Annotated in this window: 60 protein-coding genes and 1 pseudogene (2 of these 61 only partly in view); 20 read left to right on the top strand and 41 right to left on the bottom strand. The window is 45.1% G+C overall.

Annotated elements, in window-relative coordinates:
• Nucleotides 1–285, top strand: the 3' portion of a protein-coding gene (locus ACH33_RS08335; protein ID WP_057898598.1) for an accessory gene regulator ArgB-like protein. Its footprint begins 369 nt before the window's first position; 285 of the gene's 654 nt are visible here — the last part of the coding sequence; its start codon lies off the left edge, out of view; it ends in the stop codon at nt 283–285.
• Nucleotides 263–397 carry a cyclic lactone autoinducer peptide gene (locus ACH33_RS18655; protein WP_082705956.1) on the top strand — a complete coding sequence of 45 codons (135 nt, stop codon included), beginning with the start codon at nt 263–265 and terminating at the stop codon, nt 395–397. Before ACH33_RS08335 ends, ACH33_RS18655 begins: the two co-directional genes overlap by 23 nt.
• 158 nt (nt 398–555) lie before the next feature.
• Here ACH33_RS18655 and ACH33_RS08330 read toward each other — a convergent pair whose 3' ends face one another.
• A complete protein-coding gene (locus ACH33_RS08330) occupies nt 556–999 on the bottom strand; it encodes a flavodoxin (protein ID WP_057898597.1) in 444 nt (147 codons plus the stop codon).
• Nucleotides 1000–1259: 260 nt separating this feature from the next.
• Between ACH33_RS08330 and thiW the strand changes: the two genes are divergently transcribed.
• The 4 genes from thiW to ACH33_RS08310 all read left to right on the top strand — a co-directional run bounded on the left by thiW (nt 1260) and on the right by ACH33_RS08310 (nt 4548).
• The gene (thiW, locus tag ACH33_RS08325; protein ID WP_057898596.1) at nt 1260–1751 is read left to right on the top strand and encodes an energy coupling factor transporter S component ThiW; all 492 of its coding nucleotides are present in this window, start codon (nt 1260–1262) and stop codon (nt 1749–1751) included.
• Nucleotides 1752–1836: 85 nt separating this feature from the next.
• Nucleotides 1837–2334: a transposase gene (locus ACH33_RS08320; RefSeq protein ID WP_057898595.1), complete on the top strand. Its 498-nt coding sequence runs from the start codon at nt 1837–1839 to the stop codon at nt 2332–2334.
• Nucleotides 2335–2546: 212 nt separating this feature from the next.
• On the top strand, nt 2547–4301 hold the full coding sequence (locus ACH33_RS08315; RefSeq protein WP_057898594.1) for a M4 family metallopeptidase: 1755 nt from the start codon (nt 2547–2549) through the stop codon (nt 4299–4301).
• 64 nt (nt 4302–4365) lie between these two features.
• On the top strand, nt 4366–4548 hold the full coding sequence (locus ACH33_RS08310) for a hypothetical protein (protein ID WP_057898593.1): 183 nt from the start codon (nt 4366–4368) through the stop codon (nt 4546–4548).
• A gap of 158 nt (nt 4549–4706) precedes the next feature.
• Here ACH33_RS08310 and ACH33_RS08305 read toward each other — a convergent pair whose 3' ends face one another.
• The 4 genes from ACH33_RS08305 to ACH33_RS08290 form a co-directional block, all read right to left on the bottom strand.
• The gene (locus ACH33_RS08305) at nt 4707–4892 is read right to left on the bottom strand and encodes a terminase gpP N-terminus-related DNA-binding protein (RefSeq protein ID WP_057898592.1); all 186 of its coding nucleotides are present in this window, start codon (nt 4890–4892) and stop codon (nt 4707–4709) included.
• Between the two features lie 371 nt (nt 4893–5263).
• Nucleotides 5264–5854, bottom strand: coding sequence for a transposase (locus ACH33_RS19175; RefSeq protein ID WP_156424020.1), 591 nt, complete (start codon nt 5852–5854; stop codon nt 5264–5266).
• Between the two features lie 145 nt (nt 5855–5999).
• Nucleotides 6000–7172, bottom strand: coding sequence for an MGDG synthase family glycosyltransferase (locus ACH33_RS08295; RefSeq protein ID WP_082705954.1), 1173 nt, complete (start codon nt 7170–7172; stop codon nt 6000–6002).
• Nucleotides 7173–7191: 19 nt separating this feature from the next.
• The gene (locus ACH33_RS08290; RefSeq protein ID WP_057898591.1) at nt 7192–9069 is read right to left on the bottom strand and encodes an ATP-binding cassette domain-containing protein; all 1878 of its coding nucleotides are present in this window, start codon (nt 9067–9069) and stop codon (nt 7192–7194) included.
• A gap of 182 nt (nt 9070–9251) precedes the next feature.
• On the opposite strand from ACH33_RS08290, the gene ACH33_RS08285 reads away from it, so the two are divergent.
• Entirely contained in the window at nt 9252–10481 is a 1230-nt protein-coding gene (locus ACH33_RS08285; RefSeq protein WP_057898590.1) for an O-antigen ligase family protein, read from the top strand.
• Nucleotides 10482–10757: 276 nt separating this feature from the next.
• Entirely contained in the window at nt 10758–11438 is a 681-nt protein-coding gene (locus ACH33_RS08280) for an MOSC domain-containing protein (RefSeq protein ID WP_057898589.1), read from the top strand.
• 126 nt (nt 11439–11564) lie between these two features.
• On the opposite strand, the gene ACH33_RS08275 is transcribed toward ACH33_RS08280, so the two are convergent.
• Nucleotides 11565–12425, bottom strand: coding sequence for an MBL fold metallo-hydrolase (locus tag ACH33_RS08275; protein ID WP_057898588.1), 861 nt, complete (start codon nt 12423–12425; stop codon nt 11565–11567).
• 231 nt (nt 12426–12656) lie between these two features.
• Here ACH33_RS08275 and ACH33_RS08270 point away from each other — a divergent pair, with 231 nt between their 5' ends.
• The 4 genes from ACH33_RS08270 (at nt 12657) to ACH33_RS08255 (ending at nt 16765) form a co-directional block, all read left to right on the top strand.
• On the top strand, nt 12657–13241 hold the full coding sequence (locus tag ACH33_RS08270; RefSeq protein WP_057898587.1) for a TetR/AcrR family transcriptional regulator: 585 nt from the start codon (nt 12657–12659) through the stop codon (nt 13239–13241).
• Between the two features lie 139 nt (nt 13242–13380).
• Nucleotides 13381–14025 carry an HlyD family secretion protein gene (locus tag ACH33_RS08265; RefSeq protein ID WP_057898586.1) on the top strand — a complete coding sequence of 215 codons (645 nt, stop codon included), beginning with the start codon at nt 13381–13383 and terminating at the stop codon, nt 14023–14025.
• A 12-nt stretch (nt 14026–14037) separates the two neighbouring features.
• Nucleotides 14038–15585 (top strand): DHA2 family efflux MFS transporter permease subunit, encoded by a 1548-nt coding sequence (locus tag ACH33_RS08260; protein ID WP_057898585.1) that lies wholly within the window; start codon nt 14038–14040, stop codon nt 15583–15585.
• Between the two features lie 31 nt (nt 15586–15616).
• A complete protein-coding gene (locus ACH33_RS08255; RefSeq protein WP_057898584.1) occupies nt 15617–16765 on the top strand; it encodes an HlyD family secretion protein in 1149 nt (382 codons plus the stop codon).
• A 46-nt stretch (nt 16766–16811) separates the two neighbouring features.
• On the opposite strand, the gene ACH33_RS08250 is transcribed toward ACH33_RS08255, so the two are convergent.
• Nucleotides 16812–17747, bottom strand: coding sequence for an AAA family ATPase (locus ACH33_RS08250; protein WP_057898583.1), 936 nt, complete (start codon nt 17745–17747; stop codon nt 16812–16814).
• 264 nt (nt 17748–18011) lie between these two features.
• On the opposite strand from ACH33_RS08250, the gene ACH33_RS08245 reads away from it, so the two are divergent.
• A complete protein-coding gene (locus tag ACH33_RS08245) occupies nt 18012–18707 on the top strand; it encodes a CAP domain-containing protein (protein WP_057898582.1) in 696 nt (231 codons plus the stop codon).
• 159 nt (nt 18708–18866) lie between these two features.
• On the opposite strand, the gene ACH33_RS08240 is transcribed toward ACH33_RS08245, so the two are convergent.
• The 5 genes from ACH33_RS08240 to ACH33_RS19840 all read right to left on the bottom strand — a co-directional run bounded on the left by ACH33_RS08240 (nt 18867) and on the right by ACH33_RS19840 (nt 25588).
• Nucleotides 18867–19286, bottom strand: a complete 420-nt coding sequence (locus ACH33_RS08240; protein ID WP_057898581.1) for a hypothetical protein — start codon at nt 19284–19286, stop codon at nt 18867–18869.
• A 63-nt stretch (nt 19287–19349) separates the two neighbouring features.
• The gene (locus tag ACH33_RS08235) at nt 19350–20783 is read right to left on the bottom strand and encodes an efflux RND transporter periplasmic adaptor subunit (protein ID WP_057898580.1); all 1434 of its coding nucleotides are present in this window, start codon (nt 20781–20783) and stop codon (nt 19350–19352) included.
• A complete protein-coding gene (locus ACH33_RS08230) occupies nt 20776–23943 on the bottom strand; it encodes an efflux RND transporter permease subunit (protein ID WP_057898579.1) in 3168 nt (1055 codons plus the stop codon). The genes ACH33_RS08235 and ACH33_RS08230 overlap by 8 nt, the downstream gene beginning before the upstream one ends.
• 1109 nt (nt 23944–25052) lie before the next feature.
• Entirely contained in the window at nt 25053–25337 is a 285-nt protein-coding gene (locus ACH33_RS08225) for a hypothetical protein (protein ID WP_057898578.1), read from the bottom strand.
• A 77-nt stretch (nt 25338–25414) separates the two neighbouring features.
• A complete protein-coding gene (locus ACH33_RS19840) occupies nt 25415–25588 on the bottom strand; it encodes a hypothetical protein (protein WP_175493599.1) in 174 nt (57 codons plus the stop codon).
• Between the two features lie 175 nt (nt 25589–25763).
• On the opposite strand from ACH33_RS19840, the gene ACH33_RS08220 reads away from it, so the two are divergent.
• A complete protein-coding gene (locus ACH33_RS08220) occupies nt 25764–26072 on the top strand; it encodes a DUF4870 domain-containing protein (protein WP_057898577.1) in 309 nt (102 codons plus the stop codon).
• Nucleotides 26073–26252: 180 nt separating this feature from the next.
• Here the strand turns inward: ACH33_RS08220 and ACH33_RS08215 are convergent, their stop codons facing one another.
• The 10 genes from ACH33_RS08215 to ACH33_RS08165 all read right to left on the bottom strand — a co-directional run bounded on the left by ACH33_RS08215 (nt 26253) and on the right by ACH33_RS08165 (nt 33817).
• Nucleotides 26253–26915: a methionine ABC transporter permease gene (locus tag ACH33_RS08215; RefSeq protein ID WP_057898576.1), complete on the bottom strand. Its 663-nt coding sequence runs from the start codon at nt 26913–26915 to the stop codon at nt 26253–26255.
• Complete coding sequence (locus ACH33_RS08210) at nt 26908–27930, bottom strand: methionine ABC transporter ATP-binding protein (protein WP_057898575.1); 1023 nt, start codon at nt 27928–27930, stop codon at nt 26908–26910. The genes ACH33_RS08215 and ACH33_RS08210 overlap by 8 nt, the downstream gene beginning before the upstream one ends.
• A 344-nt stretch (nt 27931–28274) precedes the next feature.
• On the bottom strand, nt 28275–28505 hold the full coding sequence (gene hfq / locus ACH33_RS08200) for an RNA chaperone Hfq (RefSeq protein WP_057898573.1): 231 nt from the start codon (nt 28503–28505) through the stop codon (nt 28275–28277).
• Between the two features lie 212 nt (nt 28506–28717).
• Nucleotides 28718–29665 carry a tRNA (adenosine(37)-N6)-dimethylallyltransferase MiaA gene (gene miaA, locus ACH33_RS08195; protein ID WP_057898572.1) on the bottom strand — a complete coding sequence of 316 codons (948 nt, stop codon included), beginning with the start codon at nt 29663–29665 and terminating at the stop codon, nt 28718–28720.
• On the bottom strand, nt 29662–30411 hold the full coding sequence (locus tag ACH33_RS08190) for a class I SAM-dependent methyltransferase (protein ID WP_162265013.1): 750 nt from the start codon (nt 30409–30411) through the stop codon (nt 29662–29664). The genes miaA and ACH33_RS08190 overlap by 4 nt, the downstream gene beginning before the upstream one ends.
• A gap of 114 nt (nt 30412–30525) precedes the next feature.
• Nucleotides 30526–31638, bottom strand: a complete 1113-nt coding sequence (locus ACH33_RS08185) for a tetraprenyl-beta-curcumene synthase family protein (RefSeq protein ID WP_057898570.1) — start codon at nt 31636–31638, stop codon at nt 30526–30528.
• Between the two features lie 218 nt (nt 31639–31856).
• Entirely contained in the window at nt 31857–32150 is a 294-nt protein-coding gene (locus tag ACH33_RS08180) for a spore coat protein (protein ID WP_057898569.1), read from the bottom strand.
• A gap of 24 nt (nt 32151–32174) precedes the next feature.
• The gene (locus ACH33_RS08175; protein ID WP_057898568.1) at nt 32175–32378 is read right to left on the bottom strand and encodes a hypothetical protein; all 204 of its coding nucleotides are present in this window, start codon (nt 32376–32378) and stop codon (nt 32175–32177) included.
• Between the two features lie 73 nt (nt 32379–32451).
• Nucleotides 32452–33243: a metal-dependent hydrolase gene (locus tag ACH33_RS08170; RefSeq protein WP_057898567.1), complete on the bottom strand. Its 792-nt coding sequence runs from the start codon at nt 33241–33243 to the stop codon at nt 32452–32454.
• A gap of 40 nt (nt 33244–33283) precedes the next feature.
• Entirely contained in the window at nt 33284–33817 is a 534-nt protein-coding gene (locus ACH33_RS08165; RefSeq protein WP_057898566.1) for an NADPH-dependent FMN reductase, read from the bottom strand.
• Nucleotides 33818–34002: 185 nt separating this feature from the next.
• Here ACH33_RS08165 and ACH33_RS08160 point away from each other — a divergent pair, with 185 nt between their 5' ends.
• Complete coding sequence (locus ACH33_RS08160) at nt 34003–34698, top strand: N-acetylmuramoyl-L-alanine amidase family protein (protein WP_057898565.1); 696 nt, start codon at nt 34003–34005, stop codon at nt 34696–34698.
• 118 nt (nt 34699–34816) lie between these two features.
• On the opposite strand, the gene ACH33_RS08155 is transcribed toward ACH33_RS08160, so the two are convergent.
• From ACH33_RS08155 to ACH33_RS08090, 14 genes are all read right to left on the bottom strand, one after another.
• On the bottom strand, nt 34817–36259 hold the full coding sequence (locus ACH33_RS08155; RefSeq protein WP_057900301.1) for an NAD-dependent succinate-semialdehyde dehydrogenase: 1443 nt from the start codon (nt 36257–36259) through the stop codon (nt 34817–34819).
• A 57-nt stretch (nt 36260–36316) separates the two neighbouring features.
• Nucleotides 36317–36808, bottom strand: coding sequence for a 1,2-phenylacetyl-CoA epoxidase subunit PaaD (gene paaD / locus ACH33_RS08150; protein WP_057898564.1), 492 nt, complete (start codon nt 36806–36808; stop codon nt 36317–36319).
• 18 nt (nt 36809–36826) lie between these two features.
• The gene (paaC, locus tag ACH33_RS08145) at nt 36827–37660 is read right to left on the bottom strand and encodes a 1,2-phenylacetyl-CoA epoxidase subunit PaaC (RefSeq protein WP_057898563.1); all 834 of its coding nucleotides are present in this window, start codon (nt 37658–37660) and stop codon (nt 36827–36829) included.
• 19 nt (nt 37661–37679) lie between these two features.
• On the bottom strand, nt 37680–38006 hold the full coding sequence (gene paaB / locus ACH33_RS08140; protein WP_057898562.1) for a 1,2-phenylacetyl-CoA epoxidase subunit PaaB: 327 nt from the start codon (nt 38004–38006) through the stop codon (nt 37680–37682).
• A gap of 13 nt (nt 38007–38019) precedes the next feature.
• A complete protein-coding gene (paaA, locus tag ACH33_RS08135; protein WP_057898561.1) occupies nt 38020–38991 on the bottom strand; it encodes a 1,2-phenylacetyl-CoA epoxidase subunit PaaA in 972 nt (323 codons plus the stop codon).
• 281 nt (nt 38992–39272) lie between these two features.
• Nucleotides 39273–40103, bottom strand: coding sequence for a phenylacetic acid degradation operon negative regulatory protein PaaX (gene paaX, locus ACH33_RS08130; RefSeq protein WP_057900300.1), 831 nt, complete (start codon nt 40101–40103; stop codon nt 39273–39275).
• Nucleotides 40104–40299: 196 nt separating this feature from the next.
• Nucleotides 40300–41502, bottom strand: coding sequence for a 3-oxoadipyl-CoA thiolase (gene pcaF, locus ACH33_RS08125; RefSeq protein ID WP_057898560.1), 1203 nt, complete (start codon nt 41500–41502; stop codon nt 40300–40302).
• Nucleotides 41503–41536: 34 nt separating this feature from the next.
• Nucleotides 41537–42739, bottom strand: a complete 1203-nt coding sequence (locus ACH33_RS08120) for a thiolase family protein (protein WP_175493602.1) — start codon at nt 42737–42739, stop codon at nt 41537–41539.
• Nucleotides 42736–43491 (bottom strand): 3-hydroxyacyl-CoA dehydrogenase family protein, encoded by a 756-nt coding sequence (locus ACH33_RS08115; protein WP_057898559.1) that lies wholly within the window; start codon nt 43489–43491, stop codon nt 42736–42738. Before ACH33_RS08115 ends, ACH33_RS08120 begins: the two co-directional genes overlap by 4 nt.
• Nucleotides 43475–44332, bottom strand: coding sequence for a 3-hydroxyacyl-CoA dehydrogenase family protein (locus ACH33_RS08110; protein ID WP_057898558.1), 858 nt, complete (start codon nt 44330–44332; stop codon nt 43475–43477). Before ACH33_RS08110 ends, ACH33_RS08115 begins: the two co-directional genes overlap by 17 nt.
• A gap of 15 nt (nt 44333–44347) precedes the next feature.
• The gene (locus tag ACH33_RS08105; RefSeq protein WP_057898557.1) at nt 44348–45124 is read right to left on the bottom strand and encodes an enoyl-CoA hydratase-related protein; all 777 of its coding nucleotides are present in this window, start codon (nt 45122–45124) and stop codon (nt 44348–44350) included.
• A 14-nt stretch (nt 45125–45138) separates the two neighbouring features.
• Nucleotides 45139–45912: an enoyl-CoA hydratase-related protein gene (locus ACH33_RS08100; protein WP_057898556.1), complete on the bottom strand. Its 774-nt coding sequence runs from the start codon at nt 45910–45912 to the stop codon at nt 45139–45141.
• Between the two features lie 56 nt (nt 45913–45968).
• Nucleotides 45969–47294, bottom strand: a complete 1326-nt coding sequence (gene paaK, locus ACH33_RS08095) for a phenylacetate--CoA ligase PaaK (RefSeq protein ID WP_057898555.1) — start codon at nt 47292–47294, stop codon at nt 45969–45971.
• An 88-nt stretch (nt 47295–47382) separates the two neighbouring features.
• Nucleotides 47383–48168, bottom strand: a complete 786-nt coding sequence (locus ACH33_RS08090) for an enoyl-CoA hydratase-related protein (RefSeq protein WP_057898554.1) — start codon at nt 48166–48168, stop codon at nt 47383–47385.
• Nucleotides 48169–48725: 557 nt separating this feature from the next.
• On the opposite strand from ACH33_RS08090, the gene brnQ reads away from it, so the two are divergent.
• Nucleotides 48726–50063 carry a branched-chain amino acid transport system II carrier protein gene (brnQ, locus tag ACH33_RS08085; RefSeq protein ID WP_156424019.1) on the top strand — a complete coding sequence of 446 codons (1338 nt, stop codon included), beginning with the start codon at nt 48726–48728 and terminating at the stop codon, nt 50061–50063.
• A gap of 31 nt (nt 50064–50094) precedes the next feature.
• Here brnQ and ACH33_RS08080 read toward each other — a convergent pair whose 3' ends face one another.
• On the bottom strand, nt 50095–51384 hold the full coding sequence (locus ACH33_RS08080) for a TolB-like translocation protein (protein WP_162265012.1): 1290 nt from the start codon (nt 51382–51384) through the stop codon (nt 50095–50097).
• Between the two features lie 354 nt (nt 51385–51738).
• On the opposite strand from ACH33_RS08080, the gene ACH33_RS08075 reads away from it, so the two are divergent.
• Together ACH33_RS08075 and ACH33_RS08070 are read left to right on the top strand one after the other, a co-directional pair.
• Nucleotides 51739–53280 (top strand): spore germination protein, encoded by a 1542-nt coding sequence (locus ACH33_RS08075; protein WP_057898552.1) that lies wholly within the window; start codon nt 51739–51741, stop codon nt 53278–53280.
• On the top strand, nt 53277–54386 hold the full coding sequence (locus ACH33_RS08070; protein ID WP_057898551.1) for a GerAB/ArcD/ProY family transporter: 1110 nt from the start codon (nt 53277–53279) through the stop codon (nt 54384–54386). Before ACH33_RS08075 ends, ACH33_RS08070 begins: the two co-directional genes overlap by 4 nt.
• A gap of 88 nt (nt 54387–54474) precedes the next feature.
• Here ACH33_RS08070 and ACH33_RS08065 read toward each other — a convergent pair whose 3' ends face one another.
• The 4 genes and pseudogenes from ACH33_RS08065 to ACH33_RS08050 all read right to left on the bottom strand — a co-directional run.
• Complete coding sequence (locus tag ACH33_RS08065; RefSeq protein WP_057898550.1) at nt 54475–54789, bottom strand: DMT family transporter; 315 nt, start codon at nt 54787–54789, stop codon at nt 54475–54477.
• A gap of 16 nt (nt 54790–54805) precedes the next feature.
• The gene (locus ACH33_RS08060; protein WP_057898549.1) at nt 54806–55159 is read right to left on the bottom strand and encodes a DMT family transporter; all 354 of its coding nucleotides are present in this window, start codon (nt 55157–55159) and stop codon (nt 54806–54808) included.
• A 32-nt stretch (nt 55160–55191) separates the two neighbouring features.
• On the bottom strand, nt 55192–55767 hold the full coding sequence (locus tag ACH33_RS08055; RefSeq protein WP_057898548.1) for a TetR/AcrR family transcriptional regulator: 576 nt from the start codon (nt 55765–55767) through the stop codon (nt 55192–55194).
• A 110-nt stretch (nt 55768–55877) separates the two neighbouring features.
• Nucleotides 55878–56039: pseudogene (locus ACH33_RS08050) on the bottom strand (metallothiol transferase FosB); the annotation flags it as partial.
• A 21-nt stretch (nt 56040–56060) separates the two neighbouring features.
• Here ACH33_RS08050 and ACH33_RS20070 point away from each other — a divergent pair.
• Both ACH33_RS20070 and ACH33_RS08045 read left to right on the top strand, forming a co-directional pair.
• A complete protein-coding gene (locus tag ACH33_RS20070; RefSeq protein ID WP_091260612.1) occupies nt 56061–56393 on the top strand; it encodes a hypothetical protein in 333 nt (110 codons plus the stop codon).
• 87 nt (nt 56394–56480) lie between these two features.
• A protein-coding gene (locus tag ACH33_RS08045) for a glycosyltransferase family 2 protein (protein WP_057898547.1) crosses the window boundary here: on the top strand, nt 56481–57469 show its 5' portion. It continues 358 nt past the right edge of the window; only the first 989 of its 1347 coding nucleotides appear in the window; the start codon lies at nt 56481–56483; the stop codon falls past the right edge of the window.

Raw genomic sequence — 57469 nt, 5'->3', positions numbered from 1 at the left:
CTTTATGTTCCGGCCAGATGGGGAAATAGAAGATTCTCCAAAAAGAGAATCACTGTGTCAAAATGGTTATCCATTTCTTATCTTGCTCTTATTCTCTTGTCCGTTTGGTGTATACCTGCACATTCTACGATAAACAAACTACAAGAAATTTCATGGATCGCGGTTATGGGAATTACCTGGCAATGCATTCTCGTTACACCATGGGGATACGCGCTCTTCGATAGAATCGAGCGGATTACGTTATTGAAAGGAGGTGACAACAATGTGGCAAAAAATGAAGGGTAAAATGTTTGGCGGAATCGCTTCCATTGCCTATTTGCTTGCTTTAACCGGTATTAGCACAAACAGTTGGTGGACATCTTATGAACCGGAAATTCCCAAGGAACTGCAAAAGTAATGACTTCACGGCCGGGAACAAAAAACAGGACTGCTGGTTAGAATAACCAGGAGTCCTGTTGACTTTATAGTTCTAAAGAAACAACAGCAGACGGCTTACCACTCTCTTTCCTTCAGGCTTTGGACGAAACCTATCTCCCTCTTACCACAGGGTAAGTGTTATGTAATAGTAGCCGCAAAACTCTTGCCGAAATCTCGGCACACGTCCTTTTCTTCTTTCTCAGGAGCCAGTTCCACTTTAAGTCCTGGCAGGGTCACATCGGCTCCTGATGCTTTGGCGCGTTCCTCCAGAATGTCAACCGCTGCACAAAAATCTGGGTACGATGTATCTCCTGATCCGAAAATCGCCGCTTTTTTTCCTGTTAAATCAAGAGATTCCATGTCATCATAAAAGTCAAGAAACTCATCCGGCAATTCGCCGTCCCCCCATGTGTAAGCTCCCAGCAAAAAACCGTCATAATCAAGCAAATCTGTAGCGTTTATTTCTACCACACTTTTTATATCTACCAATACTCCTTGGGATTTTACCCCTTCCGCTACAAGTTCGGCGATTTCTTCTGTATTTCCTGATAAACTAGCATAGACCAAAATAACGTTTGCCATTCCTCTCCCTCCAAGAAAATGATAATCATTATCAATACATTCTTTAATGTATCAATAATGATAATCGTTGTCAACTGTGTGAGTGAAAACCGGGAAATCGATCTGTGTTGACCTGTAACCTGCCTCATCTTTACCGAAAGAATTAAAAACGTTATAATTCCTTTTGGTGTTTTTCCCTATTTTCTATGATAAATATTAGAACATCCGGTCAGATAGATATCTAAATGAACAAATGAAATGTTAGTAAAGGAGAGAACAACATGAAAGCAACCGTACGTTTAACATTTATGGCTCTTCTCGTAGCCATCGGAACCATTGGTTCGAGTTTTTTATGGTTTCCGGCTGGCGTGGCCAAAGCTTATCCTATACAACACGCCGTCAACGTCATCGCAGGCGTTTTACTTGGTCCGGGAGCCGCTGTTTCTATTGCCTTTACCATCGGAGTCATCCGCAATATCCTGGGAATCGGGACGTTACTGGCGTTTCCGGGAGGAATGATCGGGGCTTTCCTTGCCGGCTACTTATACAAGAAAATCCGCAAAACTTGGGGAGCGGGTATTGGTGAGATCGTCGGTACTGGCCTCATCGGTTCCTTTGTTTCCATTCCAATCGCCACCCTGTTAATGGGAAAAAGTGTAGGTGCCTTTGCTTTTGTTCCCCCTTTTCTCATTAGCAGCGTGTCTGGTGTCCTTATCGCCTGCCTTCTGCTTCCTTTGCTTAAGAAAACACCACTTGGTGACTATTATAAATAATATATATATAGATCTGAATTGATGTCTTAACTGGAAAAATTTTACCATACTGATTCCTATAAAAATTTCAAAGGAGTCGGAATGTATGGGAAAACTTGTCGTAACACAAGCACATGGTTTTACACCGGAAAGTCTGCGTGTAGAAGAACGAAAAATGCAAGATGTACTCTTTAAGCAACGCCTTATGGCGGTTCGACTGGTCATGGAAGGATACTCGGCCACATGTTCTGCAGCAGAGAAATGTAATGCGGCTACCTTTTTGAATTTTTTACAACAACTGCTCACTCAGTATACCGATAAATTTGTGATTTTGATCCTGGACAATGCCAGAATCCATCATGCTAAGCTAGTACAGCCATTCTTGGAACAGAATCGCCATCGTCTTTTCTTGTTGTTTCTTCCGCCATATTCACCAGAATTGAATCCGATTGAAAAAGTATGGTGTTGGCTCAAAGACATGGTCATTGTGAATCGTTTTCACAGAAACGAATCGGGTGTGCAGACCGTTAGAACGTTAGCTCAGTTCTATATAATAATGAATATTCTATACCAAAACAGTATCAAAGTATATGGAGGAACATAATATTATCTGAATTTAGCTAGAAAAATAGTTGCTGATGATCATAACGACATGTTTAAAGGTTTGTCTGAGCAAAGGTATTCAAAAACCTCCATTTTCACTAAAAAATACAAAAATTAGGAATAAGATTGAACTTAAAGCAATATATTTACAGATTCTCAAAAAATGTATAAAATAGTTTTTCGATTCTAATTTTTTCTAAGGAGATGGGAGTTGTGAAAAAGAAAGTTGTATTATTGGGGCTGTCTATGGGTCTATTAAGTAATCCTGCTATTGGAACGGTATGGGCAGAAGGAGCTGCGAATCCTGTATTTTTTCAGAATGAGAATGAAGAATCGACCACGTTTACTTCAACTACCTCGGATCAATTGCAAATAAATAAAATGAAGGCATCCCCTTTTGATGTGATGGCATATGCAAAGAGATGGAAAAGAAAGGTACACCGTAATCCTGAGAGCAACAAAGTAGAATTCATTTCAGGGCAATTTAAACCTAAAAATCCTTATAATTTCAACACTGTTGTTCAGGAATTCGTAGGTGCAAACTCGGATGTTTTTAAAGTAACAACGGAAGACACCATACAGGTAATGAAAGAAGAAATGACTCCTTTGGGAGATTATGTAATTCGTACCCAGCAGTTCTTCAGAGGAGTGCCCGTATATGGTTCGACACAAGTATTAAACTTAAATCAAAAAGGAGTGGTAACAGCATGGTCCGGAGGGATTGTTTCAGAACTGAACAAGCAAGAAAACCTAAATAAAGCAAAGAATCTTAGTCAACAGGCAGCGATTCAAAAAGCCGAACATGACCTAGGTTTTATCCCTGAGTATTATATTCCACCGGCTGTCGAACTTGTAATTTACATGAAAGAAGAGATTGCGCATTACGCTTACCATGTAAATCTAAATTTTCTGAATCCACAACCGGGAAATTGGGATTACTTTATAGATGCAAATGATGGAACAATTTTAAATAAAGTCAATCGTATCCATCAAGTGCAAGTGGCGCGAAATATGGTCGATTCTAACCAAATTGGATTTGGAATAGGAGTGCATGGAGATAAAAAACAAGTAAATACAGTATTTTCTAATTCGTATTACTATTTGCAAGATAATACTAGAGGTAAGGGCATTTATACATACGATGCCAAAAATTCAAACCGGCTCCCGGGCACGCTATGGAGAAACGCGGATAATCAGTTTACTGCAAAGTATGATGGTCCCGCTGTAGACGCACATTATTACGCAGGAGTTGTATACGATTACTACAAAAATAAGTTTAATCGTAACAGCTATGATGGAGCAGGAGCGCCAATAAAATCAACTGTTCATTATGGGAAATCGTATACGAACGCGTTTTGGAATTCCTATCAAATGGTTTATGGAGATGGGGACGGGTCTACCTATCCATTCTCAGGAGCATTGGATGTAGTAGGACATGAGTTGACGCATGCTGTAACGGAAAAAACGGCAAATTTAATTTACGAAAATGAGTCTGGTGCTTTAAATGAAGCAATGTCCGATATTTTTGGGACATTAATTGAGTACTACAATAATCAGAATCCTGATTGGGAAATGGGTGAGGACTTAAGTTTTAATAGACAGGGATTTCGTTCATTAGCTGATCCGACAAAATATGGTGATCCGGACCATTATTCCAAAAGATACCGTGGTTCAAACCAAAACTATTTAGTTCATACAAACAGCGGAATTATAAACAAGGCTGCTTATCTTATCAGTGAAGGCGGAACCCACTATGGCGTTACCGTGAATGGAATCGGCAAAGAGAAACTGGGAAATATTTTTTACAGGGCATTAACACAGTATCTTACAGAGTCAGCTACATTTAGCCAAATGAGGGCAGCAGCTTTACAAGCCGCGACGGATTTATATGGAGCAGCAAGTGCTGAAGTTATAAGCGTGGGCAAAGCTTTTGATGCAGTAGGAGTCAATTCTATAGACTTGTCCTAATGTCTTAACCGATGAAAATTTGACAATACTGGCTCCTAAGATAAGACTAAAGGAGCGACTTATTATGAGAAAAATGAAGATAACAGAAACCTACGGCTTTACGGTGGAAAGCTTATGTAAAGAAGAGCGAAAAATAAAAGATGCTTTCTTTAAACAGCGCCTTACAGTGTTCGTCTCGTTATGGAAGGTTATTCATCTACGGAAGCAGCCCGCATTCCAGGAATATATTGTCAATCCTTGTCCGTAAAAATGAATCGGAGAGTTGCTTATCTGTTTCCAATTTTTTGAATTTATTTTATTGTCTAGAATTGGTTGTTTGAAACGTTAAAACCTCAAAGCAAATTTATATAGTTTGTGAGGCGCACCAGGCGATGCATGGCTCACTAGCACCTTTAGGCCTTGTTCCTAGTAGGCTCTGACGTATGTGCCCACAGTTTTTTTATTCCGGCCAATGATGGCATTGATTTGCTGCTCATATTTGTACCCCTGCAGAAATAAAGAAAGGGCTTGGTAGCGTTCATACATGCGCTTGTCTTTTGTCTGTTTCATCGCTTGTTGTACAGTTTGCAGTTCTGTTGGATGAGTATTCATGTCTATTTCTCCTATCCTGTTCCTAGTTTGTTTGCTTCTATTTTTTGTAACACAGGACAGAAAGGGATTTTATTTAATTCAACTTATATAGAAATAAATAAAGGTTTATGTATATATGATGGTGTTGCAAAACTAATAATCGCTGAATGGTAAATGTTAAATTTAATGGGGAGAATCCTGAAAATATCAGGCTTTTCACGATGTGCAATTAATGAATTATGCATAATAATGCTCAGCTATGAATTAAAAATGAAGTTTTGCAACATCCTCTATATATGTAAGAATTAATACCATTGGGCTAACAGGAAGTGATATTTAGACTGTTGAGAGATTCTCGGTGGTCTTTTTTCTTTTTTGATGGTATTGCAAAACTAACATAAAAATCCAATTTTATCAATAAGTACGCACAAATGACAGTGGAAATCGTAGCGATTTTTGCTATACCAACGAGGTTGCTCAAGGGAAAAATTGTTCTTTAGGCAGCAGAATACATGTTCAATTTTTCGTCGATAATCTATATAGAACTGAGCTAACGTTCTAACGGTCTGCACACCCGATTCGTTTCTGTGAAAACGATTCACAATGACCATGTCTTTGAGCCAACGCCATACTTTTTCAATCGGATTCAATTCTGGTGAATATGGCGGAAGAAACAACAAGAAAAGACGATGGCGATTCTGTTCCAAGAATGGCCGTACTAGTTTAGCATGATGGATTCTGGCATTGTCCAGGATCAAAATCACAAATTTATCGGTATACTGAGTGAGCAGTTGTTGTAAAAAATCCAAAAAGGTAGCCGCATTACATTTCTCTGCTGCAGAACATGTGGCCGAGTATCCTTCCATGACCAGTCGAACCGCCATAAGGCGTTGCTTAAAGAGTACATCTTGCATTTTTCGTTCTTCTACACGCAAACTTTCCGGTGTAAAACCATGTGCTTGTGTTACGACAAGTTTTCCCATACATTCCGACTCCTTTGAAATTTTTATAGGAATCAGTATGGTAAAATTTTTCTAGTTAAGACATCAATTCAGACATCAATTCAGATCTATATGGAAAGAAAAAGTGGCCGCTCTACAGCTATTGCATAAAAAGCGTAAAAGAAAGCTATATCTGTTTAATAGTAAGATAGGTGTCAGGACAATTACGAGCGGACCCTACCATATTGATGTTAAGAAGATCCAGCACTGACCTTGCCGTTGCCAGCGGATCGATCGTTTGCCAAAACAGCTCCATATGCTGTTCCAAAAAGGCAATATCCTGTGGACATTTTAATAGCTTATGCACCCACTCATCCACTTCCTGTTCCGCATCAATCCGCACTGCCAGCTTATGTTTCGTCAGAAATTCACAGTTATTTTCCTCATGCCCGGGAAGCGGCTGATAAATAAACATGGGAAGCTTCTTTGCCAGCGCTTCAAAACAGGTGATTCCGCCGGCCTTCGTAATCAGCCCATCCGCGGCATCCATCCACTGGCTGATACTTTCAACGAACCCAAGGATATGAATATTCGGATGATGAAAATTTTTATCTTTATACAGCGCCTGCTTCAGGCTATCATTATAGCCTGTACAAATAACGATCTGCAGGGATTCTCGCCATTTCAAAAGAATATGGGCCAGGTGTTCAATCCCCCCGAGCCCCAATCCTCCGCCCATAATCATAACCGTTGGCATGTCCTTTATGCCGAGCGTGTGCCGTACCTCCTGCTTATTACGCTTCATACGAAAATCTGATGTAATAGGGAGCCCGGTAATCATCACTTTCTCTTTAGATATGCCCATACCAATAAGTTGGCGGTACACTTCATCACTAGATACAAGATAAAGATCGACTTCAGGCTGCACCCACACCCCATGCGCATAAAAATCCGTAATAATCGTGCACAGAGGCAATGGATATCCTAAACGCTTCAAACGGGATACCGAAGAACTGCTGAAAGGATGGGTGCAAATAATCAGATCCGGATTAACGCGGGCAAAAACGTCTTTAATCGTACGATGAAGCACTTGATAGATAAACGATTGTTTCCATCCAGAAATCGGCTGATTCTGTTTATAGTTGTATACTTTGCGCCACACAGAGGGGTACCGGGTGATCATTTTCAAATAAAATTGGTACACTAGCTTCGCAGCAAAAGGATGAAGCTCCTGCCCAAGTTCCAACACCTGCGTATGCACGGAAGGGTCCAGTAATGAAATCCCCTGCACCAGTGCTTCCGCCGCTTTCGTATGACCTGTTCCTACTGCTTCGGATAAAATAAGCACTTTCTTTTTCAAGAGAAATTCCTCCGCGATACTAATAAGTGTATCTGTCCTTTTTTAATAGCGCTATCCAAGCCATGCCATATAAAACGAAAATAAACATGATAATAATCAGCCAATTCAATGTAAAATTTCCGGAAAGCGCCGGGAGTGGCTCAGGAAGCGAACTGCGACTGTTGATATTAGTAATGGTTCCACCCACCAATTCATACCCCCATTTGCTAACAGCCAAATAGAATACGCCCTTTATATAGTCCGGTTTAATATGAACAAGCGGTACGAGGGCGCCAGATAAAATAATTTGGGGAACAAGCAAAATGGGAACAAAGCTAACCGCCTTATCCGAGGTAGACACACAGGCAGATACAACAAGTCCCATCATTACACCCGCCAGTGACAAAAGAAAAAAAGCCAAAAAGTTAAGCCAGAATTCCGGCAGGGCAAGTCCATATGTAACAATCGACACAAGCAAAAATGTTTGTACCGCACAAATAATAGAAAGAACGGTGATTTTAGAAAGCAGATACGGTATGACGAGCACACTAACGTATCGCTCCCGGCGATATATATCCTGCTCCTTGACAATTTCACGCGCGGCATTTGAAGTGCCTAACCAGATTGCGGTAAACACCATCAAGGCAACTGCATTCGACATGAAGCTGCGCCGATTTTTTTCCTCCTGTATTTTCCGCTGTATCTCATCAACCTTTCCCAAACGAACGATTTGTTGGGTAATTTTCAGTTCCTGCGTCCGGTATTCACTATAACGGAACGTAGGAGCGCTATGATAAAAAGCGATGACAAGCAGGCAGGGAATAAACACAGCCTGCAACAACAAAATCATAAGATGTCTGCGATCGCGTGTAAGCAGTCGGACATAGCGTTCCGTAAGTACTCTCCACTGTTGGATAAACGATGAGACCCTCTTGACCCTCCTGTCCTGCGCTTTAACATTTACGGCTCGCCTGTCCCTTTCGCTCTTTGCTGCAAATAACTGGTTGTTTTTATGAATATGTCCATCTTTTTCAAAAAAGACAGATTGTTTATAAGCGGCTGCCCACCCATTCGGGGGATTTTCTCGTTCCATCTTTTGATAAATGTCTACAAACGAATCAACGGAAAAATACGTAAGCGCTTCAGACGGTGAACCGACAAAAGCTAACCCGCCTTCCTGCGTGAGAAAAACGATTTTATCGTACAAATGTATGTTGTACGTAGTATGGGTAGCCATAATAATTGTAGTTCCTTTCATTTTAAGCTCACACAGGACTTCCATGATATTCTTTTCCAACCCCGGATCAAGCCCGGATGTAATTTCATCAAGAAGCAAGAGAGACGGGTTGGTCATAAGCTCAACGCCAATGCTAACCCTCTTCCGCTGACCACCGCTTAAATTCCTAACAAGCATGGCCCGGTGTTTTGTCATCTTTAAGTCAGCCAGTACTTCCTCTACCCGCTGTTCCATAACAAAGAGCGGTATATCTTTATGAAATCGCAAGCGCGCGGCATACAACAGCGACTCTTCTACCGTTAAATCCAAATGCACGATATCATGCTGTGGCACATATCCAATACAAGAGCGAAATGCTTCATACTCCTCATAAAAATTCCGGCCTTTTATCCATACCATTCCTTCCGTGGCCGGAACAATTCCGGATAGCGCGTGAAGAAGTGTGCTTTTTCCCGCTCCGCTTCCACCTAAAACAGCAACCAGCTCTCCTGGATATACGGTAAAAGTAATATCGTCAAGCAACTTCTTTCGTTTCTTTTGCCGCGCCTGTGCTGTGCAAAACGTTATATGTTCAGCCTTAAGTACGGGCATTGGACAAAAATTACTCTGCTCGGATATCATCCTTTGCCCGGACGCCGTGTCCCAAGAAACTCTCGCCGTCCAGCCATGAATGCCTTCCATACTTTACCTCCTCTCTAGTATTTATTTTTTGACGTTCATTTTTTCTTTTATACCCACAACCTCTCTACGTTTATACGTTTAGATCATAAAAAAAACGACAACAATGAAAGCAACGAAAATAAAGAACGGCATTGATTCATACAATAAAGCGACTTTATATACATACTTAAGGAGATATTGTAATGATGAACCAAACAAAGAACGAAACGCTGGAATGGGGAATGATTCTCCTTTTTTTGCTCCCTCCTTTGGGCATGGTATGGATGATCGGGATAGGACTTTATCATATATGCAACAAGCTGCTGCATAAGCAAACAATAGAAGCTCTGCATCCAACCTCCTTCTTTTTTTTAACTTTATTTTTTTCTTCGCTTGGAGCCTGTCTCCATCTTAGAGAAGGCCTATATTTTTTCATACCCGCAATGGTGCTAGGATATTTCGGGCTATACTTATATGTAAAAGAAGGAGATACTGCGCGAAAGCTAAAAAACTTTAGCCGGATAACCGTACTCGGTGGACTCTACATCGCTACCATTGGACAACTTCAATTGCAAAAAGGATATGTATACGGAGGAAGCTGGTGGCTTGGCATGCTCACCGGCCTTATGCCGCTTGGCTTAGAAGAGAAACATCGCTTGTTCGGCAGCGCCTATAACCCTAACTTTGCTTCTTTTCTTCTTCTTTTGGCACTGGCATGCCTAATATCTGGCATATTGCAAACGATCAAAGCGCGGAAAAATTGGATAAAACCTGTCCTTTTATATATAATTCTTCTTTTTCCTATCACTCTTGCAATTAACCAAACAGGTTCTCGGGTAGGAGTAGCCATCACGATGTTGCTATTTTTTTTACTTGTCTGGAAACTTTGCTGGCAGGCTGGGGGATTGCTTATGGCTATCGCCAGCGCATACCTAGTATATACTGGATCATTTTCTGCTATCATTCCACGTTTTGAGAGTATCGTCCAGTCTTTTGAAACAAGACAAGTCATCTGGAAAAACAGCATCCAAGTGTGGAACAACTCCCCTTTGTTCGGAGTAACGCCTCTTGGATTTAAAGAAGCGTATGCTGTGTTTGAAAAAACAGGAATTGCGCATGCACATAATATAGTTCTTGGTTTTTTTTGTGAATACGGAATTATAGGGGGTACCTCCTTTCTGCTGCTTATCATTACATCCTTGCACAAAGTAGTCCAAGCATTCTTTTTATCGAGGCAGCATGATGCAAAAAGCGAATTGTTTTTCTTCGTTTTACCGGTGCTTCTATTAACCGGCGTGCTGGATCATCCGCTGATTTCACCGCAGACAGCGCTGCTCGCGATTATTCTACTGGGGAGCTGGGATCGGTATACGGATCATATCCTTGCACCTTCCGCCTCGTTTTCATCCACGAAAAATTTACAATCTGACTAAAATAGAAATGCGCGATAAAATCAAGCGCTGCGTCTAGACCATAGCCATACATCAACAAAAAAGACCCCACGACGATAATGAACCAGAACATCACAGAATTACAGCATAAAGAAAACGGTACCGCCTCCTTCGCCTCGCCGATTAGAACCGCAAGAATTGGCAATGGACAACAGATACATAATGTTTTATAGTTAAGTAAATAATGGAAAGCAGTGATTTCTATTATATATTCCAGTATTCCAGCGCTTGAATTCCATCGTAAGGAGATCGAGAAGTATGCCATTTGAAATTCTTTCGATCAATGTAGGAAAACCAAAAAATGTTTTCTGTGACGGGATGGAAATTACGACGGGAATTTACAAGAAACCGGTCACAACTGAGGTATTTTTGTCTACTCTGAATTTTACAGGGGACGGACAAGCTGATTTAGTACACCACGGCGGCGTTGATAAAGCGGTCTGTGTTTACCCTTATGAACACTATCCGTATTGGGAAACACAGTTGGGACAAATGCTTGAGTTTGCCGCATTCGGGGAAAATCTGACGGTTAAGGGAATGACAGAAGAAAAGGTACACATCGGTGATATTTTTCAATTGGGAGAAGCCGTCGTCCAAATCAGTCAGCCGCGACAACCCTGTTATAAGCTAGCGAAAAGATACAATATAGTAGACCTGCCGCTGAAAGTTCAACAAACCGGCTTTACTGGCTTCTATTTTCGTGTTCTTCAAAAAGGATGGGTAAATCCCGCGAGCACAATACAGCTTCTCGAACGCCATCCGGCCGGCATTACTGTCGCATTCGCCAACCAAATCATGCATCATGATAAAAAAAACAAAGAAGCCATTCGAAAACTTTTGGAAATTGATGAACTTTCTGCCAGCTGGAAAAAAACATTGCAAAAGCGCCTGAAAGGGGCCGACACCGATCCACGGAAACGCCTGACAGGAGAAAGCTGACGGCTCTACCTTATTGCATCGTTTTGGCGACTCTCAAACAAAAACGTTGAATTTGCTTCCCCCATAAAAGAAGCGGTTTGTGCAAACCGCTTCCCAAATGTTCCAAACGCACTGGCCCCTCAGACTTTATTTGTCCATTTCCCAGACTAATGTTTCCATTGCCTTACGCATATTTTCAAAGCGCAAATGCACCCGAGCGCCATGCCCTGGGAGTATCCATTCAAACCGCTCTGTAAGCAGACGTTTCATCGAGTCGCATTGTGCGCTCCACGAATACCAGCAATAATCTTTGTGCGCGTCCAGCTTGCCGGCTTCCCGATCCCACGCCAAATGATCGCCGGTAAATAAGAATTCGTTTCTGTATAAGAGTACCATATGTCCCCTCGTATGACCCGGAACAGGAATGATACGGAAGTCCTTTCCCCATTCAACTGATTCCATCCCATCAATGATATGTTCTGCATCCGGCTGGGCGCTTTGTTCCAAGCGATGAATAATCCGTTCCGCGGAAAAATGGTTCGCATATTTGTCTGCATCAGCCACATCGTCTCGGTGTGTCAAAAAAATATAACGAATTCCACCCATCTTCTCAAGCTTTCTTACAAGAAAAGGAAAATATCTAGGCGAATCAATGAGCCAGTTACCATCGGGATGAACCAAAAAATAGCTGCTACCGCCAAACGATTTACGGGACGTAAACCCGCAATAATAAATTCCGTTCGTCAAAGGCAACGGAAATAACTGTCTTGCCTCCCCTAGCCCACGTACATCCTTACTTCCGATGGCGCCCGTCGGGCAGGAAAGCAATGCGTAAAACGTTCGCTGTTTTTCCTCCTGATTCACGGGCTGGCGGGTTACAGCCGAGTAATCTCCTATTTCCGAGAACGTGTCAGGCGCCAACTGACGACATGTATCACAATTAATACAGGCGGTATTCACATAAAAATCGCCGTCCACATTCGCCTCCAGACGCCGAGGTGTATTCATTAGCACTCCCTCCTTTTTCTTAAAGTATACTAAACTTTCCAATTTTGAATGTTGATTTTATCAAAATTTCTTATTTTAGTTTTATTCCTTCATTTGAGCCTCTTACCGCAAAACGAGCGTTAAAACATCAAAAGAGTCACTCTAATACAATCCTATGTTTTCTTGACAATAAATACGAAACAGCATATAATTTTTGCAAGTAAACACTTGCATAGATAGGAAGAGATAGAAATGGATTCTAACCGTAATGATACCCGGGAAAAAATTTTACTAGCTACGATTAAACTAATGCGAAAAGAAGGAATCAAAGCGATGACGACCCGCAAAATAGCAAAAGAAGCGGGAGTCAATGAAGTAACGCTGTTTCGTCATTTCGGTAATAAAGAAGGGCTTGCGAAAGCAGCGGTTGAAAAATTCTCGTATGAATCAAGCATGTTAAAGATTTTTCAAAATGTTGAATGGGATCTGGAAAAAGACTTATATGAAATATGCAAAGCATATCAAGAACACTTAAATAAGAATCAGGATGTCATCATGATCGGGCTGAAAGAAGCAAATTCATGGCCTGGGCTTATCGAAGAAATAGCTAACATACCGCGTCAACTCAAAGTCTTGATCATTAATTACTTTAGTAAAATGCAGGAAAAAGGAAAAATAATCAATACAAATCCAGAGGCCCAAGCCATGAATTTTATGTGGGTAAACTTCGGATTTTTTCTCTCACGCGCCCAATTTGGTGAAAACGTAACCAACTTATCTCATGATGAATTTATAAAACATTGTGTTCAAATTTTTTCTAGGGGTCTGAAACCCTAGATTTTTTTAAAGGGGGTGAAAGTATGCACTTGCTTTATATAAAAATAAAAATAAATTAAAAGTAGACATTATTTATAATAAAATCACTCAATATTCTTATTTCTAAAAAGAAAGATTTTTATAAAAAAGGGTGGGGAATATGGATAAAAAGAAAGTAGCCCGCATTTTTATCGGCGGCATTATTGCAGCCGCACTAAGTGTAACAGGTTATTACATATATGAAGATTATTATTATGTAAAAACAGACGATGCGATCATAACCGGTGACATTTATAAAATTGCCCCAAAAATGACCGGAAAAATTACAAGCGTCCATGTGAAAGAAGGCAGTCATGTTAAGAAAAATGAAATCATAATGGAGCAAGAGCAAGCGAACAATATCCCGGTTGATGATGCTTTTATTCGTTCGCCCATTTCAGGCGTTATCATCCAAAAAACAGCCAAACAGGGAGAAATCGTTGGGGCCGGCGCCACGATCGCGATGGTTGTTTCAAAGAAAGATTTGTATGTAAAGGCGAACATAGAAGAGACGAAAGCAGCTGCCGTTAAAGTAGGCCAGCCGGTGGATATTACGATTGATATGTATCCGGGAACGACTTTCCACGGCAAGGTGCAACAAATTGAAGAAGCGACCCAATCTACCTTCTCGCTTTTACCCCCTATGAATGCGGGCGGCAATTTCACGAAGGTCACACAACGTATTCCAGTGAAAATTGCCTTTACGGAAGGCCCTTATGATTTTAAGCCAGGATTAAATGCGGTTGTAAAAATTCATGTGAAATAGGATGTGCTTGCAATGCAAATTTCTTATTGGCCCGGGGTATTCGCACTTATTATTGGAATCTTTATGTCAATTCTCGATACGAGTATCGTTAATGTTGCTCTTCCTAAGATGATGAACGTATTCGGGGTGTCAACAAGTGAAATTCAATGGGTGCTAACCGCATATACAATGGCTATGGCTGCCGTCATTCCGCTGACAGGGTATTTATGCGATCGGTTCGGCATGAAACGGATGTATCTCATTTCATTTATTTTATTTACCGTGGGCTCATTATTTTGCGGCTTAGCCTGGAGCAATAACAGCATGATTGTCGCACGTATTATTCAGGCGCTCGGCGGTGGGTTGATTATGCCGGTCGGACAAGCTCTTATCTTCCATACCGTTCCAGAGGAAAAAATGGGGGCAGCCATGGGGATATTCGGCATCTCAGCGATGGTAGCACCGGCGATTGGGCCGACACTCAGCGGGTATATTGTCGAGTATCTTGACTGGCGCATTATTTTTACTATCAATGTTCCAATTGGATTAATTGGCATTTTAATGGCGTGGACCTTCTTACAAGAAACAGAAATAAAAAAAGATAAGGTGTTTGATTTTCCTGGTTTTATTTATTCAACCGTTATGTTAACCAGCTTATTGCTTGCCGTAGCAAAAGGGGAAGAAAAAGGATGGACTTCTTTTTATATCGTATCTTTAATCATGATTTCGATTATCTGCCTCTCACTGTTTATTTATCGTCAGCTAACGGCTAGGCACCCGCTAATAAACATACGGCTTTTTACAATCCCTGATTTTACATACGGTGTAATCGTGAACAGCTTGATCATGGTCGGAATGTTTGGCGTCGTTTTTTTGCTGCCGATTTACGCGGAATCATTGCTCGGCCTTACCGCGATGAAAACAGGGATGATGATGCTTCCGCAAGTACTGGTACAAATGGTGGTAACGTTTGTTACATCCGCCATTCTCATGCGAATAATCAACGGGAAATGGCTTATTCTTGCCGGCCTCCTAATCATTTCAGTGAACGGATATTATTTAATCAGGCTGGATGACAATACAGCGTATGAGCATATTCAATTTTTGCTTATGCTGCGGGGAATCGGACTCGGATTATGCATGATGGTTTCCATGCAAGTTCCGCTGCAAGGTCTGGATAAATCACAATCCGGCGATGCTTCCGCTCTCATGAATACAACGCGCCAGGTTGCTACCTCCATTGGCGTTGCGATATTAACATCCGTATTTCAAACACAAGGTGTCCGCCATGCGGTTCATTATGCCGAAACAATAACCGGTGACAATGCGACAAGCAGTTCTTTTCTTAATAGCTTGCAACAGATGTATATAGCACAAGGTATGGGAAATGAGGCAGCGTACGCTTCCGCAATAAACTCGCTTACAGGTTTGGTAAAAAGATATGCGACCATTCACGCACTGGATGATGCCATTCTTGTGACTACATTCTTCATAATATCGGCCATTCCTATGACTCTATTGCTTAAGGGAAAACAAGGTATGGCTAAAAATGAAAAAACGAATACCATTGCGGAAATGTAATTTCAAATCAAAATAATAGGTGGGAAAACGCATGAATAAGCGTACATTTTTAATCATTAGCATAATAATGAGTGTTGGACTTGCCGGATGCAGTAAAGCGAAGCCTGCGAACCTCGCTTTAACAGGCAGCCAAGCGAGTGCAAGCAATGCGACAAATCAAAGGGACGTCATGACATATTCCGGGAAAATGACAGGAGTTGTGGAAACAAATATTTTCGCCAAAACACCTGGCCGAATTGCAAGTGTGCAAAAAGATGTCGGGGAGCAGGTAAATGTGGGCGATGTACTCGTAACGCTTGAAACGACAGATTTGCAGGCACAATTAGCGAGTGCCAAGGCAGATTTGGCGCTTGCTGAAGCGAAATATAACGAAATAAAACGCGGAACCCGTGAAGAAGATATCCGCTCCTCAGAGGCTGCGTATCAACAAGCGTATCAAAAATATTTAGATGTAAAAAAAGGAAAACGTCCACAGGAAATAGCAAAACTAAACGCTACGCTCAATGAAGCAAAACAAGCGTATGATCTAGCAAAAGTGAAATATGATCGTATAAAGGCTCTATATGAGCAAGGTGCGACATCGAAGCAATCGTTAGATGATGCGGAGATAGCACTCCGACAAGCTGAGACGAAATATTTCAATGCCAAAAACGAACTGTCGCTAGCGCTCGAAGGGCCAACGGAAGAAACGCTGAACGCGCTTAAAGCCAACGTAGACCAGACGAAAGCTATGCTTGATAAAGCGAAAAATGGGCCTACGAAAGAAGCAATCGAACAAAACGCTGCAAGTGTTGCCAAAGCGCGAGCGCTCGTCCAACTTCATGAGTACAACTTACAGAATGGAGTCATCAAAAGTCCGATTAAAGGATTTGTAGCTACTAAAAACGCCAATGCCGGAGAAATGGCCAATCCTTCAGCACCACTTATGACGATTGTCAATCTGGATCGCGTGTATCTGGTAGTAAGCGTACCGGAAAAAGATTTAAAATACATGAAAATAGGGAATGAAGTGAACGTAAATGTGGAGGCAATCGGAAAGACGATGAAAGGTAAAGTGAGTATGATCAGTCCCAAAGCCGACCCCGGTACAGATAAATTTACAGTTAAAATCATACTGAATAATGCAAGCCATGAATTACGTGCCGGCATGACAGGGATTGTTATCATTTCAAAATCATAAGAAAAATAGGCTGGCGCCAAATGCAGGCGGCAGCCTTTCTTTTTGCTTATTCTTTTTCAAAATCTTCCGCTCTAAGTTCCATTAAAATATCCCGATTCACCTGATGTTCCGCATGTCCAGTGACGATTCGGATGGCCTGCTGGCGAATCGCCTTTTCAATCATGTTGCGTACGCAGCGGGCATTGCTAAAGTGTTCTTTCTCATTTTCCTGCTCGCGCATTAACTGTTTGCGGACAAGATAACGCGCCTCGGACGATAAATAATACGCCTGCTCTTTGCACATTGCATCCGCGATTTCCAGCAATTGTTGAATCGTATAGTCTGGAAAATCAAGCTTAATCGGAAAACGGGATGGCAGGCCGGGATTGGACGCGAGAAATGCGTCCATTTCTTCGTTATATCCTGCGAGAATGACAATTAACTGCTTGCGGTCATCTTCCAAACTTTTAATCAATGTATCAATGCATTCTTTTCCGAAGTCTTTTTCTCCGCCCCGTACCAGCGAATACGCCTCATCAATAAATAAAACGCCTCCCAGCGCTTTCTTAATAATATCGCGCGTCTTGGACGCGGTATGTCCGATATATTCTCCAACCAAATCAGCCCGTTCCACTTCCACCAGATGACCTTTTTCCAGAATGCCTATATCTTTGAACAGCTTTCCCAAAATCCGGGCCACTGTCGTTTTACCTGTTCCCGGGTTTCCACGAAATACCATATGAAACATATGCGGCGCATTATAAAGCCCCTGCTCTTCCCGCAGTTTGCGTATCGTTAAAAATGCGTAAATTTCATAAACAAGCTTCTTCACATCATCCAATCCAACGAGGTTTTCCAGCTCTTTTAACGCCCCGGATTCCCGCTCCAGCGATTTCTCCATACGCGAACTAATAATTTGTTCGCGGCTTGGTGGCCTGGAAATATCGTTTTGAAACACTACTTTAATCTGGTTGCCTGTCGTAGTCTGACCCGTCGCCTTCATTCTCTCACCCCGAATCGCTTCAGCGCTCGTTCTTTTATGTGTTCGCCCGATTGTGTGGTACGCGGCAGCTTCGTTTGGGCGAGACGGTTTTCGTTTTTGCTGTTTATATTACTGTATGTGTCGGATTAACAAATTAGGATTTCGACAAAAGTTTTTTTCTATTTCCTCTAGATGAAAACATTACCAACAACTTTTATCGGAATTATATGTTACGATATAAAAGGCTGCGGCATTTCTAAACTTTTTATTAATAGGAGTGATGACATGAAAAAGATTATTGCAGCATCCGTATTATGTACATCTTTGCTTGGATTTAACCTGCCTGTTACAGAGGCGGCAAACATATGCCCTGCGCCAAAAATTGTAAAAATATTCCCGCAAAATTATAATGCGACCCAAACAGACTTACAGCAGTTGATTAACCAGTATTTCAAGCAATATCAGCAAACAAAGCCTGCCGCACCAGCACAACAAGTCCAAGAGCCGGCCAAACAACCAACACAAACGATAACGAAACCTGCACAAAATACGGCTCCCGCTCAAGCTCAAGCACCTGTGACCAATACTACAACCCAAGGATTGACAGCAGATGAAAAACAGATGCTTGACCTTGTTAATCAGGAACGCGCAAAACAGGGCATTACCCCGCTAAAAATTAACATGGAACTGCAAAAGCTGGCCCGCCTGAAAGCAAAAGATATGATCGAGAACAACTATTTCAGCCATCAATCCCCGACATATGGTTCCCCGTTTGACATGATGAACCGTTTCGGTGTGACATACCGCACCGCGGGTGAAAATATTGCAGGGAATTCTTCCGTACAGGGCGCGCATACGTCCCTGATGAATTCTCCGGGACACCGCAAAAATATTTTGAACCCGTCCTTTACGGAAGTCGGTATCGGTATTGTCGATGGTGGTCCGTACGGCAAGATGTTCGTGCAAATGTTTAAAGGATAAATATGAAGAAAAAAGGGGTGTCCCATCACTTTTGGGACACCCCTTTTTATTACCATTTACAATCAATCAACCTTTGAGACAGCCTTTATCCTGTCTATAATGTGATCTTTTGTGTTTATCTCTTCTTTAAAAAAGAGAAAGGAAGATGCATCCTTTCTCTTAAGAAGTTTGAGATTGCTTAATAGTAATTGTAAATGTGATTTTTGTATTTGGATACGGATTTCCGTTGTTCCGCACCAGTTCAACTTCAAATGTATGCGCTCCTGGAGTGAGGTTGCCGACTTTAAAGTTATTTGCATACACCCGGCTCAACTTGCCGTCGACCCGCACATGCACATGCCCCTCACCATAGCGCAGTTCAGTTGCTCCCTCCGGCACGTACATAAAATTACGTGTCAAAAACGTCAAATACACGGTATTGCCTTCAATAGAATGCGACACCGCAAGCGAAGGGGATTGCGCGAGAACTTCCCGGCTTTCTTCCGGCTGTTCAGGCAACGCTTTGGGCATTTGCCCCTGACAACCAGCAAACATAAAAGCCAGCGCAATCATCAAACCGCACATTATCGTTTTGTTCATCTCTTATCCTCCTATGAAGGGTTCTCTTTCACAGGATGGACAGGAGAACGAATTTCTAAACGATTATTTGACCGAGATTTTTACATCATCGCTAATCAATGTCTGTCCTTTCACAATCACTTTTTCACCCGCGTTTATGCCAGTAACAAGAGCGCGCTCGCTGTTCTGTTCAACAACGGTAATCGGTTTGCGCACAGGCTTGTCCCCCTGTGCAATATACACATACGGTTTGTTGTCTTCTCTTAAAATCGCATTCGTTGGAATCACGATACCTTTCTTCGCATTTGGCGAAGCTACATTCACCTGAATTACCATGCCGCCCTTAATTTTGCCATCCGGATTCGGTACTTCAACCGTCACTGGATAACCTTTAGATTGCTGGTTAAGCGGACTGATGGTCGTTACCTTTCCGTTCTTATTCAGCTTAAGCGACGGAATTTCGATATCAACCGTCTGGTTCACAGCGAAAAGACTAATCAGATTTTCCGGTACGTTGATTACCACTTTCATCGGATCCAGATTTGCCAATACGATAAACGGGTTTTGGGGGGATGCAAAATCGCCCACTTCTCCGTTAATCGCACCAATCGTACCTGAAATCGGAGCGGTTACCACTGCATTTGCTAGTTTATCACGGGCGATTTGCAAATTTACTTCCGCTTGCCTCAACTGCTGACGGGCCACTTCTATATTCTCTCCGCCCTTCGCGTTTTTTACTTGTTTCTGTGCAGTCTGCAAGGATGCAAGCGCGTTTTTGCGGGATTCTTCCGCGCTGCGCTTGCTCTCTTCCGCATTCTTTAACGCGACGCTTGCCTTCTTTTTAGCAATCTGCGCTTCCTGTAGGGCGATTTCTGCATTTTTCAACTGTGTTTGTGCCTTCTCTAATTCTTGTTTTGTCACAGCACCCTGACTAAACAGCATTTGCATGCGATCCGCATTCGTCTTCGCGTCATTATATCCTTGCTGGGCGCGAGCGATCTCAACATCCGCCTGCTGGAGACCATTTTGCGCGTTGACGATGCTGTTTTTGGCCTGTTCATACGCACTATTCGCCTGTGAGAGGCTACTATTGGCCTGATTCACTCCATTTTGTGCTGAATCAATCCCGTTTCTCGTCTGCGCTTCCATTTGAGCGAGTGATGCGCGGGAAAGTGCCACGCTCTGCTGCTCTTGCTCAACCGAATAACGTAGGTCTGTGTCATCAAGCCGGAACAAGATATCGCCCGCCTTTACCTTTTGCCCTACTTTTACCGGAATGGATACGACTTTCGCGCTTACTTTTGGCACAATATTGACCTGTTGCGACGGTTGGCTTGTGCCGGTCAATTCCCGGCCTTTATCCAATGAACCCATTACAGCAGACATCACTTCGACCGGAACTACCTTCGCCTGAACAGGGGCAGCGGCTTCTTGGCTCCCACCTGCCCCACAGCCCGCCACAAGGACGCTACTTACTACCAGGCTGGCCATGGTCATTCCTAACACTATCTTACGCATTGAACGCTTCTCCTCCTGTTCCTTTCTCTCTCCGCTGTCTTCTCTTTTCCCGGCGTTCCCTTCTACGACGCTTCCGCTTTTGAATCATATCATCAAACAAGGTATACACAACCGGAATCAGAACGAGTGTAACCAATGTGGAGAATGTAAGACCAAATGTGACAACAATCGCGAGTGGCGCATAGCCTTCAGCCCCTTCCCCACTACCAAACGCCAGCGGAAGAATCGCTAACACAGTCGCAAGGGTCGTCATGACAATCGGGCGCAAGCGAACCGGGCCAGCTACAAGGATCGCCTCATCCCGTTGCATTCCTTCTTTACGCAACGTATTGACATAGTCAATGAGAACGATCGCGTTGTTTACCACAATCCCGATCAGCAAGATATAGCCCATCAAGGCCATAACACCAAGATTCTCACCTGTTACAAGAAGACCAACTACTACTCCGATAAAAGTAGGCGGAATCGAAAACATAATCACAAACGGATAGAATAATGATTCAAACTGGCTGGCCATTACCATGTACACAAGGACAATGGACAGCAGAATCGCCAGGCTTAAGCTGCTAAACGCATCGGCCATATCTTCCGCCTGCCCTCCGGTTGTAACATGATATCCTTCCGGGAGCTTCAAGTCTTTTAGTTTCGTGTTGATATCCTTGATAACAGAACCTAAATCACGGCCTGCAATATCGCCAGTGACCTTCACTTGGCGCGTTTGATTGGAACGCGTAATCTTCTGCGGCACACTTTCCTTTGTAATCGTGGCAACTTGTCCGACGGAAACCCGCGCCCCGGAAGGTGTGGAAAGCATAAGGCTATCAATATGATTCATTTCATCCCTGAAATGAGACGGAAACTGAACACGCACATCAATTTCATCATCGCCGGTACGGTATTTCGTAGCTACCTCACCGTCAAAAGCCGTGCGAACGGCCGAGAGCACTTGCCCGGTTGTAATCCCGTACTGGGAAGCAATATTGCTATCCACTTTTATCTGAATTTCATCATTTACGCTGTCAAGGGAGGAAACAACATTTCGCGTCCCTTCTATCCCCTTCACCAACTCAACAACCGTGTCGCTTAAATCTCTTAATGTATCCAGATCATCCCCGCTCACCGCGATATCGATCGGACTTCCTGTTCCGCCGCCGCCACCCGGATCGGTCGCTTGTACAGTAATATCGGCGCCGGGAATGCCTTTCACACGATCGCGTATTTCTTCAATAACCTCATCGGTTGATCTTGTTCTTTGCTCTTTCGGCACAAGCTTAAGCTCAACCGAACCGGTATTGGATGAAGACGATGCAGAAGCCGGACCTCCTGAACCGACAGAAGTATAAATCAACTGCTTCTCCGGCACACTTGCAGCAATTTTTTCGATCTTCTTCAAAATATTTTCCGTCTCTTCCAAGCGGGAGCCAGGCGGCAATTTTACATTAACCGTCAAGCTTCCTTCATCAAAAGAAGGCAAAAATTCCTTTCCGACAAGCGGTGTCACAAAGATACCTATCGAAACAACAAGAGCGACAATCGTCCCAAAAATAACCGTTTTCCGATGCCCTAATGCCCAACGAATCAATCTTCCATAAGCCTGGCTCAGCCGATAAAATCCTTTCTGGAATAACACCATCGGCGATTTGCTTGATGAATGTATGTAATCTTCCGGCTCCTTTGGCATCTCGGTCAATAATTTCGACGACATCATCGGCACAAGCGTAATGGCTGCGAATAGCGCGGCGATGTGCGAGAATACCACCGTTAAGGCTAAGGGACCAAATAGCATCTTTGGCAGTCCCTCAACAAATACAATCGGAAGAAATACGCAAATTTGCGCCAGCGCAGACGCCATAACCGCCGTACCGACTTCTTTTGTACCAATAATGGCAGCCAAATCAGGCTTAAGCCCCTGTTGACGCTTGCGGTAAACACTCTCAATGACAACTACCGCAAAGTCCACCAACGAGCCGAGCCCAAGCAATAAACCACTAAGAGAAATAAGGTTGATCGTCTGCCCGGTAAAGTACATAAGTGAGAACGTTGCAATAACAGATATCGGAATAACAATGGCAATGACAAGCGTAGAACGAAAGCTGTTTAAAAATAGGAACAAGATAACAATGGCAAAGATACTGCCCTCTATTCCGTGGCCAGCTACTGTATTAATCGAGTCTTTAATAAAGACTGAAGTATCAAGAATGGTTTCAATTTTAACCCCTTTCGGCAGAAGCGGCCGAATCTTATCCAGTTCTTTCTGCACAAGATCCGCAGTCTTTACCGTATTCGCACCCGTTGCTTTCATTACCTGAAGCCCAATGCTTGGTTGCCCGTTCACCATACTTTTTTGGCTAACCTTCTTATAACCATCTGTGACGGTCGCAATGTCAGCAAGTTGAATGACTCCTCCGCCTGCACTCTGTGGAAGATAAATAGGCGTTTGCGCAATATCTTCAGGACTGTTAAATTCACCGGTGACTTTGAGATTAATATCTTTGTCACCTTCGATTACGTTACCAGCGGTTCCGGATAAATTACGGGCAGAAAGTGCCTGATTGATCTGATCAATGGTCAAACCATATGCATCCATCATATCCGGATTAAGTATAACCTGGATCTCACGTTCTTTTGCACCGCTTATTGTAAGCGAAGCAACACCCTCGACCCGCTCGATTCGTGACTTAATCACATCTTCGGCAATTTTATTTAGTTCAACAACATCCATAGGACCAGACATAGCCAACGTGATAATCGGCGCGCTGTTCGGGTCCATCTTCAGCACACGTGGGGAACCTGCATCTTTCGGTAACACACCACGCACAGAATCGATTTTTTCACGGACATCCAATGCTGCCTGATCCATATCCGTTCCCCAGTTAAACTGGATAATCACAAGCGAAGCACCGTTCGATGACTGTGATTCAACCTTTTTTACATTACTAACAGTTCCAACCGCCTCTTCTATTGGCTTAGTCACCAGTTTCTCGACTTCCGCCGGCGCTGCCCCTTCATCGCTTGTTACAACCGCAAGAACCGGTACCTTTAGTTCAGGATATAAATCAACTTTAAGCATTGGTAAGGAAATCACGCCAAATATCACAAGGGCGACGATAAGCATCGCAATAGTGACCGGTCTTTTTACGGAAAAGTCCGCAATCTTCACTCCTATCTCTCCTTTTGCATTTCTTAAGCTATATAAACATTGCGCTAACGTTTTAACACATAAAGTCTTCTTACACTTCTCAAGCGAGGCTTCTCGCCTAGAAATCAGCTTTTTGATTGAATGATGAACAGGCAAATGTCCCATTGCACAAGGTCATGCAATGCATGTCCATCAATATACATCCCTCTTGATATTTTGGCTTTCATCTTTCGTCTCCACAGTTTTTCCCTTGAACTACAAAAGGATGCCAATCTATCAAATCAGATGTATATACACACTCACAAAAACCGATCACCTATTCGCGAGCCCTCTCTTCTACAAGAAGCGCTGAAACAAAACATGCAACATACCTGATCTGTTCAAATGTTAAAACGATAAAGTAAATGTATATAGTGCTTAGAAGACGCATGTACTTAATAAAGATATACGGGCAAAAACAGTAGGTAGTTTCACCCCCATATTTTTTGTCAAAACCCATGAACACATGTTCATTTTAAACGATCATACTAAAAAATCAAGCGAAAATTTTGTAAATGACTATGACTTTCGCCCTCTTTTGAGAGATAAAAATCATTTTGCATGAAAATTCTCTTGTGGAATTGCAGGGGTAACTCTTTCCCGATTCTTTAGATTACGGAAAACGCACTATATAACAAACGTAAGTTCCTTTATAATTGATATATCCGATCGCTACAAGAAAACAGTTATCGCATAAAAACAAATTCTGTCGCTATGGGAATGATGTAACCATAACATGAGAGAGTCAATCCAAGCCTGATGGTGTAACTGCACGAAGAAGAGTGTTCAAGCATCTAATTTATGTATAACCTTGACCGAAAGGCAGTAACAGCACTACCTATGGCTTTCATGATGAAGATCAATGGGAAACAGAACAACGGTTTTAAAAGATAAAGTCCCTGTCTAAGTGAATCGCTTCCTTTCACAGAAAATCTTGTCATTTTTGAAAAGACAATGTCACAAAACTGTGCCTTATACAATGATAAGGGAAGACTCCATATATTTCAATAACGAAGATGATTACCGGTCTTTCCTATCCTTCGTCCCACACGTTTCTCCTGGTAAGAAGCTAACAAAAAACCTCAAAAGCGTTACCTTTTGAGGTTTTTTGCATATCCATGCAGCGTTTTGATTTTCGTAAAGACACTCTCTACATTCTGTATAAAATTTTTCACGTCCCGCATGGATTGGGCAATTTGGTGTGCCATGAGCTTACGCTGGGCCGATTCTGACTGCTTGCTTTTTTCCCATTCTTGAACAATAAGCTCATAATTGCGCTGCCGAGCCAGCGCTCTTACTTTCTGCCGCTGCGATTTGGCCCAGGCGACGAAATCCGGGTTCTGTCTTGCGAAGCGTTCCAACTCTTTTTTCGTCATCCCTTCACCTTCATTTCTATACTTCTGCTATATTGTACGCAGCGGCCAAAAAGCAAGGAAGAGGGACAAACGCCCATTCATCTCAAGGAAAGGCTACGTTCAGCTCTCTCAAGTTGCTTTTCAAGCTTGTCGATATCCCGTTCGATCTGCTGGATATCCTGCTCAAGCAACTCCTTCAACCGCCGTTTTTCTTTCAACAACTTTCGCATTTGTTCCAACCTTTCCCCCATATCAAATACACCAAGATACATGGCTACCCCTCCACATTTAACATTCACATCTTTATATATATATACATACCACCAGAAATATAGAAGGGAAAACGCCCAACTTCTGTTCTCGAAGCCAAACTTTTTCCCCTTTATCTGAAACATTCACTTTTGTTATCCGTATTAATAAAATAAATACGCAAGGAGGCTAAAATGCATGAATGTTAAACCAGCTTGTGTGATTATCCACGGAAGCACATTTTTCGCTCCGGTACTTATTCCGTTATTGTTTTACTTTTTGTCCGATCATCCGTATATAAAAGAAAAAGCGATGGAAGCGCTTTTGTTCCACGTTTTGATGATCATTGCACTGTTCATTTCTTCTCTGCTCGTCATTGTGCTGATCGGATTTGTATTGCTGCTGATTTTTTCACTTATTGGGATTTATTATCCGATCAAAGGCATCGTGTACGCACTGCAAGAGCGCCCTTTCCATTATCCGATCGTGCATGGCTGGGTAAAGTAAAGTACTACATTTCAAATATCATTAGTGGAGCGACGCGAAAGCAAGCTAAAAAATAAACGCCCAGGAAATGCGCTCTTGGGCGTTTATTTTTTGGCTCTGTTCAATTCAGAAAGATGAAAGTCGCGAATCCGTTCGGCCGCTTTACTCGGCTGTATTTCTTACTACCATACAAATCATCTCTTACTCCTTGCGCATTGTCCGCGCGATCCGGTTCCCCAGCGTTTGCAGCAATTGTACAAGCACAATTAGAATAATAACCGTAATGATCATGACAAGCGTTTCCCAGCGCTGAAAGCCGTAACGATACGCCAGATTCCCCAAGCCGCCAGCACCGATGATTCCCGCCATCGCTGTTGCATCGATCAACCCGATGATCGCAATGGTTAGCGAAAGCACAATCGCCGGACGTGCTTCCTTCAACATCACATTGAAAATAATCTGACGTCGAGTCGCGCCCATCGCCTGAAACGCCTCAATCAATCCTGCATCCACTTCCAACAGTGCCGATTCCATCAAACGCGCAATATACGGCGACACGTACACGACAAGCGGTACAATCGCGCCTTCTACACCGATAAATGTGCCAACGATCAGCTTGGTCAGCGGAATGAGCGCGAACAGCAGAATGATGAACGGCACCGAACGAATAATATTGATTATCGTATTAATTATTTGAAAAATGATCGGTTGTTCAAAAATATGACCTGGGCGAGTAATGACAAGCAGCACGCCCAGCGGAATCCCGATAAGCGTACCGATGAAAATTGATAGCCCGACCATGTACAGCGTTTCCTGTAGCGCGGGTAAATATAAATCCCAATGCGGATCCGCTCCACTAAACATGATGAATCACCTCCGCATGTATTCCTTGTTCTTTCACGTATTGCAACGCTTCATCCAAAACGCTCGCTTCCCCGGTCAGCGAAATGACCAGGTAGCCGAACGTCGTATCTTTAATTTGTGTAATATGTCCGAACATGATATTCGGCTTCAGGTGAAACTTCTCTGTCAATTCCGCAAGCACCGGCTGTTCCGTGCTTTCCCCGATAAATGTTAGGCGCACGATGCGACTTCCTGGTGCATGCTGCACGCGCTCAAGAAAGCCTGGTGGCAGTTCGTCGTCAAAAATATTGCGAATAAAATTTTTCGTGGTCGCAGTTTGCGGGCGTGAGAAAATGTCAAGCACCGAACCCATCTCCACGATCTTCCCTTCCTCCATCACGGCCACACGATCGCAAATTTTCTTGACGACATGCATTTCATGGGTAATAAGCATAATTGTCAGATTATACTTCTTGTTAATATCCAGCAACAAGTCAAGAATCGATTCTGTCGTCTGCGGATCAAGCGCGGATGTCGCCTCATCGCACAGCAAAATCTCCGGATCATTCGCCAGCGCCCGGGCAATCGCTACACGCTGCTTCTGACCGCCAGACAATTGTGACGGATATGCGTGTGCCCGTTTGGATAGTCCGACGACTTCCAGCAATTCCGTTACTTTCTTTTGAATCACGTCCTTTGGCGCCTTGCTAAGTTTAAGCGGTGCGGCCACGTTGTCAAATACCGTACTGGACGATAACAAATTAAAGTGCTGAAAAATCATCCCGATCTTGCGGCGCGCTTTGCGCAGCTCATTTGAAGAAAGCTTGGTCAAATCCGTGCCATTGACGATAATTTCTCCCGATGTAGGACGTTCCAGCAAATTGATGCAGCGGATTAATGAACTTTTTCCGGCGCCGCTGAATCCGATAACGCCGAAAATCTCGCCTTTTTTGATTTCAAAGTTCGCGTTTTTAATCGCATGGACGGCTTTGTCGCCACTTCCATATATCTTTTCAAGATTGCGGACTGAAATCAACGTATTCCCTCCTTTAATTAAGAAAAACTCGCACGCTTGCACCCACACGCCCTTTTTCCACATTGAAATCAAACAGCCGCATTACGGGCGAATCGGCAAGCTTGTTCCTTTAGATCTCATACAAAAAATCTCTTTTACAAAAAAACCTCTTTTTCCGAGACAAAAGAGGGAGCATCTTCTCTCTTCTCTGCCGTAAAACCATATGCTGGCAAAACGCACACTTTCTATGCGCACGCCATCTGCTCGTTTAAGCACAATAAATAATTTAATCATTTTCATAAGTTTAGTCAAATAAAAAATGCCGGGCAGCATGTCGCTGCCCGGTAGTGCGCCGTAAACGAATATTACTCGTTATCAGACATCAAAGAAACCGGCCGTTGTGGTAAGAAGGTAGAAATGGCATGCTTGTATACCAATTGCTGTTTTCCTTCCGTATCAATAACGACAGTAAAATTATCAAACGCTCTAACAAGTCCGCGAAGCTGGAAACCATTCACCAAATAAATGGTGACAGGCACGTTCTCCTTCCGCAGATGATTCAAAAACGTATCCTGAATGTTGATGGTATTTGCCATGATAATACCTCCTCGTATAGTATGTTTAAGCCCCTCGAAATTGCGAATTTCCAGTTCGATTTGAGAGACTGTTAACCAAAAAACAAAAAGCCAATTCCCCCCTTGTAACTCTGAAAAAGGGAGGCCACCATTCTCACCCAAATCGTAAGATTGGATTTTTCATGATGTTTCTGAACAATGATTTTTATAATTTTTTTATTATATTTCGTCGCTTAACCGAACTTTCCTGCCACAGTCTCATAAATTGACTCATATATAGACGCGAGGGGCTGTCCATTTATAGGGGTGACATCGAACCAAATGATATCCTTCATAGCACGAAACCATGTAAGCTGACGCTTCGCAAAATTTCGTGTCCGCTTCTTTATCAGTTCAATCGCTTCCTCTCTCGCCATCTGCCCTTCCAAATAGGCGATGATTTCCTTATAGCCGAGAGCCTGCATAGAACGCAGTGAAGCATTATACCCTTTTGCCAGCAATCCTTCCACTTCTTCCACTAGCCCTTCCGCAACCATTGCATCCACGCGGCGGTTGATGCGTTCATACAGCTGTGTCCTGTCCATCGTCAGCCCAATAAGCAGCAAATTGTACGGCGACTCTTCGCTTCGCGTCTGATATTCGGACATAGGCATTCCAGTCACATGGTGCACTTCGAGCGCACGAATCACACGTTTAACATCATTTGGGTGCAACCGGTTCGCTGTTTCTTGATCCACCGCTGCAAGCTTGGCATGTAGCGCCTCTTTGCCATATTTCGCGACGAATTCCTTCATTTCTTCCCGATATGCTTCGTCTTCTCCAGCCGCAGAAAACTTATAATCATAAATAACGGATTGAACGTACAAACCCGTTCCACCGACCAGCATGGGAAGCTTCCTGCGCGCATTGATATCTTTGATAAGGGCCACGCATGCGCGTTGAAAATCAGCGACGGTAAACTCCTCATCCGGGTCGCAAATGTCGATCAGATAATGCGGTATAGCTTCTCGCTCCGCTTCTGTCGCCTTGGCCGTTCCAATGTCCATCCCGCGATAAAACTGCATCGAATCACCGGAAATAATCTCGCCATCAAACCGCTTGGCCAGTTCCAGACTAAGCGCTGTTTTCCCTACCGAAGTCGGTCCAACTATCGTAAGCAGACGCTGTGTACTTCCACTCATTGCGCTTCGCCTCCGACTTCGATAATTCCGTATGTAAAGGCGCGTTCTGCTTTCGGCAGGCGCACAAAACCAAGCCGATTAAAATCAACACTGTCCCGGTGGTTTTTCATCACGACGCGTCGACGGGCCACACGCTTTGCTTCTTCTACCGCCTCTGCCGTCAGCGGTTCATAGTTAGCGAACGGGCGCAACGGAGCTATGCTATCAGAGGCCGCGATCGCTTGAAAAAACATCGGGTCGAAATAAACAATATCAAAACTATTATTCTCACATTGCCGTAAAAAAGTCAAATGATGAATCGACACAACTTCAATGCGCCGCATCGCCTGCACCGCTTCGACCAGCGGACTTTCATAGCGTTTTAGTCCGTCGGCGACCACAGCGGCCAGAATTTGCTCCGATTCCAGACCTACCACGCGTCCCGTATCACCAGTGACAAAAGACGCAACGATCGAATCAGAGCCAAGGCCAAGCGTACAATCCAAAAACGTGTCGCCAGTTCGCAGCCCGCATGCCCGAACCATTACATCAGTATCGCCGCCAAGTATCCTTTTTATACGAAGCAAAGCCATGCTAGGATGAAAAAAAAAGGGAGCATCCGCTTTTGCGCTATAGGCGCGAAGCCCGCTGTCAGTTACGACAAGCACTTCATCATCCAGTTCATGCAGCCGATTCACGGACAAGTTTCTTCGTTCAATAAAGCGGACGCCGAACGCTTCAGCAAGCGATCGCGCCTGTGTTCGCACATCAGATCCTGCTTTATGCCGTGTGGTCACTATCATACTCTCACTCGTTCCCTTTTCTATGTATTCGTCACGCAACAATCATCATACCGCATTTTACACAGAAGGAAAACCCTATCATTTACCACTCGGCGGGGCTTGTAATACAGCTTTACCGCCACGATACCCCCGGCTGTTCAAAAAGAAAAAACGGGTCGGAAGCGAAGACGAGCGAAGAATCCAACGGGCCACACGGCGCACCATCGGCTGACGCTGAACTTTACCGTCCGATAAATACAGCCCCAAAAGCCCATCGACAATCATATTGTGAAACTTCCGGTCTGGAAGCGCCTGAATGTTCTTCTTCGCTTCTCCGACGATATAGTGAATCCGTTCATAAATTTCTCGCTCGTTTTGATAGTATGCAATAAAATTCAAGTCGCCACCGATTTCATCTTCTTCTAAATCAATTAAATAATCTAGCAAAATGTGCAACGAACATACCCAAGGGAAATACGCTTTTTTAATGAATGCGATACGGCTGGCTGATACTTCAGGATAGGACGCAATTTGAAAAAGATGAAATACCCCAAGAGTTGAACCGGCTGCGGCCGCGAATTCGTTCCATTTAAGGTCCGGCGCTTTCCCTCGATGCTCCTGCCACCAGTTCAGCAAGCGCCCTTCCCGCTCTTCCTGTACCACATGCTTGTGAACTTGCAAGTTGCAATACAACGAAGCCAATTCATATACATCATCCCGTACGAGAGCATAATTAGGCAGATGTTCAATTTCCGCATGGCAGGCCGCGACAAGCGCACGCAAATATCCCCCGTCATCTTTTTCCCTATTAAATTCATAATAATCAACCGACGAAAAGCGACCCGATACCGCGTCCAACATCGCTTGATGCAGACGGGCAAAGTTATTCGCACCGAGCGATGTGGAACGGTCGCATAAGTTATCCAAATAATCGCTAATCGTCTGATATGCGACGATTAAACGGATAAGCGGTTCTTTCCATGCCAGATGCGCGGCAGCATACACGGAACCACCCTCGCAGTGAAACCGTTTATTTTCGATGCTATCGAGTGCCTGCTTGCGCAGCTCCGGGTCCGGAATCTGCCCCGCCCGCTCGCGCCAGCGCTCCACTTCCGCCCGTACGGCGGGAAAGATATGCCGGTACAAACGATACATTAAACGCAAAGGTCCTCTAGGATACAACCCGTTCAACACCACCTTTACCAAAATCATTCTATTCCTTTCATTGTAACCTTATCCGCTCCATTTTTTACATTTTCCGTGGGATTTCTTTGAAGAGAAAGTGTTAAATCTGTGACAATCATGAAAACAAAAAAAGGAGCTAGAGAGCGGGGGTATGAAGAAAAAGAGAACCGCATAGATATGCTACACGGTTCTTTTTCTGTTCTATTATACCCTATTTTTATCTTCTGCGCATGTTGGTTCTGGATTTATACTTGACTGCCAGGATTCAAATTATTTTGCAGAAGTCCTTGCATTTCGGCAATCTGTTCAGGCGTTGCCTGCGGCACTACATAATAGCCGCTCTGCCGCATATTGTCGAAAATTTGCTTTTGGTTGTCAAGGACGGTGTCCATGCAGCGCTGATAAATCTTTCGCAATTCGCTGTGGCTTGTCTCCAAGAGCACGCTGGCAATACTGCGCGCCCGACCTTTTTCCAATTCAAGGCAAAGCTGCATAATCTCCCGATCTGTCAAACCGCGCCCTTCCATATTGTTTGGCATAATGCTCCTCCTTTGCGTCTATCCTTATTGTACATGATCAGTACGGTTAAAGTATTGGGACAGCTCAGCTACGCGCAGTTGGTGTTGTTCCGCCATTCGCTCGAGCATGGAACGCATTCCCGCGTCTTGACACTGCGAAGCACACCAGTTCATCGTTTTGGCCGTAATAGACTCCGCCCGCAGTTCGTCTTCAATCATCATTAACTCCCGTAAGGTTATCTCGTTCACTTCTTGTCACCTCCCGTTTTCTTTTCACTTTCTGTATTGTTTTCCTTTTCTGGTGTTTTATGCGTAATCTAGATTAATGTAAAGGGAAGGCATCAAAATACAGGAAAAAGACCAGAACAACGCAGGCAAGCACCACAGCCGCTTCACGGCGGCTGTCTTTTTTCGTCTTGATCAGCGGAAGCTTGACCGTCGGCGGAAAAGGATGAAAATAACGCACCCCGGCTACAGTCAGCGTATCTGCAAACAAATGGGAGGCGTATCCGATGATCGCGGCCAAAAATAAGCCGGATATATGTAACGACGCTTCCGCGTAAAACCAAATATATCCCCAAGCGATAAGCGCCCAAACGGTATGCGTGTATGTCCGATGGGCAAAGTGCGGCACAAGGGCAATAAAAAGTCCAAACCCAAGCAACCATACGTAATCAGAGCGCAGCACCTCGTACGGAACCCGGTGCAAAACAAGCGCAGAAGCGCCAGAATAGAGATAAATTGCCGTTCCCATCAACAATATGCCCAAAAGCGTCACCATCCACTTACGGGATGCATGATCCCTTAGCACAAACCCGACACCAAGGAACAAAAGTCCGATAAACGCGGTCAAAAACTGACCGTTACGCGTTTCCGGGAAATAGCTCAACAAAATAAGCGCTACGCCAATATATCCGGAGAATAGCCGGATTATGCGCAAAGGCCGATCTGTTAGCTTACGGGTTAAAAGGCCATCAGCATCCAGATCGGGAACAAGCGCCGAGAAGGCCGCAAACAGCGTCACGACGGCACCGTCAAACATATCTGTTTCCGTTACTTTTGCCACCGCAATACCGCTCAGCGCACCCAGCGTCAGATGGCTTCTGCCCATCATGTCCACTTCACCCTTTCTCGGCTTTTTTCTTCCCCTGCAATCATGATTGCTTAAGCGCTTTTGTCACGCGCAACAATTCGCAGACCATCTCTTTCAGCCTCGTCCGGCTGTCGTCATGTACCAATTCGCATCGATCGTTATAGCAACTCATATCCGTCACATATTGATCAGAAAGCACAAGCGCATACACGCCGCGTAAAACAGTGCGCAGGTTGTTCAGCGCGTTGATTCCGCCTTTTCCACCGCCGCCCACCGCGGCGATCATTACAGGCTTCCCGCGGAAATGGTCACCGTGCAGAAAATCCAATGCATTCTTTAACGCTCCGCTCATTCCACTGTGATATTCCGGCGTGCACACAAAAAAGGCATCCGCTTCTTCTGCGTATCGCTGCAAGCGCTTGACCTCCGGATGCTCCATGTCTTCTCCGCCCTTATAAATCGGCAACTCATTTATCCCAACATCAAAAAACAATACATCCACCTTTTGCTGTTCCAAATGCGCGCATACCTCCTTCGCCAATCCTCTCGTGTTGGAATTCGGTCTCGAACTTCCGGATAAAACCATTACTTTCATCACTATCATCCCTTTTTATATTGTAATTTTTACCTATTTGTAACTACTATAAATAAATAAAAAAATGATGTCAACGCTGGACTTCTGGTGGGAGTTCCCGTTGTCGTTGAAAGGGTCAACTTCATCATAAAAAACTAAAAATAGGGCATCTTATTTTTATCCAAAACGTGAATGAGAGGATAAAAATGAGGAAAAACACACTGCTCGTTCTTTGTTTATTTCTCGCTTTTTCTCTTTTTCCACACACTGCTAAGGCGGAGGAACATTCATTTTCTCCGGTGGAAGTAGATGTTCTCATCGACGCCGGGCATGGGGGTGTGGACGGAGGAGCTGCTTACGGCAAACAATTGGAGAAAGACATAACCCTTGCTGTCGCCCGCCTATTGTTCAAACATCTAAATATGCTCGGCTACAAGGTTGCGCTCAACCGTGACGGCGATTACGCTCTGAGCGACGAAAACGAATGGTTACAAACCCGTTCACGTCACCAAAAAGATTTAGCGCAACGCAAACACCTGGCAAAGGCGCTGACACCAAAAATTATGATCAGTCTGCATACCAACGCCTCGAAAAACCCGTCAATACACGGTCCTATCGTATTTTATCAGGAAAATAACCAAAGCTTTTTTCTAGCCGACACGATACAACATGCGCTTAACAATTTGTATAAGACATCTGAACTTCCACGCAAAGCGAAAACGCTTTATTTGCTTAATCATTCCATCTGTCCGACAGCATTGGTGGAAATGGGCTTTTTAAGCCATCCAATCGACCGGGCCCGCCTGACCGATCCGGAGTATCAAGCGCAAATCGTCCGCGCCCTCGTATCAGCCATTGATACATACTTCTGGTTCCTGAATACTCCTATGCACGCGCGCTGAACGGTTAAAAAGCGCGCCTATTTTTTCATGGGCCTCTTCCATATAAAATAAAAAGAGCCGCGGGCGGGTTCCCGTGACTCTTTTTCCTATTACTTTGCACCTTCTTTTTCTTAAATAATTATAGACCAAATGAAACAAACTTCGTTTCCAAAAACTCGTCCATCGCGTAATGTCCGCCTTCACGGCCAATGCCGCTTTCCTTGAAACCACCGAACGGTGCCTGTGTTTGAGTCGGCGCTCCATCGTTAATGCCGACGATGCCATATTCCAGCATTTCAGCCATCCGGAAGCAGCGCGCGTTATTCTGTGTATATACGTACGCAGCCAGGCCATAGTCCGTATCATTTGCCGCTTCTACTACAGCCGCTTCATCTGTGAATGTAATAATCGGCACGACCGGTCCGAATGTTTCTTCCCTATAGATACGCATGTCTTGCGTCACGCCGGTAATAACCGTCGGCTCGCAATAGAAGCCTTTGGCGTATTCGCCGTCCATCAAGCGGTTGCCACCGCAGGCAACAATGGCACCTTTCGCGCGCGCGTCTTCAATATGTTCGAGCACCTTATTCAGTCCTTGCTCATTGATGAGCGGCCCGATTTCCGTATCTTTGTTGCGGCCGTCGCCCACTTTTACCTGCTTAATGCGTGCAACCAGCTTATTTGTAAACGCTTCGACAACCGATTCATGCACATACAGGCGGTTCGTGCAAATACACATCTGACCAGAGTTGCGGAACTTGCTTTCGAACAGGCCGTTAACCGCAGCGTCTAAGTCCGCGTCTTCGAAAACGATAAACGGCGCATGCCCGCCTAGCTCCAGACTGACCCGTTTCACCGTCTTCGCCGCTCCTTCCATAAGCAGCTTGCCAACGCGAGTCGAGCCGGTAAACGCGATTTTACGAACTTTTTTGTTCTCCAAAAACTCTTTGCCGATCGGCTCAGGTTCCCCGATAACAAGATTGACAACACCTTTCGGAAAACCCGCCTGCTCGATGAGTTCAAATAAGCGGATCGCGCTCAAAGGCGTGCTTTCTGCAGGCTTCAGCACAACAGTGCAGCCGGCGGCCAACGCGGGCGCGATTTTGCGCGCCACCATATTCACCGGAAAATTCCACGGCGTAATTGCGGCAACAACACCAACCGGATGCTTGGTCACCATAATACGCTTATTCGGTACAGAAGAAGGAACCGTCTCGCCGTAGACTCGCTTTGCTTCCTCCGCATACCACATGAAGTTATCAGCTGCACCAAGCACTTCTCCTTTGGCTTCGCGGATCGGCTTGCCCATCTCGGCTGAGATGATACCTGCCAATTCATCGCGATTCTCGCGTACTAAATCATACAGCTTATATAAATATTTAGAGCGCTCGCGGGCGGTTAGCTGTGACCAAGCTTTAAACGCTTCCGCCGCCGCATCAATCGCCTTTCTCGCATCGCGCTCGTCCCCGGCACTCACGATACCGACCTGCTCTCCTGTAGCCGGGCTTACCACTTTCAGCGTCTTTCCGCTTTCTGATTCCACCCATTCACCATTAATGAACATCCGTTTCGTTTCCGTGATTACGTTTGCTTCCGTCATACGCGATTCCTCCTCTTTTCGATGTCTTACTCTTTGTGGTTAAATGGGCTTTAACGCCTCAAAAGGATTTTTGCACTGCTTACAATACAAAATACTGCGACAAGCCGCCGGGCCAAATAAATTATCCAGCGTTGTGTACGGCGAGCCGCAGAACGGACAATCCACTTGCCAAGGATCGCCTGGTTTGTGGTTTACAGGAGGCGGAGCGATGCCGAATTGGCGCAACTTCTCCCGTCCCGCTTCACTGATACGTTCCGACGTCCACGCCGGATCATACACGAACGTAACGCGCACCTCCTGCACGCCTTCCACGGTTTGTAACTGACGAATGATTTCGTTCCGCATAATGTCGAGCGCCGGACAGCCGACAAATGTCGGTAGCACCTGAACCGTGACAACGCCATCTTGTTCGTCGACTGCGTGAATCATTCCCATTTCCACCATGCTGACGGCTGGAATCTCCGGGTCCTTCACATCTTGGAGTTTTTCCCATACCGCGCTCTCGATTTGCGTTTCCATTTGCTGCGCCAACGGCTTTCCCTCCTTGCTTTACCAGTTTGCTGCCGGGTCAATACGGTATACTTCCGAAAGCGTATTCAGCACTTCGGTCAGATCCGGCGTATGCTGTCCTGCACGGCCTGATAATTCGGTCGTCTGCGGCATACCCGGCCAGGGCAGGACGCACGCATCAAGCGCCTGCTTCGCTTTTTCCAGCCAGCGCTGGGCCAGCGTCTGACCGCTTTCAATAAGCCCGAATTTTACCATATCCACTTCTTTCGAACCGAATACGAACAAATCTCCGGCATCCTGCCACACTTTCTCTACCCCCTGCATGATGCGGTCATACCCTTCCTGACTGCCAACCGCAAGCTGGTTCATCCATACCTGCCAGTGATAAAGATGATACCCTAGTTCCGGCAGCATTTTTCTTGCTGCAAGCGTAAGCGGCTGATAGGAAGAATGAACAAGCGACTCAAGGCGCGTCTGCTTAAAGAGGCCGTATAAGTAAAAACGAGTAACAGCGTATCCCCAGTCGAAATGCGGATTTTCCTTGTAATGACCCGTGCCGTTCGGGCGCTCAACGAGGATAGCGTTACGAAACGCCGACGCTTCTCTTAGTTGCGCCAAGTCGTCCGCTTTCCCTTCTCCGAGTTCTTCCAACATCTCATAGAACATGACCGCGTGTCCCATCGTGTCCTGGGATATGGACGAAAATGCTACATCTTCTTCGATGTGAGGGCCAAGCCCAAGCCATTCGGACCCGCGGTATGCCAGAATAAAATCATCGTCTGCCATTTGATACAACAATTCTTTCAACGCCGCCAAATATTCCGGATGTTGCTTCGCCTCGTCAGCACTTGTAATTGAGTGTTGGTTTGCCATGCTGTCCCTCCGTTCTTTCCTACTTCGCCGCATTTTTTCTTTCATACTGTTCTTTGTGGTAGCGCCACTTCGCCTGAAGATCGCCGTATCCTTTCGTCTCGCGATACGCTTTGTTATCCATGCGTTCCAGATGCGGCCGCTCTTCCGGCGGCAGGACATAAATATCGTCACGCTTAACAACCCAGATGTTGACGGCCGGTTCGCGGCGCATGAAATTCTCGCGTGCCATCGTCATCGCTACTTCATGATTCGGCGCGAGCAAACTAAACTGATGTGTAAAGCTAGCCGTCGGACTTTTCTGGCTGAATACTTCGTATACGGAAAACGTTTGCTTGTTCTCGCTCATCGTTTCTTCCTCCTTATACCGCTCGGCGCCCTTTACCCAATAACGCGTCACGCACCCATTGCGTTTCTTCGTACGACATTCTCCTCAATTGCAGTCTTTCTTTAGAACAAGGGCCACCGCCTTTGATAATTCGCTTAAATTCTTCCCAATCAGGCTGTTTGTAGTGCCATTTGCCTTCCCTCTCATCGTAATGAATCGTCTCGTCCGGAAGGGTTAGACCAAGGTGGAAAATCCGCGGCACATATTTGGAGAAGAATGCTTGGCGCAACTCTTCATTCGTTTGTGAACGGATTTTGTAACGCATATTGAGTTGCTGGTTGCTCGTGATACCACCATCTTCCGGCGGTCCGAAAAACATCAGCAGCGCCGGCCACCAGCGGCTAACCGCATCCTGCAGCATTTGCCTCTGTTCTTTCGTTCCTTCCGCGAGTGCGAGCACGATACTTTCACCGTGCTGGGCATGAAACTTCTCCTCCGCACAAATTCTGTGCAGCGCGCGCGCGTACGGCGCGTACGATGTGTCCAGCGACATCGTCTGCGTAATAATGGCGGCACCATCCACTAACCAGCCAATAACGCCCGCATCCGCCCACGTGGGCGCTTCCATATGAAACACGTTATGAAATTTCAATCGTCCGGTAAACAAGTCATCCAGCAAATCTTCGCGCGTCTTGCCAAGCGGGACAAGCAAGTCTTCCGCTACGCGCATGAGCAACTGCCCGTGTCCCATCTCGTCCTGCACCTTCGCCATAATCGCCAGTTTCCGGCGCAGGCTCGGCGCTTTCGGTACCCATTCTTTTTCCGGAAGCGCCCCCATAATTTCGCTAACTGCGTGCATTGAAATAAGCTTAATTAATTGCTGGCGATAATCATCTGGCATCCAGTCGTCTGCCTCAATTTTTTCCCCGCGCTCGATTCGCGCCATGAACTGCGCTACTTTCTCTTCGTACGCTGTCCCTGTCACCGCATGTAATTGCTGTGCCATTACGTTGCCTCCCCTCAATCTTGTCCGCGTTTTTCCGCACAATGTTTATGATGGATTTCCATTTATCTTGCACTAAATATATATAATACGTTTTTATAACGTTATAATAACATAACGTTATACTCTCTTTCAATAGATTATTTAAAATTGAGGGATTACGATAAAAATTTTAAAAAGAAGGAATTTTATTTAAGCCAGGGCACAAAAAACCCCTTTCCTGCGTCCTCTCGTAAGGCGCAAAGAAAGGGGGAATATCAAAAGCAATGGCCGTACCGCCTGCCTTATTTTCCGACAGGTACAGCTTCGTATACCTCTTCAAAAAAACGGACCGCGCCAGGATGAAGCAAGTTATGGTACTCATTAAACAATTCATCCGCTTCTTTACCAAGCCATACATCCGGCAACAATTCTTCTGGAAGATCCGGGTCAATAAACAAGAATTTGCGGTAATAATGCACTAGTTCCGTCTTGGCAACGAAGCATTCGTTATCCGGAATCTCCCTTCCGGCTTTCAATTTCTTTTTCATCTCTTCGTACCGCGGATGATACATGTTGATAAATTCGCGGTATGCTTTGTTGATTTCGTCAAGATTCCAGCACTTTTCTACCAGCCTTTTCGGATCGCTCCATCCAAGATGTTCGGCCGTAAAAATTTCAACATACTCGGTCAGATTATACGCTTCGGTAATGTCTTTTACGCGCTCTTCCAAATCATTCGGGCTAATCCACGTGCTGTTGGTGAGCATGCCAAAACCCAGAAAGTTCAATTCTTTGCGTAAGTGGTCGCGCAAATTTCGCTGCGTTTCCGGAATCGTGTAGCTTGTAATGCACCATTTTCCGTTCCAGCCGCTCGCTTCCACTTTATAAATCCGGGCAGCTGCCTCATCCAGACGCTTCTGGCCGCGCGGCGACATCGAATAGTAGCTGCGGTTGCCGACCCGTCTCGATTCAAGCCATCCCTGACGCAACATTCGGGAGATTGCAGCGCGGACGGCCTGTTCGGACAAGCCGAATTCTCCCATCAGCCGTGTCAGGCTCCCCACCCAGATCTCACTACCGTAATGTCGCACATATTCCCCATATATCGTAAAAAGCATAGATTGTGGCTTCATCATTCTTCCAACTCCTATTTTCCTATTTCCCAACAGTACCGACATTATAGTAGACATGACAAAAGTCGTCAAATTATTTCTGCATTTCAGCTGTTGGACAGCAACAAAAATGTAGACCTGGAAGGGCAAAAAATAAGCCGCAGCGCAACTGGAAGCGCCGTGGCTTTCTCCTTTTCACCATTCTTCGTTTTATACGTTATACGCGCTCGATAATGGTGGCAATACCTTGCCCAACACCGATGCACATCGTGGCAAGACCGTACCGTACCTCCCTGCGTTCCATTTCGTACAATAGCGTGGTCAAAATGCGCGCACCGCTCATACCAAGCGGATGACCAAGCGCGATAGCGCCGCCGTTCACATTGACCTTCTCCATATCGATGCCAAGTTCACGCACACAGGCCACCGCTTGCGCGGCGAACGCTTCATTCACTTCGAACAAATCAATGTCATGAATCGATAAACCGGCCTTCGCCAACACTTTACGCGTCGCCGGGATCGGCCCGATCCCCATAACTGAAGGATCGACGCCCGCAACTGCGGACGCAACGATTTTTGCCCGCGGCTTAAGCCCCAGTTTACGCGCCGTCTCTTCTTCGGCCAGCAATAAAGCGGCTGCCCCGTCATTTAATCCCGACGAATTGCCTGCCGTTACCGTGCCTCCCTGCTTAAACGCCGGTTTCAACCTGGCTAATTGTTCCATCGTCGTATCCGGCCGCGGGTGTTCGTCCCGATTAAATACGATTGGCTCACCTTTACGCTGTGGAATTTCTACGGGCACAATTTCAGCCGCAAATTTGCCTGCTGCAAGCGCCGCCGCATATTTTCGCTGGCTGGCAAGCGCAAATGCGTCCTGATCTTCGCGTGAGATGCTGTATTGTTCTGCTACGTTCTCCGCCGTTTCCCCAAGCGAAATAGGCGGATACATAGCCGCCAATTTATCGTTGACGAGACGCCAACCAAGCGTCGTATCGTGCAATTGCAGGTTGCCGCGCTGATAGGCAGCACCAGGTTTCATCACCACGAGCGGGGCTCGGGTCATGCTCTCTGTTCCTCCGGCAATATATACGTCGCCGCAGCCGGCCACAATTGCATTTGCGCTCTGATTCACCGCTTCCAGTCCTGAACCGCACAAACGGTTCACTGTCACACCCGGTACCGTTACAGGTAAGCCCGCGAGCAAAAGCGACATTCTTGCTACATTGCGGTTATCTTCTCCAGCTTGGTTGGCGCAGCCAAAAATGACATCCTCTATTTTTTCAGGAGCTATCTCCGGATTACGTTCCAACAATTTGCGGATAACCACGGCGCCCAAATCGTCCGGACGTACATCTTTCAGCGCGCCTCCGTGTCGACCAATAGCCGTCCGCACCGCATCAATAATGACAGGCGTTCTCATAGCTTCTCTCCCCTTTCTCCTTGTGCCCCCACTACTATACCGTCTCTACAAGCGTCGCAAGTCCCTGGCCACCCCCAATGCATAAAGAGACGACACCATATCGTTTGCCACGACGCCGAAGTTCGTATAAAATCGTGCCCAAAAGCCGAGCGCCGCTCATCCCAAGCGGATGGCCGAGCGCAATGGCACCGCCGTTCACATTCGTTTTTTCCATTGGAAGTCCTAATTCGCGAATGCAGGCAAGCGACTGGGACGCAAAGGCTTCATTTAACTCAAATAAATCAATGTCATCAATCGAAAGCCCGGTCTCCTTCAAAAGCTTACGGATGGCGACTACCGGGCCAATGCCCATAATCCGCGGATCTACCCCGCCGCACGCAAAGTGCACGACACGGCCCAATGGCTTGACTCCATACCGCTTGATTTTGTCTTCGCTCATCACCAACACCGCAGCCGCCCCGTCATTAATGCCGGATGAATTGCCCGCCGTTACCGTTCCGTTTTTGCGGAACGCCGGCTTAAGCTTCGCCAGTGCCGCAAGCGTCGTGTCGCGGCGAGGGTATTCATCTTCCGCAAACACAACAGGGTCGCCCTTACGTTGCGGAATTTCCACCTGCACGATTTCCTCCGCAAATTTTCCAGCGTCGATCGCCGCAACTGCGCGCCGCTGGCTTTCCAACGCAAATTTATCTTGGTCTTCGCGACTAATCTCGAATTTCTCAGCCACGTTTTCGGCCGTATCCCCCATGGTTAGTTCCCCGTAGATGGATACGGGCGCCGAACGAGGGCCGCCGAACGACTCCATTAACGTCTGAGGCCCCCGTTGATACGGCTGCGAGAATTTCTCTAGAATATACGGCGAACGGGTCAGGTTTTCCACACCTCCCGCCAGCATCACATCCGCATGTCCGGCCTGAATGGATTGAACCGCGAGATTAATCGCTTCCAGTCCCGAAGCACAGACCCGGTTCACCGTAAGCCCCGGCAAAGATTCCGGTAGTCCAGCTTTCAACAGGCCGACGCGCGCAATATTGATGAATGGACCGGCCGAAATGACATTGCCCATAATCACGCCGTCGACTTGCTCGCCTGTTATCTGTGCACGGTGCAGCGTTTCTTTCATTACAACGGCAGACAAATCGTCGATCGGCACGTCTTTCAAACTGCCGCCCAGCTTACCGATCGGCGTCCGCGCGCTGGCTACTATATACGCTTCTCTTCTGGTTCCCGTTATCATGCTATCGGCACCTCTTGTCCGTCATATGTGTAAAACCCTCGGCCGCTCCGGCGTCCGATCCGTCCGGCTAACACCATTTTGCGCAGCAGCGGAGCTGGACGATAACGCTCTTCCAACATATTTTGGTGTAACCCTTTAATCACGGCATATATTTCATCCAGACCGATCATATCCGCCCACTCCAGCGGGCCGTACGGATAGTTCGTGCCTTTCTTCATGGCCGTATCAATATCTTCGGGCGTCGCCGTGCCTTCCATGACCGTGAAAATCGCTTCATTAATAATAAGCGAAAGAATGCGCGGAAATACGAGTCCGACTTCGTCTTCTACCGTTTCTACCTCTTTGCCGAGCGATTCCAAAAAAGCGGAAGCCTGTACCATAAACGTTCCTTCGGTCTGCAAAGCCGGCGCCATTTCAATCAGCTCGCGCGCCGCAAGCGGCGCAAATGTGCCAAATCCTACAATGCGCTGCGGATGCACCGCCCACGAGGCAATCTCAGTCGCCGTCACGGCAAGCGATGTAGAAAGAAGCGGCACATCCGGTGCAAGCACGCTATCCAAATCCCGCACGGCCGCCTTTTTCGTCTCCAGATCAAAATTCGTGACTTCAACGGCTACCGTAATATTTCCACCGTACTCTTTTGCTTCATCTATTGAAAGAACGCGGTACCCTTTTTCCAACATCGCTTCGCGCAACTCTTGCTCCAGGGGACTTGTGCCGGCGAGAACCACCGCCTTATTTGCTGTAATCATAAAATCCCTCCCCTGTTTTCCGGCCCAGGCTTCCCGCCTGCACCATCCGCTGCTGAATTCGACTCGGCTTAAAACGCCCTTCATAGAAGAAATTTGTGTACACCGATTCGGTCGTCGCAAAGTTAATATCAATGCCAATCATGTCCTGCAATTCGAACGGCCCCATCTTAAAGCCACCCGCTTTTTTCATAATCCGGTCGATCTGTTTCGGCCCTGCCACGCGGTCACTCATAATGCGCAACGCTTCATTATAATAAGGACGCGCCACGCGATTGACGATAAAACCAGGCGTATCCTCGACCAGAACTGGAACCTTGCCCAATTCTTCTGCAAATCGGTATACCCGATTCACGTTTTCCGTGCTTGACTTTTTCCCGCGAATGACTTCTACAAGCGGCATAACCGGCGCAGGATTAAAGAAATGAAGTCCAAGAATACGTTCCGGATGTTTCAGACCGCCTGCGATTTCCGTAATAGAAAGAGAAGACGTATTCGTTAACAGTAACGCGTCTTCCCGACAAATAGTAACGAGGGAAGCAAAAATCGATTTCTTAAGCGCAAGCCGCTCCGGCACCGCTTCAATTACGATATCGCACCCTCGGAGCCGATTCATATCTTCTACCGGGGATACTCTCGCGTACGTTGCTTCTTTTTCTTGTTCCGTCATCCGGCCTTTCTCAACATTGCGGGTCAATGTCGCCTGCAAATACGCTTGCGCTTTTTCCAGCACGTTCCGATCCGCGTCCAGCAAAAGCACGCGGTGCCCTTTGCTAGCACACACGAGGGCGATACCCGCCCCCATCGTTCCGGCGCCGATAACCCCGATCTGATACGCTGTCATATCCTCTCCTCCTTGCTATTTTCCTGTGAAAACAGGAGAGCGCTTTTCCAAAAATGCCTGCACGCCCTCTTTGTGATCCGCAGTACTGCCCGCAATGTCCTGACAGTACGCTTCATATTCAAGCGTCTCCTCCAAATTCATTTCCACTCCCTTGTACATCGCCCGTTTAATTAAACCGATGCTTTTCGTCGGCAATTTCGCTAGACGCGCGGCGTATTCTTTCACTTCGGCTTCAAAGTTTTCGGCCGAACAAATTTTGTTGGCAAGCCCGATACGGTACGCTTCCTCAGCCGAAATTTTTTCGCCTGTCATCGCCAACTCCAGCGCTTTGCCGATGCCGACAATGCGCGGCAAGAAGTAACAGCCGCCTGAATCCGGCACAAGTCCGATGTTGATAAATGCATTAGTAAAGAACGCCTTCTCTGATACAAGCCGAATATCGCATGCCAGCGCTAGACTCATGCCTGCGCCCGCCGCCACGCCGTTCACTGCGGCAATAACGGGTTTTTCGGTATTTCGGATTTGCATAATCATTGGATTATAGCGCTTGCGCAAAAACTCGCCAAAATCAACTTCTACCCCCTGCATATCGCTTAAATCCTGGCCCGCGTTAAACGCTTTTCCGGTGCCAGTAATGATAAGGCAGCGAACGTCTGAGCTTTTCCCGGCCTGTTTTAACGCGTCAATTATTTCTTTGTGCATTTTCTCGGTGAACGCATTGAATTTTTCCGGTCGATTGAGCGTAATCGTCGCTATTCCTTCCATCACATCATATAAAATCGTCTCGTACATAATCATGCGCCTCCTTAGCGTCCGCTGAATTTCGGCCTGCGCTTCTCAATAAAAGCGCGCATGCCTTCTTTTTGGTCTTCGCTCGCAAACAGCAAATAAAAACAATTGCGTTCATAATCCAATCCTTCGCTCAATGGATTGTCGATCGCTTTCAGCACGGATTTTTTAATCAACCGGGCCGCAATGGGAGGTTGCTCCGCAATTTTCCGTGCGAGTTTCATCGTTTCGTGGAAGTACATTTCTACTGGCACCACTTTATTCACCAATCCGTAGCGCAGCGCTTCGTCCGCCGAAATCGGCTCTCCCGTCAACAGCATTTCCATCGCTTTCACCTTGCCGACCGCTTTCGTCAGGCGTTGCGTACCACCTGCGCCCGGCATAACGCCAAGCTTAATTTCCGGCTGTCCTATTTTTGTCGTCTCTGAAGCGATTATGATGTCACAATTCATCATCAGCTCGCAGCCACCACCAAGCGCAAAACCGCTTACAGCCGCAAGAATCGGCTTCGAAATGCCCGCGATACGATCCCAAACAGCGAATTGATCTTTCAAAAGCATTGAAATTGCCGCTTCATCGGCCATCTCACCAATATCAGCCCCAGCCGCAAACGCCCGCTCATTTCCCGTTAGTACGATGGCGCGGATCGAATCATCCCGATCCATCCGTTCCAGTTCGGTCACTAATTCGTCGATGAGCTGCAAATTAAGCGCGTTCAACACTTCTGGACGATTCAGCGCAATCACACCGACCGCGCCTTCCCGCTCTACTTTAATGTAGTCATACCCCATACTCCGCCCCCCTATAAAATAAAAGATTGCGAAAAAAAAGATAAATCAAACAAAAACTACGACAGTACCTTGTTACGATTATCGACGATGCGCACCGCCTTGCCTTCACTGCGCGGAATCGTATTCGGCTTTCCTAGACACAACCTGACAGACACGCCCAGCGTGTTCTTCATTTCATGACTGATTGCTTTTACAAGACGTGCTACTTCTTCATTTCCTTCCAGCGTCACAACCTGGCTCATGTATTCTGGCGTTGTTTCACAATGAATTTCAAAACTGTCCAGCGGGCCTTCGCGTTTAATAACAACCTGATAGTGTGGAGCAAGCTGTTTAAATGTAAGCAGCACCGATTCAATTTCAGTCGGAAACACGTTCACCCCGCGAATAATAAGCATATCGTCTACGCGACCTTTAATGCGGGACATACGCATGCTCGTCCGTCCGCACTTGCACGGTTCCGGATTCAACGACGCAATATCTCCGGTGCGGTAGCGAATGACCGGGAACGCCTGCTTAGTCAGCGATGTAAACACAAGCTCTCCTTGTTCACCATATGGCAGCGGCTCTCCGGTTTCAGGGTCCACAACTTCGGCAATAAAATGATCTTCCACGATATGCAGGCCATCCTGTGCCTCATAACACTCAATCGAAACGCCAGGTCCCATTACTTCGCTCAATCCGTAAATATCCACCGCTTTAATGCCGAGTTCTTCCTCCAACTGTGCGCGCATCTCTTCGGACCACGGCTCCGCTCCAAAAATGCCGTATTCCAAGCTCGTCTCGCGCGGGTTGAGCCCCTGCTTCTTCATTTCCTCCACAATGTTAAGAATATATGACGGCGTACCGGAAATGCCGCGCGGACGAAAGTCCTGAATCAGCGTAATCTGACGGGGCGTATTACCGCCAGATACCGGAACAGCAACGGCTCCCAAATATTCAATACCATAGTGCAAACCGAGACCGCCCGTAAACAAACCGTAGCCATACGCATTGTGGAATATATCACCTGGGCGGCCTCCCGCACAGCAAATGGCGCGAGCCACCATTTCCGACCAATTCTCAATATCTTGTTTCGTATAGCCAACGACGGTCGGTTTGCCTTTCGTACCAGAAGAACCGTGAATGCGCACAATATCTTCCTGTCCGACCGCGAACAGGCCAAACGGATAATTTTCACGCAGATCGGTTTTCTTCATAAACGGAAGTCGGCGCAAATCCTCTAGCGACTGAATATCTTCCGGTTTGATGCCCGCTTTGGCAAACGCTTCCCGATGAAACGGCACGTTTTCGTACGCACGCTTTACCGTCTCTTTCAGCCTTTCAAGTTGCAGTTCTTCCATCTTTCTCCTTGACATCGTTTCCATTTCCTTATTAAAAATCATACTGCTTCCCTCCTTATTCTGCCCTTCAAACGTTTGCGCTTACAGTTTTGAATTACAAATATATTCAGTCATTTTTTGTCATATTCGCTTACTCCCCTGAGAACACGGGCTTTCTTTTTTCACGGAACGCCTCCAGCGCTTCTACTCGGTCTTTTGTCGGGATAATGACTTCATACGCTTTACTCTCCAGATCGAGCCCTGTCTGCAAATCAACGCTGCTTCCCTTATCGATCGCGTATTTCGCTTGATACACGGCGAGCGGCGCGTTGGCGATTATTTCTTCTGCCAGAACCCGCGCTCTCTCCCGCGCTTCTTCAACCGTCTCAGACACTCCGTTTAAAATCCCGTATTCATATGCTTCGGCCGCGGTAATCTTGCGCGCGGTCAAAATTAATTCTTTTGCTTTCGATGGCCCAATTAGACGCGGCAATCGCTGCGTACCACCTGCTCCCGGAATAATGCCAAGGCTTACTTCAGTCAGTCCCATTTTTGCATCCCTTACCGCAAACCGGAAATCGCAAGCAAGTGCCAGTTCAAAACCACCGCCAAACGCAAACCCGTTAATTACCGCAATCGTCGGTTGAGGCATTCGCTCCAGCGCAGAGAATACGTCTCGAATTTTACGCACATTTCGGCGCACCTGCTGTTCATTGAGCGTACGGCGCTCTTTCAAATCGGCCCCGGCGCAAAACGCCCGCCCTTCCGCCGCTACCAGCACAACACGAATATCTTTCGGATTTTGTGCAATTTCTTCTACAATTTCTCCCAGGCGGACAAGTGTGGCATAATTCAAAGCGTTCAATTCATTTGGACGGTTTAGCTTTATTGTCGCGATATACTGTTCTCTCTCAAGCACTACAGTTTCCGTTTCCATGCACACCTTCCTCTCTTCATCTTTTGTGCAGAAATCACACAAATTTTTATGACAAAAATTTATATAACGTTATTTTAACGTAAATTATAATTTTAGTATAATTGCACTGTAAATATAGCGTCAATAAATTTTTATTATTTTTGCAAGGATAAATATATTATTTTATCGAAAAATTCCACCCGATCCATCTGTTTACAACAAAAGAAACACGCTCCACATAGAAAAGGTAAAGAGTGCGCGCAACCCCTTACCCCTATCGAAAAAGCCCTTTACTTCAATAATTTTCGCAATCGTAATCAGTTTTTCAAGCATCCTTTCTGTAGGTATCCCCAAGTTCATGATTCCACAAATTTAATATCAAAAAGATTATTCTATTTTTAAAATTTAAAATTTCATTTCTACACTTGTAATAAACTGCGAGAGATTGATATAATCCTGCTATTATTTATGAGTAAAACAACAGGCAAGTTTGTTACGATTCATGTCCTCGCCGCACGGCATCAGGAGCACGCTCAAGTTATTCAATAGAAGAACAGAACAAAGAAGGTGATTGGACATTGAAGAAGTTCACGAAGAAACATCTCATATTTGTAAGCTTTATGTTGTTTTCCATGTTTTTCGGGGCTGGTAATCTTATTTTCCCCGCTTTTCTCGGCTTTTCCGCTGGCGAACATGTTTGGATTTCTCTTACCGGTTTTATTCTATCTGCGGTCGGGTTGCCGATTTTGGGAGTCGCCGCCGTCGCCAAAGCCGGCAGTTTCCAAACGCTTGCCCGCCGTGTTCACCCGGTGTTTGCCTTTATTTTTCCGCTCATTATTTATCTGTCCATCGGACCGGGACTGGCGATTCCGCGCGCGGGAAGCCTAGCGTTTGAAATGGGGGCAGGGCCGCTGCTACCTGAGGATTGGGCCACCGCTCCAGCCGTTCTGCTCATCTACACGGCCATTTTTTTCGGACTGGTGTTCTGGCTAAGTCTTTCGCCATCTAAACTGGTGGATCGTTTCGGAAAACTATTGACACCCATTGTCTTAACACTTATTTTCATCATTTTTATCAAAAGTCTAACAATGCCGACAAGTGAGACTGGTACACCGCAGGGAGATTATGGACCTAACCCGTTTTTCCAGGGATTTTTGGATGGATACTTGACCATGGACGCGCTAGCATCGCTCGTCTTCGGGATTGTGGTGGCAAACACGCTGCGAGCGAAAGGGGTAGAGAACAAGAAGACATTATCCACCTGCGTTATGTATGCCGGGTTTGGGGCCGGATTACTGCTAGCAGCCATTTATCTTATTCTTGGATTCCTCGGTGCCTACGGCGGTCCCTACGGACAGGTAGAAAACGGGGCCCAAGTCCTCACACATGTTATGGCTCACTTGTTTGGCCAGAGCGGCACGATTCTGCTGAGTGTTGTGTTTACCTTGGCTTGTTTATGTGTATCCATTGGCTTGGTCACGTCATGCAGTCAATTTTTCACAAGCGTCTTTCCGCGTGTTCCATATAAAACATGGGCCATCATTTTCTGTGTATGGAGCATGGCAACCGCAAACCTAGGGTTGACCGAAATTTTGAATGTATCCGTTCCGATTCTTGGTGCCATTTATCCTGTCGCGATCGTACTCATCGTTTTGGCACTGGTTCATGATTATATAAGAAGCTATTCTTCGATTTACATCGTAACCGTAACATTTGTCGGCCTTTTCAGTATGGTTGATATGATAAACACAGCGTTCTTGGCACATAAATGGAACATGGTACTGGTAAAATTTCCGCTGTATGCACACGGGATCGGCTGGCTTGTGCCCGCGCTTGCCGGAGTGATCATCGGCTATACCATTGACTTGATGAAGCACCCCGGCAAAAGAGCGCCTGTCGAAAAGGAAGCAGCGTGAAAAGCGGCGCATGCTCTGAACAATGAAACGTTCAATCTTGATAAACGGAAAACGTTGCAGGCAAAAAATTGCCGTAATATCCTGGATTCCAATCAATCCCGCGTATCCATTCTACAGGTTTAGAAGCAGAAAAAGATTGAAAATACAGCGAGCCAACAGGTTGTTTACTTAATGATGAACGCAGAAAGAGGAAACCTTTGCCGTCCGCGAGCGGTACCGCATGATAGTCCGTAACCGTTCGCGCGGCTGAAGTTACCGCTTGCTCATTCCCATCGCTCGTCCTTTGCCAAATGCGGCGGTTTTGGTAATCGTTCCACTTCGTGACCGGGCCACGTATAAAGAGAAGACGCGCCGGAGAGGAAGGGCTCCAAACAGGCTGAATATCCGCTGTTCCTTTCTGTCCGGCTTGTACAATCTTCCCGGATTTTGTATAAAAAATACAAAGCGCTTTATCGCTTACTGCTTCTCTCCCCTCTCCATCGATGTAAGCGAGCTGTGTGCTATCAGGTGACCAAGCAAACCAAGCGGGATATTTCAGTCCTCCCCCAAGCGCAATTCGCTGTTTCGTTTTTATATTTATTGCTTCAATGTCATTGGCATCAGCGGACATTGAACCAGAGTTCGGCCGAATAAAGTAGGCAAGATACTCTCCATCAGGCGACCATTTCATGCCAACAATAGCCGATGAATATATTTCTTCCTCCGCTTTTTTTGTTTCGCCGATATTAAATAATACACTGCTTGTTCCATCGAGCGCGACACGTTCCACCGTCATTGGGTGTTGCTCCGTTCTCATATATGATACCGTGAGGCTTTTTCCGTCCGGATGCCAAGTAAAGTCTTCTACATACGGCCTGTCAGACACAATGGCAGTAATTACAGGTTTATCCCCTTTCAAATTTGCGACTTTAATGGAGCTATACCTCTTATCTTCCGGTTTACTAAAATGGGATGTCATATAGGCAATCATAGCACCTGTGGGCGACCAAGCCTGATGCCCTTCAATGATGTCCGCATCTTTTTCTACTAAGCGCCAAATTTTTTTGGTCGGGTTGACAACCCACAGCTCTTTTGTATGATCATAGTCTTCTTTCTCTTCCCACATGTAAGCGAACCATTCTCCTGTCGATGACCAACCGATAGGGGATGCGATACCTTTTTTCGTTAATGGAACAGGTTGCGCGCCTGCCTGATACCCATTTACAAACCAAAGGGAGTGTTGATTTACAAAAACGACTTTTGCAGGAAAATACGCCTGCTGTACCCGTGCTGGACTATTTGCTGCCGCGACAGCGGAAATAGAAACCGAAACGAGTAACATGAATAAACATATAAGAAGAAATATTCGCAATTTATAAAACATGTTTCCATCTTCCTCTCTTATGATATGTTAACCTCTATAAGCCAATCTTTATAGGGTATAGATTAACACTTCATTCATTCTCCAAGTTAGAAATAAAATCCTTTTAAAAACAACATGTAGTACGCGCCTTATGAGTTTTTCTTCGTTTACAGAAAGTGCCGTCTGAAAGCCCACGGTTTTAAGCAAAAACAAAGACCGTTCTCCTTCAATCTTATTAAGGATAATACAGTAGAAGCATCTCTTAAGTATATCTATTTATCTAATTCCCTATAATAAACAATATGAAAATGCGCTCACAAAAAAGGTGAAATCATGTCTTTCTTTCGTTATTTTTTGCGGGGTAAACAAGCATTTCGCAGGCAGAAAAAGGATCATGATCTCTTACACAGTATGATCGCCTCTTCTGCCTCCATAAATCTCCAGCATGTATCCATGCTCTTTAGCGGGATTCCTGAGTTTACGATCCGTGAGATTCCATTGAAAACAGGACAGAAGTCTATTCTTGTGTATATGGATGGCCTGGTAGATAAAAACGTCATTAACACGGATATTCTGCGTCCGCTCTTATATGGAGAATATAATGAAAAAGATTCTCTGGAGTCTGCTGTAACAATAGGGCAGATCAAAAAAGTCCAGAAATGGTCGGAGATTGAACAAGCCCTCCTGATTGGAAAAAGCATTCTTTTTATTGATGGACATGACTCTGCCCTTGAACTTGAAACACAGAATTGGCCGGAGCGGGCGATTCAGGAACCACAGGCGGAATTGTCAGTCAAAAACGGCTCACATCAAGGGTTTATTGAAACAGCCGCTCAAAATATTGCCATGATTCGCCGCTACATCCCAAGCCGGGAATTAAAAGTGAAAGAATTAATGATCGGGGAACGAGGACGTGTAAAAATTTCGCTGCTTTACCTGGAAGATGTGGCAAATCCACAAACTCTTCAAGAAGTCGAAAGCAGAATTACATCGCTCCATGTTGATACGATTCTCACCACTGGAGAGTTAAAAGAACTCATTGAAGATAATCTGTATACACCTTTTCCGCAGCTTACCGTGACGGAACGTCCGGATACAGCATCCTCTCATCTCCTTGAAGGGCGAATCGCTATCGTTGTAGACCGCACGCCGGGTGTGTTAATTGGGCCGATGACCTTTTCTGCTTTTTTTCAAACGGTGGATGATTATAATATAGGATGGCTCGCCGCTTCGTTTATCCGACTCCTGCATTTCGCTGGATTTTTCATCGCGATTTTTACACCTGCTTTCTATATCGCGATCATTTCCTTTCATTACGAAGTGATTCCGCTTGAATTGCTTTTATCGGTTGCAGAATCACGGAACCGGGTTCCTTTTCCACCTCTATTCGAAGCGCTGCTTATGGAACTTGTACTTGAAATGCTTCGGGAAGCAGGGGTCCGGCTCCCGACGCCCATTGGTCAAACCATAGGCGTTGTCGGTGGAATTGTCATCGGACAGGCGGCGGTTCAAGCCGGACTTGTAAGCAATATCATGGTCATTGTCGTATCCATCACCGCAATTGCTTCTTTTATTATTCCAAATATAGAAATGTCGAATGGGATACGGCTGATTCGTTTTCCGATGATGCTTCTCGCTTCTGCTTTTGGCATAGTGGGTATCATATCTGGAATGATGGCAGTTTTCGTTCATTTACTCTCTTTAGAATCCCTTGGAGTACCGTATAGTGCCCCCATTTCGCCGTTGCGTCTTTCAGATATGAAAGACACGTTTGTTCGTTTACCGATACAGACGATGAAGAAGCGCCCTGTATCGATTCGGCCCAGCCAATTACAACGGCAAAGGAATAGAAAAAAAAGCAGGGAAGATCAATGAGCAGACTCGTCAAGAAAGAAATAACATTACTCCAGTATATTCTGGCTATTCATGGCACCCAGGTAGGAACCAGCATCCTAACTCTTCCGGCTGAAGTGGCTAAGACGGCAGGCACGGACGGCTGGATCTCGATTATTATCGGATCGATCCTCGCTACAATCGTTAGCTTATGTATTGTTCATCTTATGGCCAATCATCCAGGGGATACCATGCTTGAGCTGATGACACGGTATCTGGGAAAAGGACTGGGAAAAGCCATGATGGTGATCTGGATGTTATATTCTTTATTCGCTATCACGGTCATTCTTTTTGTTACCATATCCATTATTCAAATATGGATTTTGCCGAACACGTCCAGTTATTTAATCGTTACCCTGCTTATGATTAACACCTATATGATTATACGTAGAGGTGTACGGCTCATCGGACGTTATGCCGAGTTTGTTTTTTTCTTTACGCTCGGGCTGCCAATATTATTAATCATCCCGCTCAAAGATAGTCACTGGGTTTATCTGCTGCCCATATTGAAAGAAGGATGGATGCCGATCCTTTCTGCGGTGAAAACGACGACCGTTGCCTTCCTTGGATTTGAGTTGGCGTTTCTTTTCTATCCTTATCTAAAAAATAAAAAAGCCGCAGCCAAAGGGGTTGTGATTGCCAATGCCCTTACCCTGCTTGTTTATCTCCATATTACGTTAAGCTGTTTTGTTTATTTTAGCCCAGATGAAATTACGCAGTTTTTATGGCCCACGCTTACACTTGTCAAGCCGATCGAGTTTCCATTTCTCGAACGAATGGAAATTATCTTTGTAGCATTTTACATTTTTCTTTTTTCAACCTCGTCCATTCCCTACCTTTTTTTTGTTACGGATACCTTTTCTCAGTTGTGTAATAAAAAAGACTGGCAGCTGCCGTACCTTTTGTTGCCGCTCTTTGTGGTTGTTTTCTTCTTCTTCAAACCATCCTATAAAGTGCTTGAACTATGGAAAGAGTGGTGGGGGTGGATAAGTTATTTCACCGCCTATGCGTTCCCGGTTATCTTTCTTTTTTATGTTAAAGGTTATACACATTGGAAAAGGAGGAAAATCGATGATAAAGCAGGCTAAATTCATCCTAGCATGCCTTGACATGCGAGGATCAGCTTAATGACCCTATCTTTAGTCTAAAGAAAAAAGAGAGGGCCAATTAAGAAGTTCATGAAATGAATTTTAGTCCAATTGCCGCCATAAGAACCATACTAATAAACAAAACCCGACGCCATTCTTTTGATTCCCCATATATAAACATACCGACAAGCGCGCTTCCTACCGTGCCAATCCCAGTCCAAACGGCATACGCCGTTCCCATGGAGATCGTTTTCATCGCCTGAGAAAGAAAGAAAAAGCTCAAACAAAATCCCCCAACCAGTATGGCAATTGACTGCCAATTTTTTTGTTTATTTACTTTATTTATTCCTGTTACGCCGACCACTTCGAAAGAGCCGGCTAGGATAAGATAGATCCAACCCATTATCCTCTGTCTCCTTTCATTTCCCTTCCGCTTCAGCTCCAACGTTATCTTCCGATTCTTTCGTAACAACCTTCAGCCCAATTACGCCTATCAATAATAATAAAATAAGCAACACTTTCACCCATTGAAACGGTTCGCCAAACACAAGCATCTCCATGATTACGGTTCCAGCCGTTCCGATTCCTGTAAAAACGGCGTATACGGTGCCAACCGGCAGTCTGCTTGAGGAGCGAATCAACAAATCAAAACTAACGTAAATAGCTATTATCGTCCCAACCCATGTCCAAAAATTATAAGCATGCTTGAGTCCGATAACCCATGCGACTTCAAAAAAGCCGGCAATCAATACCAATATCCAGTTTCGGTTCATTCCATTGCCTCTCCTGTGTTTTTCTTTATTATTCATATAGATAATCCGCGCCAATACAAATACCAGGAAGCATGTAACCTTCTTATGAATCGTTCCGTTCCGCCATATAACATTTCCACGAGGAGCCCGTCAAGCAAACCCATGAACGCGACAGCGGCCCGCTCCGCACCGACAGAACGAATCTCGCCTTCCTCTATCGCTTTTTCAAACACCGGAATAAGAAGACCTTCGAGTTTATCCAGATAAATGTAAACATCGTGCATGACTTCATCGTACAAGTGGGTTGGCGGAAAAAATGTGATGCGTAGCAAAAATTTCGTTCTGTCATCATGCTCATACCGTGCTTTATACTGGCTCAAAAAGTTATACAAACGCTCGTGTAAAGGAATGTTTGCATGACGCGCAAAAAAATGAGTTACAAACTCCGCTTCATCACTAATAACATCCTCGATCACCTTTAGAAAAAGATCGTCTTTTCCTTTAAAATGTGCATAGATCGATGGCTTTTTTATCCCCACCTCATCAGCAATATGTGCAAGGGAAGCCCCTTCATACCCATGTCTGGCAAAATGAGCGAGAGCGACCTTTTTTATGCGATGGATCGTCATCTCCCGTTCACCTCCCTAACGTTCGTTAGTTCATTTTTACACAGATTTTCTAGAAAGTCAACGGACAGAGAATAAAACGTTCTTGTTCCATACTACCGCTGTTCTATCTTTTACAAACCAAAAAATTCCATATGATGCTTTTCACTTCTGTAATAAGATAATCGGTCATTCAAGTTACCTGTGTGAAATTCGAATTTATGTCCATCAGGGTCTGTAAAATAAACGGAACGTTTGTCTTTTTCATCTCTGTCTCTACCCGGAAGAATATTGACGAATACCTCCCAACTAGAATTTTGAATCATTTAGTTTTTCCCTTTTTAATAGTTACGCTAAATCACTCAAAATTCCTGCTTATTAGTGAAATGGCTACGTTCATTCTGCTCCGCTTCTATACAAATCCAAGTACAAAAGCAGCTCGTAAATCAGCACTAATGACCACCACAATCACAAGCGCTTTCTTCTTCGCTGTATATCTCGGTGCTGTAGGCCGCCCCATCTTCCTTAGCGGTTCTGCTGAGCCACAAGTTATGAAAGATAAGGAGTGGGTTTTCTTTTTCAATATAAAGTGGTATGATTATGTATGTTCGCCTTTCTTATGGTTGTTTGATCGTACTTACATCATATAAGAAAATGGCGAATTTTTGTTTTTTCTGATTGAGAATGATTCAACAAGTTCATTAGATAAAAAATAAAGTTTTCCTACAAGAGGTACTATGCATCCAGACATTCATTCTAATACAAATACTAAAACAATAAAAAAAATTTACATTCCTGTAAGTACAAAATTTTGGCTAAGTCATTTTATCGCTTTTTTGTGGATGTGCTTTTCCATTTATATTTCCATGCCTTGGTTAAAGGATTTATCAAGTATTATTTCTTTTCCTTTCGCTCTGCTCATTATTATAGGAATTTCATATATTCCAGGATATATGAATGCTTTTCTTGTTGCAAGCTTAGTCTTTGATCGACAGCCGCCGTTCAAGAATGAGTTTTCCACCGATTCTGTAACCGTTCTAATAGCTGCTTATAATGAAGAAGAAAAAATATTTAATACATTAAGATATCTTTCAAAGCAAGATTATAAAGGTAAAATAACTACGATGATTATTGATAACGGTTCAACTGATAATACTGTTTCCGAAATACTAAAAGCAAAACAGGAACTAGACTTGGATATTGCAATTTTTCACGAAGAGCATCCTGGAAAGTTTCATGCTTTAAACAAAGGACTACAATATGTTACGACTCCATATGTAATTACACTAGATGCAGATACATTATTGCATCCATCCGCTATTCGTTATATCGTAGCCAGAATAAAAAGTAGTTCAGAAGAGATATGTGCAGTGGCAGGCTCTATTCTTGTTAAAAATAGTCGAGATAATATATGGACAAAGATACAGGAATGGGATTATTTTTTAGGAATTGCTTCTATTAAACGGCTTCAGGGTTTATATCAGGGAACACTTGTTGCACAAGGAGCCTATAGCATATACAAAACTTCATGCCTCAAAGAAATCGGGGGATGGCCTAATGCAATCGGTGAGGACATTGTCTTAACATGGAGACTTTTACAAAAAGGGGGGAAAATTTATTTTGAACCATTAGCAGTAGCTTTTACAGAAGTACCTACCAGTTTGAAACACTTTGTTCGTCAACGCTCTCGTTGGGCTAGAGGAATGATTGAAGGGCTAAAGGAAAT

This window comes from Aneurinibacillus sp. XH2 (assembly GCF_001439585.2).
GTDB classification, from domain to species: domain Bacteria; phylum Bacillota; class Bacilli; order Aneurinibacillales; family Aneurinibacillaceae; genus Aneurinibacillus; species Aneurinibacillus thermoaerophilus.
The sequence above is the reverse complement of the archived record's forward strand: the minus strand, read 5'-3'. Positions and strand labels throughout refer to the sequence as shown.

Bases quoted from the DNA above. Each gene is read 5' to 3' on its own strand.
- ACH33_RS18655 (WP_082705956.1), top strand. From the start codon at position 263: ATGTGGCAAAAAATGAAGGGTAAAATGTTTGGCGGAATCGCTTCCATT.
- ACH33_RS08330 (WP_057898597.1), bottom strand. From the start codon at position 999: ATGGCAAACGTTATTTTGGTCTATGCTAGTTTATCAGGAAATACAGAA.
- thiW (WP_057898596.1), top strand. From the start codon at position 1,260: ATGAAAGCAACCGTACGTTTAACATTTATGGCTCTTCTCGTAGCCATC.
- ACH33_RS08320 (WP_057898595.1), top strand. From the start codon at position 1,837: ATGGGAAAACTTGTCGTAACACAAGCACATGGTTTTACACCGGAAAGT.
- ACH33_RS08310 (WP_057898593.1), top strand. From the start codon at position 4,366: ATGAGAAAAATGAAGATAACAGAAACCTACGGCTTTACGGTGGAAAGC.
- ACH33_RS08305 (WP_057898592.1), bottom strand. From the start codon at position 4,892: ATGAATACTCATCCAACAGAACTGCAAACTGTACAACAAGCGATGAAA.
- ACH33_RS19175 (WP_156424020.1), bottom strand. From the start codon at position 5,854: ATGGGAAAACTTGTCGTAACACAAGCACATGGTTTTACACCGGAAAGT.
- ACH33_RS08290 (WP_057898591.1), bottom strand. From the start codon at position 9,069: ATGGAAGGCATTCATGGCTGGACGGCGAGAGTTTCTTGGGACACGGCG.
- ACH33_RS08285 (WP_057898590.1), top strand. From the start codon at position 9,252: ATGATGAACCAAACAAAGAACGAAACGCTGGAATGGGGAATGATTCTC.
- ACH33_RS08280 (WP_057898589.1), top strand. From the start codon at position 10,758: ATGCCATTTGAAATTCTTTCGATCAATGTAGGAAAACCAAAAAATGTT.
- ACH33_RS08275 (WP_057898588.1), bottom strand. From the start codon at position 12,425: ATGAATACACCTCGGCGTCTGGAGGCGAATGTGGACGGCGATTTTTAT.
- ACH33_RS08270 (WP_057898587.1), top strand. From the start codon at position 12,657: ATGGATTCTAACCGTAATGATACCCGGGAAAAAATTTTACTAGCTACG.
- ACH33_RS08265 (WP_057898586.1), top strand. From the start codon at position 13,381: ATGGATAAAAAGAAAGTAGCCCGCATTTTTATCGGCGGCATTATTGCA.
- ACH33_RS08260 (WP_057898585.1), top strand. From the start codon at position 14,038: ATGCAAATTTCTTATTGGCCCGGGGTATTCGCACTTATTATTGGAATC.
- ACH33_RS08255 (WP_057898584.1), top strand. From the start codon at position 15,617: ATGAATAAGCGTACATTTTTAATCATTAGCATAATAATGAGTGTTGGA.
- ACH33_RS08250 (WP_057898583.1), bottom strand. From the start codon at position 17,747: ATGAAGGCGACGGGTCAGACTACGACAGGCAACCAGATTAAAGTAGTG.
- ACH33_RS08245 (WP_057898582.1), top strand. From the start codon at position 18,012: ATGAAAAAGATTATTGCAGCATCCGTATTATGTACATCTTTGCTTGGA.
- ACH33_RS08240 (WP_057898581.1), bottom strand. From the start codon at position 19,286: ATGAACAAAACGATAATGTGCGGTTTGATGATTGCGCTGGCTTTTATG.
- ACH33_RS08235 (WP_057898580.1), bottom strand. From the start codon at position 20,783: ATGCGTAAGATAGTGTTAGGAATGACCATGGCCAGCCTGGTAGTAAGT.
- ACH33_RS08225 (WP_057898578.1), bottom strand. From the start codon at position 25,337: ATGACGAAAAAAGAGTTGGAACGCTTCGCAAGACAGAACCCGGATTTC.
- ACH33_RS19840 (WP_175493599.1), bottom strand. From the start codon at position 25,588: ATGTATCTTGGTGTATTTGATATGGGGGAAAGGTTGGAACAAATGCGA.
- ACH33_RS08220 (WP_057898577.1), top strand. From the start codon at position 25,764: ATGAATGTTAAACCAGCTTGTGTGATTATCCACGGAAGCACATTTTTC.
- ACH33_RS08215 (WP_057898576.1), bottom strand. From the start codon at position 26,915: ATGTTTAGTGGAGCGGATCCGCATTGGGATTTATATTTACCCGCGCTA.
- hfq (WP_057898573.1), bottom strand. From the start codon at position 28,505: ATGGCAAATACCATCAACATTCAGGATACGTTTTTGAATCATCTGCGG.
- miaA (WP_057898572.1), bottom strand. From the start codon at position 29,665: ATGAGTGGAAGTACACAGCGTCTGCTTACGATAGTTGGACCGACTTCG.
- ACH33_RS08185 (WP_057898570.1), bottom strand. From the start codon at position 31,638: ATGATTTTGGTAAAGGTGGTGTTGAACGGGTTGTATCCTAGAGGACCT.
- ACH33_RS08180 (WP_057898569.1), bottom strand. From the start codon at position 32,150: ATGCCAAACAATATGGAAGGGCGCGGTTTGACAGATCGGGAGATTATG.
- ACH33_RS08170 (WP_057898567.1), bottom strand. From the start codon at position 33,243: ATGATGGGCAGAAGCCATCTGACGCTGGGTGCGCTGAGCGGTATTGCG.
- ACH33_RS08165 (WP_057898566.1), bottom strand. From the start codon at position 33,817: ATGAAAGTAATGGTTTTATCCGGAAGTTCGAGACCGAATTCCAACACG.
- ACH33_RS08160 (WP_057898565.1), top strand. From the start codon at position 34,003: ATGAGGAAAAACACACTGCTCGTTCTTTGTTTATTTCTCGCTTTTTCT.
- paaC (WP_057898563.1), bottom strand. From the start codon at position 37,660: ATGGCAAACCAACACTCAATTACAAGTGCTGACGAGGCGAAGCAACAT.
- paaB (WP_057898562.1), bottom strand. From the start codon at position 38,006: ATGAGCGAGAACAAGCAAACGTTTTCCGTATACGAAGTATTCAGCCAG.
- paaA (WP_057898561.1), bottom strand. From the start codon at position 38,991: ATGGCACAGCAATTACATGCGGTGACAGGGACAGCGTACGAAGAGAAA.
- paaX (WP_057900300.1), bottom strand. From the start codon at position 40,103: ATGAAGCCACAATCTATGCTTTTTACGATATATGGGGAATATGTGCGA.
- pcaF (WP_057898560.1), bottom strand. From the start codon at position 41,502: ATGAGAACGCCTGTCATTATTGATGCGGTGCGGACGGCTATTGGTCGA.
- ACH33_RS08120 (WP_175493602.1), bottom strand. From the start codon at position 42,739: ATGATAACGGGAACCAGAAGAGAAGCGTATATAGTAGCCAGCGCGCGG.
- ACH33_RS08115 (WP_057898559.1), bottom strand. From the start codon at position 43,491: ATGATTACAGCAAATAAGGCGGTGGTTCTCGCCGGCACAAGTCCCCTG.
- ACH33_RS08110 (WP_057898558.1), bottom strand. From the start codon at position 44,332: ATGACAGCGTATCAGATCGGGGTTATCGGCGCCGGAACGATGGGGGCG.
- ACH33_RS08105 (WP_057898557.1), bottom strand. From the start codon at position 45,124: ATGTACGAGACGATTTTATATGATGTGATGGAAGGAATAGCGACGATT.
- ACH33_RS08100 (WP_057898556.1), bottom strand. From the start codon at position 45,912: ATGGGGTATGACTACATTAAAGTAGAGCGGGAAGGCGCGGTCGGTGTG.
- paaK (WP_057898555.1), bottom strand. From the start codon at position 47,294: ATGATTTTTAATAAGGAAATGGAAACGATGTCAAGGAGAAAGATGGAA.
- ACH33_RS08090 (WP_057898554.1), bottom strand. From the start codon at position 48,168: ATGGAAACGGAAACTGTAGTGCTTGAGAGAGAACAGTATATCGCGACA.
- ACH33_RS08080 (WP_162265012.1), bottom strand. From the start codon at position 51,384: ATGTTACTCGTTTCGGTTTCTATTTCCGCTGTCGCGGCAGCAAATAGT.
- ACH33_RS08075 (WP_057898552.1), top strand. From the start codon at position 51,739: ATGTCTTTCTTTCGTTATTTTTTGCGGGGTAAACAAGCATTTCGCAGG.
- ACH33_RS08070 (WP_057898551.1), top strand. From the start codon at position 53,277: ATGAGCAGACTCGTCAAGAAAGAAATAACATTACTCCAGTATATTCTG.
- ACH33_RS08065 (WP_057898550.1), bottom strand. From the start codon at position 54,789: ATGGGTTGGATCTATCTTATCCTAGCCGGCTCTTTCGAAGTGGTCGGC.
- ACH33_RS08060 (WP_057898549.1), bottom strand. From the start codon at position 55,159: ATGAACCGAAACTGGATATTGGTATTGATTGCCGGCTTTTTTGAAGTC.
- ACH33_RS08055 (WP_057898548.1), bottom strand. From the start codon at position 55,767: ATGACGATCCATCGCATAAAAAAGGTCGCTCTCGCTCATTTTGCCAGA.